Raw genomic sequence first — 41478 nt, forward strand, 5'->3', positions numbered from 1 at the left:
GCGCAGTCAGTCAAGCCGGCGTGATTCATCTTCGCCGGTTTCCACGCGGTCGTCGTGTGACACTGCGAGCATTGCCCGGCAAAGTGATTCGCCGGTTTCTTGTTCGAGTGACAACTCGCGCAGTCAGTCAAGCCGGCGTGATTCATCTTCGCCGGCTTCCACACGGTCGTCGTGTGACACTGTGAGCATTGCCCGGCAAAGTGATTCGCCGGCTTCTTGTTCGTGTGACAACTCGCGCAGTCGGTCAAGCCGGTGTGATTCATTTTCGCCGGCTTGAACGCAACGGTTGTGTGACATCGCTCGCACTGTTGCCCGAACGCGTTCTTGTGTTGATCGGCGTGGCACGCGGCGCACGCGCGCGGCGTGCCGGCGTACTTGCCCTCGACGTGGCATTGCTCGCACGCGACATTCGCGTGCTTGCCGTCGAGTGGGAACGAATGCTGGAATCCGCCCGGCAAAGGGATCGCGCGCGGCGCGAATTCACCGGCAGAGGGCAATTGCGCGACCACGGCGGCGGGCAGTTCGAGCGAGATCGCGGCGAGCGCGCGCAAATCGTCCGGCGCGATCCAGGCGTCCTCGCTGATCGCGCGGATTTGATCCAACTTGTCGCCGAACCGCGCGACCAATGCGGGATCGCTCGTCAACGCGCCTTGCGCGAGCAATGCTTGTGCGCTGTTCACCAGGGTGGTCAGCGACGGCATCAATTTCGCGCGCGCGTCCGCCGGTAAATCGGCGAGCGACAGCAACGCCGCATTGAGCGCCGCGTCGAAATACGCGAGCGCGAGAATTTCGTGCGACGTGCCGACGCGCGCGGTGAGATCGCGCAAACGGTACTGGGCGATGGCAACGCGCATTTCCGATTTGTTCGGCGACAGCGTGATGCGAAACGATTCGCTCATCTGACGCACGGTGAACCAGGCATCGCCGGGCAATGAATTTTCCGCGACCGCGTTCGCCGCGGCGACGCCGCCGACCGAGGTGACCAGGAGGATGAGCAACGCGGAGAGACCCAGCAAAAGGAGTCGCATCGTCAACTCCCGTGTCCGTTGCGCCGCCGATGCTGTTCGTACAAGGCGCGCACCGCGCGCGCGAGCGCGTCATTCCCGACTTGCAATTGCGCGCGGATCGGCGTGATGTCCATGCGTTGCGCGATCACTTCGCGCAGTGGGTCCGCTAAATCCTGGTTGCCCAGGATGAGCGCGCCGGCGATCTGATCGCCGCGCAAAACGAGACGCACGGAATTATCGCCGTGATGACTCCACGCGCTCGTGTAGGGTCCACCGGGACGCGCCCACCACACTTCGGACGAACCGCGCGATTGATATTGCAAAGTTTCATTCCCATCATCCGCATCGCGTTGTCCCGATCCCGCTTGCCCGATCGCGGTGAGATGCACGCCGAAGAGCAACGCGGCGTTGAACGGCACGCCTTTGATGTACGGCGTATGCCCGCCCGCCATGTTCGCGCCCGCCGCGCGACCCGCCGCGATGGCGGAGGGCCACAAATCATCCACGCGATACTCGCCGCTCCAATGATCGAACACTTGCGCCGCGTCGCCCGCCGCGAAAATTCCCGGCGCGGATGATTCGAGCAATTCGTTGACGACGATCCCGCGTTCGACCGTGATGCCGGCGGCTTTTGCCAACGCGATATTCGGACGCACGCCAATCGCGACGCCGACCAGGTCGCACGCGATCCGCTGTCCGCTCGTTGTACAGACGCCGCCGACGCGTTTGCCCGCGCCGATGATCTCGGCGATCTCTTCGTTATAGTGAATCCGCACGCCAATCGCCCGCGCATGATCCTCGACGATTTGCGATTCCGCGCGGGTGAGCAACGCCGACCAAATCGTTTTCTTGCGAAGCAGGTAATGCGTCTCGACGCCGCGATGGCACAATCCTTCCGCCATCTCCATCGCGGTGATGCCGCCGCCGACGATGACCGCGGCGCGCGCGCCGTCGTCCACGCGGCGCAAAATGTCTTGCACGTTCGCGAGATTGTCGAGGTACACGATGCCGTCCAGGTCGCTGCCGGGAAACGACGCGCGCACCGCGCTGGAACCGGTCGCGAGCAAAAGCGTATCGAAAACAATCGCGCGACCATCGTCAAGGTTGACTGCGTGCCGCGCGACATCAAGCGACGCGACGCGCGCGTGAATCAAGTGAAAGTGTTTTTGATCGTAATAATCCGGCGTGCGACAGAAAACGCGCGTCTCAGGAATTTCGCCCATCAGCAAATACGCGAGACCCGGACGCGAGTACATCGGCACGGGTTCGTCGCTGAGGATCGTGATATGCGCGGTATGATCGCGCCGGCGAATTTCTTCCGCCGCGCTCATGCCCGCCGCGCCATTGCCGATAATGAGGTGATGCGTTGCCATTTCTATTTGATGAGTGTTTCCGGCGAATGGAGTGGGGCAGGGGTGTGCGGGAGCAGGGGGGATGACTGTTCCCCGGCTCCCCGGCTCCCCTGCTCCGCAGGTTGGTTCTTGACAACTTCAGCGTACAACGCGCTATTCAATTGAACCAAGCCCTCTTCCGTCACGCGCAACATCGCGCCGGTTGGACATTCCTTGACGCACGCGCTCTCGCCATAGCCGCAGCAGAGATCGCATTTGTCGGCGCGAAATTTCGAGACCGGCAAAGTCGGATACGTTTCAAAGCGCAAGGTGCCGCGCGGACATTTCGCGATGCACAAGCCGCAACCGATACAGCGATCATCATTTACGGTGCGCCCCTCGCGCGCGTACTCGCGCACCTGGATTCCGACCGGGCAGTTGTGTCCGCAAATGCCGCACTGCACGCAACGCGTTTCGTCGGTCGCGATGCGGAAATTTTGCGGCGTGTGTCCGTTCGACCCGAATGCTTCGGCGAGAATGCTCTGGAAAAATCCGCGACGTTCATCGTGACCGCGCGGCAAAAGTTTGACGACGCCGTACAGACACGCTTGTACGCACTTGTTGCACCCGCGACACGCATCCGACACGAATGTTTTCCCGTTGTGCCGCTGCATCCCGTCGAGATGACACGCGTTGACGCAAGGCGTGTCGGGACAATTGCGGCACACGTCCGGCAGTTGATACCGACCGAAACGCGGACCGCTCATCGTCATTCGTGCGCGTCCATGCCGAGTCCGGCACGCGTTGACGCACGTATCACAGTTGATGCACTTGGCAAGGTCGCGGACTAGAATTTCTCGTGCCATTTATTTTTGGTGGTTGGAAATTGGAAATTGGAGGTTGGAAATTGGAGAGGCATCCAATTTCCAATTTCCAACGTCCAACGTCCAACTTCTAAACTCATTCGCGTCCGGTCGGATGACACTTGACGCAGTTTTGTAGATCGGCGATCCGTTCTTTCTGATGCGCGCGCGTAATCTCTGCCTGGGTATGTTCGTGGCAACCATAGCAGGTGTACGTCGCGTAATTCTTTGGGTGGCAAACCGCGCACGCGGATTCTTTACCCTTGTTGCCGTGAATCAGTGGGAACGTGTGCTTGATGAGGCGCGCCGGTCGCCACGCGGCAGTCGTGTGGCACGCGGCGCAATCGTTGCCGAATTGCCCGCGATGCACTTGCGGATCGGGATGGCATCTCGCGCAGTCGCGCGGCGTGTCTCGAAAACGATTGTTGACGTGGCACTTGCCGCACGCAACCTGGGTGTGTTTGCCGGTGAGCGCGAACACAGTCGCGTGATTGAATCCCTTCATGCGATCCGCGCCGTCGTGGCACGCGAGACACGCATCGCCTACCTCGCGGCGATGGCTTGCGATGAAGGTGGCTGCCGCGAGTTGGTGGCAATCCACGCAGGACGCCGACACTGCTTGCGCGTCCGGCCGGTTCGCTTGCGTCGAAAAGGGGTGGCACGCGCGACAGTTCATCGCCGCGCCGCTATAATCGCGCTGATGGCGCGCGAGCGTGAAACCGAATTGATTGTGCGAAAAATCGGCGATAGACGCATTCGTCAAATTCGCGTCGCGTCCTTTGTGATCGGAATGGCACGCGGTACAATTTTGCGAATCGCGCAGTGTGCCGTGCAAACCACTCGCGGCGGACAATTGATCGCGCACGGTCGTGTGGCACTCGACACAACGTGTCGCGTCCGCGCCGCGAAACGGCGCGTGGCACAGATCACACCGCGGTTCGAAATCGGCATGCGATGCAAACCCGGCGAGCGGTGGACGATTCTGCAAATTCTGCGCGCTCAACGGACCGGGATTGAACGGTGCGCCGCCGGCGATGATGCTGATGCCGGCGAGACAAATCAACATTGTAAATGTTGTGCCACATCCCAAAAACCAACCAGTTACTTTCACGATGTCGTCCTTGATGTGGAACGCAACGGCGTGCGTGCCCTACAAACCGAAACCTTTGAAGAACAGCGCCGCGATGACGTGGATGAACGCGGACGTGAACAATGCCGCGCCGAGCGGCACATGCACCAAACGCCACACGCCCATCAAGCGATGCGCCAAACTGAGCGACGCGATTTGCCGTTCGAGTTGGCGGCGGCGATGCAACAATTTCTCCAATTCGCGGAATCGCGCGCGTTCGCTTTTGGCGAGACCGCGGGACGCCGCGTGCACGCGTCGATCGTACGCGTAATCTTGCCACGCGCGCGCGAGCAAACCGAGCCAATCGTTTGGGTCCACTGGCGACGCGGTGACGCGCGCATTGATCGCGTTCACGAGTGCGGGACGTTGCGCCGTCCATGCATCGAGTTCGCGTTGCAACGCGTTCGCGCGCGCGGTCAGTTCATCGTGGCTGACCTCGATGCCGGCGCGCGTGCGCGGCACGGCGGTGTAAATGTAGCGTCCGACAAAACCGCTCATCACGACGATGCCGGTCATCAGCATCGCAAAGCCGGCGAGTCCGCCAACCATGAACGCGCTGTGCAACAAGACCAGGAAGGGACCGACGATGCCGGTGAAAATATGGAACGACAACCACACGCGCAGGGGTCCCAACCAACTGAACCAGCGGATGCGCTTGCGGATCGTATAGATCGTTTCGGTGATGAGCATTAATGTCATCCCGACGATGCCGATGAAATGTCCGAACGGATTTCCGCCGGAAGGTGTCATCAAAAACGCGTAGATCGCATAGAAGATGGCAAGAATAAAACAAGCAAACAATGCGATCCACAATTCGAAATGTTCTTCCACGTGGTTGCCTCAGAGATAGCTTTGAAAAATTATAAAACGCGATCACGCGGCGTGTGTTAAGAGCATCTTAAATCCATCTTAAAAGCGACTTAATTTATCCGTTGAGTAAGTTGGCAATGTCACATTCTTCTTTGCCATAGAGGTCATAGAGAACAGAGAGAAGAAAACGAAGAGTTCTCTATGCCCTCTATGTTCTCTATGGTTAATCTGACATTGCCAAAGAAATCACCCATCGCAAAATCATTGACCCTCCGGGTGATTAGTGATAGAATGAAATTACCGAGGCTGCATGGGGCAGTATCTGCATGCCGACCGTGGGTATGCGTTTGAGGTACGTTCAGGTGTTACTTTGCCGATCCAAGCCGCCGAATTCACAAACGACTCTCCTGATTTCGATGGGTTCGGCGCGTCCAGAAATCTACACGTTCGCGTTCCTCGGTCTTGATCCGCGCACGAATTCTCCAGCACGATCTTCCTCTTGGAGTTCACTTCACGCAACCTTTTCCGGGCGTAGCCGGGTTTTTTGTCCATACGCGAGCGCCGCCGAACGCGCCAATGCAAAACGCGTCAGGCGCCATTGTTGCGCCAGTTGAAAGGATCAGATCCTACTCTCACCGAAAGGATAGGTGGGAAGATGAAAAGAACTAGAGTCTGGATCGGTGTTGCGCTTTTGTTCACGGTCTTGAGCGTGTTCATCGCGGCTTGGCTTGGATTGACCAAATCGCCCGGCAAACCCGGACCAAGCGACAAAATCACTCTCGGTGTTGTGCCGGCTTACTTCTCATTGCCGATCCTGGTAGCAGCCGATCAAGGATACTTTATAAAGAACGGTCTGGATGTCACCGTGAATTTTGCTGGGTCCGGGCTTGTGACGCTCGAGATGCTCGTGCGGGGGGATGTTGATTTCGCCACAGCCAGCGATTCGGGTTTCGTCGTTAAAAGCCTTGAGGCAGGCAATGAGAATTTGAGGATCATCGCCTCTCTCGCCACCAATGATTTAGAGGAGCTGGTGGCTAGACGCGATCACGGCATTCAAGCTATAACGGATTTGAGAGGGAAGCGAGTTGGAATCCCATGGAATTCGGCGGTCCACTTTAGCTTCTACCGGTTTCTTATCCTCCAGGGCATTCCACCCGAAGAAGTAACTCTGGTTGATCTCTCATATCCAAAGTGCCTCGAAGCGATTTTGAAAGGCGAAATAGATGCGACACTCTTGTTCGATTATCTGCTCTACGACGCCAAGCAGCAGTTGGGAGTCAATGCGGTGAGTTGGCAGACGCGCAGTACACAGCCGTCATACTGGCTGTTGATTGGCAAGAGCGAATCCATCCAGAACCAACCAGCCATCAGCCAGCGTCTGCTCACGTCGCTGTTGGAAGCGCAGGCGTTTATCCGAGCGCACCCCATTGAAGCAGAAGCCATGCTCGCCCATAGCGCGCCGCGCGACCCGGAATTTCTGCGGTCTGCGCGAGAGACCAGCCATTTTGAAATCTCACTGGAACAAGGGTTGATCGTCGCCATGGAGGACGAAGCCGACTGGAGGATAGAGAGAGGATTGGCTGAGAAGGCAGCAGCGCCAAATTACCTCCACCATATCTACATGGATGCATTGGATGCAGTTAAGCCAGAGGCAATTACGATTTTCAGATAGTGGAGCTGGCTATGAGTATCAAGATCAGGATTCAACTAACCGTGATAACCGTTTTGTTCGCGGGTGGCATCATTTCGTTAACGGTCTTTATAACCTCCCGGCAAATGAACGCCAGTTTAGCCAGAGTGAATCTATACACCGAACTGGTCCGTAAGATTGCGGCATTGGATGTGCTCAGAGAAGAACTTTATTTCGATCCGCGAGAGCGAAGCCGTGAGCAGTGGCAAACCACTTACAACTCACTGGGAGTGCTTTTGGAAGCCATCCAGCCCGAAGATGCCGCCGAAAAATTCCGCGTGGCTTCCTTGCGCCAACACCATGGGGAATTGCGCCAGCTCTTCTCCCAATTGTTGACCGCGCGGACAAACTCTATCGAAAGCAGCTCCCTCCAGCAGGATGTGCAAGAACGATTGGCGAGTCTGTTCAATGTGAAATTTGCGGTCATGTTCGACCAAGTCTCCCGGTTAGTCGAAGAAAACCAAAAGAAAGTTGTGGCTTCTCAGCAAACAGCCAATTGGGTTGCACTATCGGTAGTCCTTGCTATGCTGATGCTGAGTGGGAGCGTCCTCCTTTTGACCAGCCATAGAATTACCCAATCCTTCCAGAAATTGCGCGAAGGGACCAGTCTCATCAGCCGGGGCAACCTCAACCGCCGCGTTGAAATAAACGGCGCGGACGAAATCGCCGACTTGGGTGAATCTTTCAATGCGATGGCACAACACCTGGAGCTAGATATCGCCGAGCGCGAGCGGGTGGAGGACAACCTCCGCGCGAGCGAAGCCCGCTTCCACACTCTGGTGGAGCAGGCAGCCGACGCCTTCTTTCTGCACGACACCCAGGGAACTATCCTGGACGTGAACCGTCAAGCCTGTGAAAGTTTGGGCTATACGCGCGAGGAACTGATCGGGATGTCTCCGTTTGTTTTCGATGTGGATGTTGACCACTCCTCTACCGAACGACTTCAGGCGCGATTGGCTGCCGGCGAGGTGATTACGTTCGACACTCGTCACCGCCGGAAGGACGGGACCGTGTTCCCGGTTGAGGTTCGCATCAGCGCGCTCTGGGAGGGTGGACGACCGGTGGGCTTTTCCCTGGTCCGCGACGTCACCGAGCGCAAGCGCGCGGAGGAGGCGCTGAGAAATGTACTGCGCCACGCCCGCACCATTGTGATGCATGCCGAGGTGACCGCACCCGAAGATTGGGACCAGCACGAGCCGGAATGGGGCGCCGCGCATTATCATTGGGAATCACGCTTCTACGATAGTGAAGCGGCGCAGGAAGTGCTACCCCTCGAACTGCCGCCTGGAAAGGATTACCAGTATGGTTGGGGAGAAGCCAAACATTGCGATGACCTGGAACCGATGAGTCTGATCGCAGCCAGGGCTTTTGTCGCCGGTGCATCAAGCTGGAACCAAGAATTTCGCGCCATTGACCGATATGGTCGGTTGCACTGGTTCGCCCAAAGCGCCTCAATCAAACCTGCGGCTTACGGGCGTTGGAGAGTGACGACGATCAACACAGACATCACCGAGCGCAAGCGCGCGGAGGAAGAGCTCGCGAGGCACCGCGAACATCTCGAAGAACTAGTAGCGGAACGCACCCAGCAATTACGGCACAGCGAAGAACACTACCGACGGCTGTTTGAAACCATGCTTCAAGGCGTAGTCTATCAGGATGCGAACGGAAAGATCATCGCGATGAACCCGGCTACCGAGCGAATCCTGGGTGTGACCCCAGCCGACTTTCTGGGACAAACGTCGGTGGATCGCGAATCTTTGACGATCCGCGAAGATGGTTCACGCTTCCCCGGACTAGAACACCCGGCGATGATGACATTACAGACTGGACGCCAAGTGCAGGACGTGGTAATGGGAGTCTACAATCCGCGCGAGAAGGACTATCGTTGGATCACCATTAGCGCGGTGCCGATTTTTCGGCAAGGCGAAGACACCCCCTATCAAGTCTACACGCTCTTTGACGACATTACCGAGCGCAAGCGCGCCGACGAAGAGATCAGACGACTAAACCGGGATTTGCAAGACCGCGCCGTCGCGCTGGAAGCGGTGAACCAGGAACTGGAGGCGTTCGCCTACTCCGTCTCGCACGATCTGCGCGCGCCGTTGCGCCACATTGACGGGTTTTTGGAACTGTTCCAAAAACGAACCATCGCGACCCTGGATGAAAAGAGCCAACGTTATTTGGCGAACATTGCGGACGCTTCCAAGCGGATGGATACGTTGATTGACGATCTCCTTTCCTTTTCGCAAATGGGGCACAATAAAATGACCATCTTGCGGGTGAACCTGGTAAGTCTGGTGCAGGACGTGATTCGAGAACTCGAGCCAGAGATGGCAGGCAGGAACATCCACTGGCGCATCGCCAATTTGCCGGTGGTCGTCGGTGATCGCGCCATGTTGCGGAACGTACTCTTCAACCTGATCTCGAACGCGTTGAAATTCACCAAGCCGCGTCGCCACGCCGAAATCGAAATCGGATACCAGCCGGGCAAAGATGCCGAGAGCGTGGTCTTTGTGCGCGATAATGGAGTGGGCTTTGATCCGCACTATGCCGACAAGTTGTTCGGGGTGTTTCAGCGTTTGCACCGGGCGGAAGAGTTTGAAGGCACGGGGATTGGACTGGCGAACGTTCGTCGGATCATCCAACGGCACGGCGGCAGAACCTGGGCAGAGGGACAGGTAGACCGCGGGGCGACGTTTTACTTTTCGCTCCCTCACACAGCACAAGGCGGGTAGGCATGGAAACACTCCGGCGTATTCTCTTGGTCGAAGATGATCCAAAAGACATTGAGCTAATGCTCAACGCGCTCGGCGAATACAACCTGGCGAACGAGGTTGTCGTCGCGCGCGACGGCGTCGAAGCGCTGAATTACTTGTACCGTAGAGAAATCTTCGCGCAGCGTCCCGAAGGCAAACCCGCGGTGATTCTGCTCGATCTCAAAATGCCGAAGCTCGATGGCATCCAGGTTTTGCGGCAACTCAAATCGGACGAACAGATGCGTTCGGTACCGGTGGTCATCCTGACCTCCTCGCGCACCGCGCGCGATTTGGACGATTGCTACCAACTCGGCGTCAATGCCTACGTCGTGAAACCAGTGCGCTTTACGGAATTTGTACTAGCGGTCAAGGCAATCGGTGTGTTTTGGGTGTTGATCAACGAACCACCGCCCGGCAGTTTACCGAAACAATGAACGGGTCGGGTGTGCGTCAAGTTTTTGGGTGGTGAAAAAACCTTGCGCAGGTTGAACGGCAATCAAATTTGATTTGTCGTCAAAACCTTCGCAAGGTTGAGTGTTCCAAAATTCCAACGGACACCCGAACGGGTCATGCGACTTGCGACGAGCAAGAGGATTGGCATAAAATGGGCAACTTGATTCGCATTCTACATTTGGAAAATGATGCTGGAGACTTGGAACTTGTGCGGGCAACGCTAGAATCATCCGACCTGACGTGTCAAATCACCGCGGTTCAGACGCGTGACGAATTCAGCCAAGCGTTGAGCCAGGGTGGGTACGATGTCATCTTCGCGGATTATCGGTTGCCGGGGTACGACGGCAGGTCCGCGTTGCGGTTGACGCTGGAACGTTGTCCCGAAGTGCCCTTTATCTTCGTCTCCGGCACGATTGGCGAAGACGCGGCGATCAACGGTCTGACGGACGGCGCAACCGATTATGTGCTCAAGCAAAAACTGTCGCGCCTCGTGCCGGCGGTCACACGCGCGCTGCGCGAAGCGGAGAACCGGCGCGCGCGCAAACGCGCGGAAGAATCGCTGAAAAAACAGTACTCCACTTTGCGAAGTATTATTGACAGCACGAACGCGCTCATCTTTTCAGTAGACCAACAATATCGTTACACAAGCTTCAACAAGGGACATGCCGCAGTGATGCACGCGCTGTACGGAGCGGAAATCGAAACGGGGCGCAGTATATTGGGTTATATGACTGTAACGGTGGATCGCGAGATCGCACACCGCAACTTGGATCGGGCGCTCGCTGGAGAGCAACTGGTGGAGGAAGCCTACTCGGGTGAAGAACTCAAGTCGCGGCGTTATTTTCAAGTTTCGCACAGTCCCATCAAAACCGAAATGGACGAGGTCATCGGCGTTGCCGTTATTTCGCAAGACCTGACCGAACGCAAACACGCCGAAGAGAAAATCAAACATCAACTCAATGAACTCCAGCGTTGGCACGATGTTACGCTTAACCGGGAAGGACGCGTTCAAGAGCTCAAGCACGAGGTCAACCAGTTGTGCGCTCGGCTCGGTGAACCGCTTCGTTACCCTAGTCAGGCAGGGTGAGTTGCGCGAACAGTACGGGCACGATAATCGCTACCATCGCCAAATCGTTTTCGCCCGTTTTTTTTATCCGCGCATAACCCGAATCTCCGCTAATTTTTAATTTCATTCGCGTTACACTTGCCCTGGCGGGAACGCAAGTGCCAGGCTTCGCGTTATTCGCGGATGAATTTATGATTTTGGCGACGGTGTTGGATCATGAGTGGAGTTTGTTTACGCTGGGAAAGCAGCCGAATTGCCAAGATGCCACAAGAGCGTTAGAAATTATTGCCGGGCGCGGCTTGACCGGTGGTGTCATGCCGTAGTACGTTTCCGAAGAAAACATTCGGACAATGCTCGAAACTGTGGACGAGTTTGTAAGTTAGCGAAATTGACGTGACTGAGAAAGAGAAACCGTATGTCTGAGATGACGACCATATCAAAGGCGGACCTTGCCAATCTGGAAGAACGCGTCGAGCGGCTCGCGTCCGATAAAGCATATCTTCAGTTGACGATCCAACTGATGAACAAGATGAGCGCCGTGTCGGGTCTCGCGAACACCATCGAGACCATGTTGAAATCGGTGAGTGACGTGATTGGCGGCGTCAATCTCATTCTGTACTATGTGATTGACGGCGGCGTCTACTATGCGGATGTCTATGGCGACACAAAGAAACTCGATGCCGTTGACGATGAGCGCGTGAAAAAGGTTATGGACACGCGCGAGCCAATCGAGTACGCCCACGAGTTCAGCGATGGCAAGTTGATGACGCCCGAGTCTTCCAAGGCGTACACGTGGATCGCGCCGCTTCTTGTCGAAGCGGAATTGATCGGCGTGTTCAAGTTGGAGAGTCTGCCCATCGCGGTGCGCGAATTATCGCGACAGTTGCCGACCTTCTTCAATTACGCCGCGTTGGTTCTGAAAAACGAGATCCTGGGATACACGCGACTCCAAAAAGATGACAATGACCTCGCACAAGAAATGTCGGCACGCAAACAGGTGGAGGCAGAACTGCATTGGGCGAATCAAGCCCTGGAAGACCGCGTCGTGGCACGCATCGCCGAATTGCAAACTGCCAACGCGCAACTCGAGGAGAATGAAAAGCAGATCACCGCGCTGCTCGACAAGTCGGAGCAATCGCGTCGCGCGTTGTTGAACATCCTGGAGGACGAAAGGCAGTTGGAAATGGCGCTGCGCCGCGAGCGCGCGCTCCTCAGTCGCATCATGGAGACAAGTCCGGTTGGCATCACGATGGTGGATCGCGACGGGCAAATCACGTTTGCTAATCCGCAAGCCGAGCGCGTGTTGGACTTGCCGAAAGAGGAAATCACTCAGCGCGCCTACAATGCGCCGTCTTGGTTCATCACGGATTACGATGGCAATCCTTTCCCCGATGAAAAACTTCCGTTCCGCCAAGTCATGTCCACGGGCAAACCAGTCCTGGATGTTCAACACACCATCATCTGGTCCAACGGGCGTCACGTCTTTCTTTCCATCAATGGCGCGCCGATCCTGGACCAAGCCGGCAAAGTCGAAAGTGTCGTCCTCACCGTCGCCGACATTACCGAACGCCACCGCGCCGAGGTGGAGATCAAACGGCTTAACCGGGTCTACGCGGTTCTCAGCAATATCAACCAGATGATTGTGCGGACACGTGACCCGCAACAACTTTTCGAAGAGACCTGCCGGATTGCGGTGGAGGACGGCGAGTTCCGACTTGCGTGGATCGGACAGTACGACGATCAGACCCAGCAGATCCATGTTTCCGCACATCATGGACATAGCGATGGTTTTCTTGAACATGTTCAACGCGTCCGTTTGAGTGAAACCCCAACGCGCGCCGATCCGACCGCGACCGCGATTCGTGAGAATCGTTGTTTCCTTTCGAATGATATCGAACGCGAGGACGGCGCGGCGCTCTGGCGCAACGAGGCGCTCACGCGCGGCTATCGTTCCTGTGCTATCCTGCCGCTCCAAGTGTTTGATCGTGTCTGGGGCGCGGTTCATCTTTACGCGCCAGTTCCCGGATTCTTCGACGATCAAGAAATGTCGTTGCTGACGGAAATGGCGGCAGACCTGGGCTATGCGGTTGAATCGTTGCAACGCGACGAGCAACGCCGGCAAGCCGAACAAGCGTTGCGCGAGAGCGAAGAAAAATATCGCACCATCATCGAACAATCGGCAGAAGGCGTTACGCTGAATGATGAAGCCGGCAACATTGTAGAATGGAATCAAGCGAACGAGAGAATGACGGGTTTGAAGCAGAGCCAAGTCCTGGGGATACCCCTTTGGGATATGATGATGAAAATCATCGCCCCGGATCGAGCAACCGTGCAGCGACGCGAATTTCTCAAATCCGCTGTGCTAGAAGCGCTACAAACTGGCAAGTCCTCCTTGTTTGCCGCGCCGATCGAGGCGGAGTTTTATCCACCGCCAAGCAAAGAAAAGCATTACCTTCACCAAACAATCTTCCCCATCAAAACAGAAAAGGGTTATCGCATTGCCACCCTGACCGAGGACATCACCGAACGCAAGCGAGTGGAACAGGAACTGCGAGAGACCAACGAACTTCTTCGCGCGATTATCGAGGCAGCTCCAACCGCGATCATCGGTTTGGACTTGGAAGGAAGAGTTCACACCGTTTGGAATCCTGCGGCTGAAAAGATGCTCGGCTGGAGCGCTCAAGAAGCGATGGGCAATTTCCTTCCCAGCGTACCGGTGGAAAAAGAGGATGAATTCCGGCGATTTCGCGATTTGATCCGAAGCGGTCAGACTCTGAACGGTATCGAAGTCCAACGACAAAAACGTGATGGCACGCCGATTGACTATAGCATTTATGCGTCAGCATTGCATAACCCAGAGGGACAGATTACCGGAAACGTCGCCGTGTTGGTGGACATCACCGAACGCAAGCGCGCGGACAATGCGTTGCGCGAGAGCGAGCAAAAATTCCGCGGCTTTGTCGAAAGTTCATCCGAGGGATTCACGTTGGTGGACGAGCAAGGCACGATCATCGAGTGGAACCATGCGCGCGAGAAAATAACCGGTTTGCCGGCAAGTCAAGTGCTCGGTAAAGCATACTGGGATGTTCAGTACCAAATGCTCCCACGGGAATGGCAGACGCCTGAACGTCACGCGCGTAACAAACAAATCGTGTTGGATGCGCTGCAGACTGGTCAATCGCCTATCTTTGCAAAAGTGATCGAAGCCGAAGTGATGCGGCAAGATGGCACACGTCAATTTATTCAGCAGACCATCTTCCCGATCAAGACCGACAAGGGCTATCGGATCGGTTCGGTGACGAGTAACATCACCGAACGCAAGCGCGCCGAGCAAGAACGTCTGGCGCATCTGCGATTCTTTGAATGTATGGATCAGATCAATCGGGCGATGCAAGGGACGAATGATCTTGAGCAGATGATGCGCGATGTACTCGACGCGACACTGGCGATCTTTGATTGCGACCGCGCGTGGCTGGTTTACCCGTGTGACCCGGAAGCAACATTGTGGCAAGTGCCAATGGAGCGCACTCGACCGGAATATCCCAGTGTTCTTCCGCTGGGGGTTGAACTGCCGATGGATCCCGCTGGCGCAACGGTGTTTCGAATTTTGAGAGGCGCGACGGGTCCAGTGAAATTCGGTCCGAGGTCTGAGCGCCCAGTGCCGGTAGAGATAGCGCAAGGTTTCAGTGTTCAATCCTTCATCGCGATGGCGATTTATCCCAAGGTCGGCAAACCCTGGGTGTTCGGACTCCACCAGTGTTCGTACCCCCGTGTCTGGACAGCGGAAGAGGAGCGCCTGTTTCAAGAGATCGGCAGGCGGTTGAGCGACGCTTTAAGCAGTTTGTTGATGTATCGTGATCTCCAAGAAAGCGAAGCGAAATTTTCGACCGCGTTCCGTTCCAGTCCGTCCGCTCTGTCGGTTTCCTCAGCGCAAAACCGGATTTATCTTGACGTGAACGAAAGTTTCTTGCAGGCGACCGGCTACACGCGAGCGCAAGTCCTGGGTCACACCTCCGCCGAGTTGAACCTGTGGGCTGTACCGGAGCAAGCCGAGCAGTACCGGCGATTGTTCCAAGAACACGGTAGCGTACACAATTTCGAATATGAGTTTCGACGCCAGACAGGCGAAGTGGGATATGCACTGGTGTCGGCGACGCTCATCACACTCGGCGGAGAAATATGCATTCTGGCGCAATCCAACGATATCACCGAGCGCAATCGCGCGGAGCAGGAGCACCTCGCGCATTTGCGGTTCCTGGAAAGCATGGATCAGATCAATCGAGCGATACAGGGTACGAACGATCTTGAGGAGATGATGGGTAATGTGCTCGACGTGGTGCTTTCGATCTTTGATTGCGACCGGGCATGGCTCCTCTATCCGTGCGATCCGGATGCGCCGTCGTTTCGGGTACCAATGGAAATCACCAAGCCCGAATATCCCGGCGCCAAGTTCTTGAATGTGGACGTGCCGATGTCCCCCGGCGAAGCGCAGAATATGCGGGAAGCTCTGGAGTCGGATACCCCAGTGATTTACACCGCCGGGACGGAAAGACCAATCTCGACTGCCAAGCAATTTGGCGTTCAGTCCCAGATGTTTGTTCCGGTTTATCCCAAGGTCGGCAAGCCCTGGGTGTTCGGGTTGCATCAGTGTTCTTACCCACGCGTTTGGACCCCGGAGGAGGAGCGGCTGTTTCAAGAGATCGGCAGACGGCTGACCGATGGCTTGACCAGTCTGTTGGCACACCGCGATCTGCAAGACAGCGAAGCGAAATTCTCGATGGCGTTTCGTTCGAGTCCGACGGCTTTGTCGGTCAGTTCAGCGAAAAGCCGGATTTATCTTGACGTGAACGAAAGTTTTTTGCAAGCAACCGGCTACGCGCGAGCAGAGGTCGTGGGACACACCTCCGCCGAGTTGAACCTGTGGGCTGAACCTGAGCAAAGAGCGCGATACCGCCAACTGTTAGAAGAACACGGCAGTGTACACAATTTCGAATGTGCGTTTCGGCGCAAGAATGGCGAAGTGGGATATGCAATGGTGTCGGCGACGCTCATCACACTCGGCGGAGAGACCTGTATTCTGGCGCAATCCAGCGACATTACCGAACGCAAGCGCGCCGAGGAAGCGCTGCGCGAAAGCGAAGAACGCTTCTCGACCGTCTTTCGCCTCAGTCCCGTCGCGATCAGCATCGTGCGCGCCGCGGATGGACGCTTTGTTGATGTCAATGATGTATTCGTCAAAACATCGGGTTACACACGCGAGGAAATCGTCGGCCGGACATCGGACCAACTTGAACTATGGGCGAATCCCGAAAATCACGCGGCAAAGATCAGAGAACTGGACGAGCATAACGCGGTGGACACGTTCGAATTCAAAGCCCGCACCAAGTCGGGCGAGATCAAGATTGGTCTTGCCGCGACAGCGCCGATAGACCTGGGTGGGGAAAAACATTTTCTGTCGCTCATCCACGACATCACCGACCGCAAGAGCGCGGAGGAAACGCTGCGGCAACAAGGCGCGGCGCTCGAAGCCGCCGCGAATGGCATCGTCATCACCGATCGTCAGGGCGTCATTCGCTGGGTCAACCCTGCCTTTACGCGCTTGACGGGCTTTACCGCCGAAGAGTCAATTGGTCAGAATCCGCGCATTTGGCAATCCGGCAAACATGACGGTGCATTTTTCAAGAATCTTTGGGACACGATTCTCGCGGGTCAGGTCTGGCGCGGCGAGATTATCAATCGCCGCAAGGACGGGTCGTTGTACACGGAAGAAATGACGATCACGCCCGTGCGCCAAGTTGAGGGCGAGATCACTCACTTTATCGCCATCAAGCAGAATATCAGCGAGCGCAAGCAACACGAGGACGAACGCGAAGCAATCATCCGGATTTCCAATGCCTTGCGCACCTCGCCCACCCGCTCGGAGATGCTCCCCGTGCTCCTCGATCAATTGAACGATCTGTTCCATTCGGACGGCGCGACCTTGGCGATGCAAGACCCGGTGACCGGAGAAATCGTCATCGAACTGGGGCGAAGCATCGTCGGGAGAAATTTCACCGGCGCGCGCCTTGCGCCTGGTCAGGGTGTCAGCGCGTTGGTCATTGCAAGCGGCAAACCCTATCTCAATAACGATGTGCGGAATGATCCGCGTTTTGTCCCGCTTGATCAGCTCGGCGAAGCCCACGCCGTGGCTTGCGCGCCGCTCATCACCCAGGACCATACCATTGGCGCGCTCTGGATCGTCCGTCAGAGTAGCATTACTGAAAATGAGTTGCGTCTGCTTGTGGCAATCGCGGACATTGCCGCAAACGCGATTCACCGCACCACACTCCACGAACAAACCGAACAGCAACTGCGTCGTTTGACCGCGCTGCATCAAATTGATAACGCGATCAGCGCGAGTCTCGATCTGCACATTATTCTCAACGTGTTGCTGAACAACAGTGTCGCGCTTCTCGGCGCGGATGCGGCGGACATTCTGCTGTACGACCCGTACACCCAGACGTTGAGTTACGCGGCAGGTTGCGGCTTCCGCACCCGCAACATCGAATACTCGCAAGTGCGTCTGGGACAAGGTCAGGCGGGCACCGCGGCGCTCGAACGCCGCGTGATCGCTCTCCCGGATATGGATCAAGCCGACAGTGCCTTCAAGCTTGCCGCGCTCTTGGCGGATGAAGGATTCGTCTCGCACTTTTGCGCGCCGCTGATCGCCAAGGGGCAGATCAAAGGCGTGATCGAAGTGTTTCATCGCGCGCGGCTCGATCCACCGGCGGGGTGGCTTGATTTTCTCGAAACGTTGGCAACGCAAGCCGCGATCGCCATAGACAACGCGACCCTGTTCGATCACTTGCAGCGTTCCAATCTGGAATTGAAACTGGCTTATGACGCGACCATTGAGGGTTGGTCGCGCGCACTCGATCTGCGCGACAAGGAAACGGAAGGACATACGCAGCGTGTGGCGGAGATGTCGGTGCGCTTGGCAAGGTCGTTGGGGATGCGCGACGAGGAGTTGATTCAGGTGCGCCGCGGCGCGCTCTTGCATGACATCGGCAAGATGGGTATTCCCGACCGCATCTTGCTCAAAGGGGGTTCGCTCACCGAGCAAGAATGGGACATTATGCGTAGGCATCCGACGTATGCCTACGAATTGATCGCGCCGATTGCGTTTCTACGCGCGGCGTTGGATATTCCCTACTGCCATCATGAGAAATGGGACGGGAGTGGTTATCCGCGTGGCTTGAAAGGCGAACAGATTCCGCTATCGGCGCGCGCGTTCGCGGTGGTTGATGTATGGGATGCCTTGCGCTCAGACCGACCGTATCGTCACGCGTGGACAAAGGAGCAGGCATACGACTATATCCGCGAGCAAGCGGGTATCCAATTTGATCCGCAAGTCGTGGAGGCATTCTTTGCGCTGTTGGTCACCTTACCCGGATGATGTGTGGCGGAGGAATTTTAGCGGATCGAACGAGACCTTCCCGGTTTGCAAAACTGGGAAGGTCTCGCTGTGTTCTCGGGTTAGCGCACGCACTCGATCAAGCGCACACTACTGTTTGTGGAACTCTGGCGCGAGTTGCCGCGTGTATCCCGCGCGATGACGTAAAAGTAAAACGTGCCGGTACTGTTTCCTGCAACGTCACTACTTTTGATCGTCTCGCGATAGTTGTTGCTGCCAATCGAATCCATCGTCCGGCTTGCATACGCTCCGCTCGTGCCGACGCGATAGTACAGTGTCACGTTCGCCACGCCGGACGAATCGCTCGCCGTCGCGTTGATAGTGATCGAAGTGGGATTGCAATACGAACGGTAAAAGTAGGTGCCGACCGGATAGATGGATCCAAAGGTCGGACCGGTCGTGTCGGTTGGGGGCTTGGTCGGAGTCGGCGTGTTCGTTTTGATTTTGTCGGGGATGGTGATGTACAGCGCCACCGACACGGTGACCTGGCGCGTCACCGTGTTCGAGCCGCACCGCGCGGTCAGCGTGTACGTCGTCGTGCTCTTGGGCGAAACCTTGATCGAACCGGGCGCGGCGACGCCGCCGATGCCTTGATTGATCTCGACTGAATCCGCGTTTGTCACCGCGCCCCAATTCAGTGTTGAGGATCCGCCCGAAGTGATGGATGTGGGCGACGCGCTGAACGACGCAATGACCGGGGCGCCGTTGCATCCTTGAATTGGTGGCGCGAGCAGATACTTGGTCGGCGTGCGCGTCGGCGTGCGCGTTAGCGTTGCCGTCCGGGTTGGCGTGATCGAAGGCGAAACGACATTGATCGTTACCGTGCGTTGCGCGACCTGACTATCGAGTGTGACGACGCGTAACGTGTAGCTCGTCGTCTTGGTAGGGCATTCTTGTTTTGCGCCGCTCGCGCCAACCGATGTGTTGCCCAGAAAAACTTGCGCAACATTTTTCGTTTCCCAGCGCAACGTCGCGCATTGCCCCGCGACAAGGTTTGTTTGATCGGCGGAAAACGCGATGCTTGCCGGCGACAAGGGCGTGCGCGTATCGCCGGCTTTGGCGACCTGGATCGGCGGGGTATTCGTCGCGGTGGGCGTGGGCGCGCCGGGTCTCGGCGGTGTTGGCGGCGTCGGGGTCGTCACGCCGCCAATCGTGACGACGGTGAGCGCATAGTCGCTCCACACGCTCGCGCTGTTTTGGGCGCGCACCATCAGCGTGTAATTTCCCGGCGCGGGCGGCGACCATTTCTGTCGCATCGTTACCAACGTCTTTGCCTGGTCCGGATTTGGATCGGTTCGCAAGATGTTGCCGTTCACATTCAGCTCGACCTGGGTAACCTGTAGGGGGTCGCTCGAATGAGAAATCACTTCGAGCGGCGCGAGCGGAAACGCGCTGTCGTTCAACGGCGCGTCCAACCACACGCGCGGTCCTTCGGATGTGATTGCCGGCGACGAGGACGGATTGCAACCGGCGGCAGTCGCTGCCAGCATCGTCAGCACGAGAAAAATGGTTAAGCGTTTCATCGTTTCACCTTGAGTGTTCAGTTGTCATTCACTATTTGATGGACAATCCAAAAGGTCCGTAGATGGACCAGCACTTGTTATTGTCCTCGACGGAGAATCTTTCGTCCGCACCACCGAAAACAAATCCATAGTTGGGACGAACTCCCTGCGCCCAGTCACGCACCGCCGAGGTCACGTCAATGCTGAAATTTTCAGATTCCGCGATCTTGACTCCGTCGGCGTTGACCGTCAGACTCGTCGGATTCATGATACCCCAAGAGTTGGGCACGTACTTGTACACATCCCCCGGCGGCAGAACCTTATAGTCCGGTACCGTCCAATCGTCTTGGGCAAGATAGAGAACCGAGAGACATGTGGGAACTTGATTGGTTGCCCAGAGGTCGGTGTCGAACACACCGGTGCGGAGACGGAATTGGAGTTCCGCCTTGGTGAAAGATTTATCCTTGAGTTCGTTGAGATTAAAGCGCACTGCGCCGCGATACGCGATGTTTTGGTACTGTGAACCTACCCATCCTGATGGCTGGGTCAGATGGTCAAATCCAACGACAATCTCGCCCGACCCGAGTTGATCAAAAATGGGATCATGTCCCGTCCCCATAGTGCTCAACCCGCCCCAACTTGCTCCGCTTTCGGAGTACTTAAAGGAACGATAGTCGCGTACGGTTGCCTTGGGCGGAGATGGCAGCGGAGGGTTTTGCGGCGGCGATACAAGTTTGCTGTCCGCGGATTGAACCTCTCCCTTGAATCCGTTTCCAAAATCATGATCGCTCTTGAACGCGCGCACAGAGTATTGCGGCACGGGGATGCCGGGCGGTGGTTGTAGCCGGTCTTTTGGCAGGAAGGCAAGCGTGATCTTGTCGTTTGAGATGGTTGCTAATAGTTGGCTTGATGAGAAACCCGATCCGAGCGAGACCGTCTCGTACACGTAATACCCATCAATCTTCGTAAGATGCCCATCACACTTGTCCGAACTTGTACTACTAATGCAAATGAGTGATTTCCAATCCCAGACCAAGACAGGCGTCTTGGTACTCAGGATAATATCGCAAAAGACCTCATGTCCGTGCTTGGCGCAGATCTCCGGGTCGGTCGTAAATTTTGCGCCGGTCGGCGGATCAATCCAGGGGCTGGGCGGCGGCGGTGGATCGCCGTCCGAGGGCTGGGTCGCGTGACCACTCAGGTCAATTTTGCCCCGGTTAACATTCGCGATCAACTTGTAGTTTATGTTTCCAAATTGAATCGGCTTGTTGAGCTGATTCGCGTTGATCGTCGTGCTGGCTTCGCCGAGATTCACTAACGCGTTGCCGCGCCAGCCCCAGCATTCCAGGTTGAGCGTGATATTGCCTTGCGCGTCCGGCGGCGCGAGTTTCTTGATGAACTTGCTCAGGTCTACTTCGCCATTCTTGGGTTGGAGAAAATCCTCCGCGCCGGGTGGCACGCGCGTCCAGGGTCCCTTGTTGACCGAGAGGTAGCAGTACATCTTGTCAACGGGTTGCGTCACGCTGATTTTGGTTTTCTCCAAACTAATTGATTGCCATTCCGGTGTGAGACACTTGTCGTCGGCAACTTTGACGTTGACGATGTTGCTCGGCGATTCGCCGGCGGCATTGAACGCGGCGACATAGTACTGGAACTTGCCGTACAATCCCTTGTCCACAAAATGCAAACTCTCATCGCCGTTCGCATCCAGCGTCGCAACGCGTTGGAAGACGTGCGAATTTGGATCGAGCCGATAGATGACAAAGCCCGCTTCATTTTTCGATTTGTCGGCGATGCGAATATCCGCGTCGCATTTGCCGGGAATGGCGTTGGCTTTGATGGTGGGCGCGGTGGGCAAGGTGTTTTGAAGCAACTTGCCGAGAAGGTTGCCAATCCAAATTCCGTACTTGCTCGGCTTGTTGGTGGACGGCTCCTCGGATGGATCGCTCGGTGGACCGGGATCGAACGACGTGTTGGCATCGCCCGTCTCACCGGGCGCGTTGGGGTCGCCCGCCACGCTCGGATCGTCGCCTACATCCGGCGGCGGCGGCTCGATCGGAATGTTGACATCGCCGCCGGGCGTGACCGGGTTGCCGGAACTGGTTGGTGGATTCGCATCAATAATTTCCTGGGGCGTCGTGCCGTACTGTTTCGCGATGCCTTGCAGTGTTTCGCCCGGTTGAACCGGATGCGCGACGATCAACTGCACGTTCGCGTTCTTGCTCGCGCTCACGCGCACCGCATTCGACGTGGCGATTTGTTGATCGGCAGCAAGCGCGCGCGCCAACAAGACGTGTTCGCCTTCGACGACCGGCAGCCAGAGCCACGACGCAGAGAGTTGCTTGAGTTGCAACTCGGGCGGCGCGCTCTTGGCTTGCGATGGCACGCCGTCAATCCACAATTCCAGCGCGATGATCGGCTGCGCGCCGAAGGCTTGCGCCTCGATGGTCGTCGGTCCGTTCAGCGCAAGCGCCGCGCCATTTGCCGGCGCGGAGAGCGTTACAATGATTGGCGACGCGCCAACCGGCAGTTGCTCTTCCACTTCGGGGACGAGAAGCCAGAGCGCCGCGCCGCCCCCGGCGAGCAAGAGAATCAAAAACACCAAACAGCCCATTCCCAGTTTCCAGTTTTTCATACGACTCTTCCTTTTTTGGTTATTGTGAGTGGTGCAGGTTGTGGCTGAGTAACACAAAAAAAAGAACCACTTGGATGCAAGTGCTTTGGGCTTGCATCGAATGGTCCTCTCATGAACCAGTCCGGCTCGGCATAGGCGGGTGAGATACCAGGTTGCTTCAAGCAACCTGGTATCTGTCAAGCGACTATTGCGGCAATGCCACGGTTTTTCAAAAGTTATTTACAGACCCATCCCCCTGCCCCCTTCCCTATAAGGGAAGGGGGCAGGGGGTTAGGTTGGCAAGTGAGTCAAGCGACTTTTGAAAAGCCGTGGCGGCATTGCGAAAATCAGGCGCGCATCGTTACGCGCTGGCGTCGGCGGATGATGGAATCATTCATCGGAGTTTCCCTTGAAGGAATTGGATAAAGTGTTCACGCGCAACGAGATAAAATCAAATAGATCATCCAGCGACTCAAAGTACACGCGTTGCGCGGAGGGAATGTGCTCGATTGATCCACGCCAATGCACGGGCGCCGCTTGACTGGGTTCTTGCCAGACGCGGACAATAAAGAGATGCTCGATGCGTCCAGAGGTCGGTGCCACCATATTCTCCTTGAAACGGGATTGATTGTGGTGAGCCACTACTGCGAACAAGCATACACCAGCCGCGTCTAAAAAGCGTCTAGACCAATTTCCATCTGGATTTACCGTTGGTTTTGAAGAGACGTTCGCGAAGCGTGCAACGTCTCTACAAAATCACAAACCCAATGGAATTCGCGCTAAAAATCAAAGACCCGAAGGGTTTCCTAAACCCTTCGGGTCTTTGTCGAAGATGCCTCGCGCAACTCACGATTGAACGGCAGATGGAAAAACGTCGCGCGCGATTCGGCGTCCGGGATCGCCGCGGCTTTATCTTCGAGCACGCGGTATGCTTGCTCGAGCAACTCGCGCGCGCGTTTACCATTGCCCAACGCGCGATAGGTTTGCGCTGCCGCCCACAAAATGTACTGCGGGTGCATCATCGTCTCTGCCGCCGACGCGTAGAGCGCGAGCATTTCATCCGTGGAGGCGCGCGCCGCGCCCAGATCGCCGGCGCGCAGGTACGCGACCGTGAGATCGCACAGGTCGGTGCCGAGTTCTGCCGGTTGTCCCAGTTGCCGGCGGATCGCCAACCCGGCTTGCATGTGCGCGAGCGCGTCCGGCAGTTCGCCCAGGTCGCGTTCCGCCGCGCCCAGGTTCGCGAGCGCGTTCGCCTCCATCACCGCGGCGTTCATCGCGCGCGCGAGTTCCAAGCCGCGTTGCGCGGCGGATTTCGCGGCGGCATAATCACCTTGAAACAAATTGACAATGCTAAGGTTGAGCGCGCTGACCACTTGCCCGCGCAGATCATTCAACGCGTGGAAAAGTTTCTCGGCTTGTGCATACGCATCCAAACTTTCCGCGTAATGTCCTAGCCGGCTCGCTAGCACCGCGCGGTTGATCATCACCGCCGCTAGACCCTGCCGTTTTTCCAACGCGGCGTACAACTTGCGCGCCTGATCGTAATGTTCGCGCGCGGATTGAATTTGAAACTGACGCGCGGCAATCGCGCCCAAGCGTGCGTGCGCGTCCGCTTCGCCTTCGCGGTCGCCCATCGCGCGACACCGTTCGAGCATTTGGTTTGCCAAACGCGCCGCTGCGTCAAAATCTTGCCGCGCGAACAAGACGCCCGATGTCGTTCGCCACGTTTGGATCAAGAGCGCGTAATTGCCGCGCGCTTCGGCGAGCGCGGTGGCTTGATCGAGGAGGGGTTGAACGCGCGACCACTGTCCGCGATGAATCGCGACTTCGGCGAGGAGGCAAAAGCATTGCACCTGGTTATTCGCATCGTCGAGTTCGCGATGCAGAACGAGTGCGTGTTCGAGCGAAGCGTGCGCCGCGTCGTACTCACCGATCAAGACTTGGTGCGCGGCTTGCGCCTGAATCGCTTCGGCTTGCCAGCATTTAGCGTCGCGCGCGAACGCGCGCGTCGTTAGCGCGTCAATCGCCGCCGCCTCATCCTGCCGTTCGCCAAGCGCGCGCAGAAAAAGAATTTGCCGGCGCAACACCTCGCATTCCGCGTCGTCGTCGTTCAACGCCAGGGCGCTCTGCGCTAGTTGCTCCAGGTCTATGCGTTGCGCGTCGCGCTCGCCGCGCCGGCTGTGGATCGTCTCGCGGAGCCGAACCAGGTCGAACCGCGTTCGCTGATCCGGGTCGAGTTCGAGCGCGTGTGCGATGTGCTCCAACGCGTCTTGATCCGCGTAAATCATTTGCGCGCGCCGCGCCACGCGTAAAGAGTACTCTGCCGCGCGGCGCGTTTCGCCGGCGCGTTCCAGATGGAGCGCGAGTTGGCTCGCGAGGTCGTCGAGCCGGTCGGCGTACAATTCTTCCATCACGCGCGCGACACGATGATGCCGCCGCCGCCGCGCCGCTTCTGGTGTGTCCGCGTAGATCGCGGCTTGATGCAAGGAATGCGTGAACGCGTAATCGAAACGTCCGTGCCCGCCGGCTTCGCGGATGAGATGCTGATCGAGCAATTCGTCCACCGCGTCGAGCGCTTGATGCTCGTCCCACCCGCACGCCACGCGCGCCAATTCAATGTCGAACGCGCTCCCGATCACCGCTGCGATCCCGGCGAACATGCGCGCGGATTCCGATAGCCGCGCGACGCGGCTGGCAATCGTCGTTTGCACGTGTTTTGGAATCATGTCGCCGAGCGTCGTTGGATGCGCATCGTCGAGGTCGCGGATCAGTTCGGTGAGGAACAGTGGATTGCCGCCGCTCGCCGCGTACAGATCGCGCGCGAGATCATTCCCTGGTGGCGTTGAATCGGTCGCAAATTGCGCGAGGAGATTTTCGACATCGGTCGCGGAGAGCCGCGTCAGCGCGCACTGCGCGACCTGGTTTTCCGTTTCCAAACGGCGGCGCAGATCGCGCCAGGGATGCGCGCGCGTGATTTCTTCATCGCGATACGTGAGCAGAACGAGGACGCGGTGCGATGAAACGCGGCGCGCGAAAAATTCGAGCCACGCCAGCGTCGCCGCGCCCGCCCAATGCAAATCTTCGAGGATGAGCAGGATCGGGCGCGGTTGCGCTAATCCTTCGAAACAGCGCGCCAACGCTTCGAACAAGCGCGCGCGTTCGCGGTCGGGATCGAGCGGCGAAAGTTTGGCGAGGTCCGCGCGCCGCGTCGCCAATGCCGGGATGAGTGGCACGATGGCGGACAGCCAAATCGGATTGATCTCCAACGCGGCGAGCAAAGCCAGGACGGACGCGAGCGCGGCGATGACCGCCTGATACGGCATCGGCTCGGCGAACGCGGTGTCGCCCCACAACACGCGCGCGCCTTGCGTTTCGACGAACTGCGCGAGTTCGGTCGCGAGCCGCGTTTTGCCAATGCCCGCTTCGCCGCCGATCAGAACGATGCTACCCTGTCCCTGCGCCGCGCGACTCCACGCGACGCGCAAGCGTTCCACATCCGCCTCGCGTCCGACAAAGGGGAGCGCGAAGGGAATGGTTTTCTCGTTCGGCGTGACCTCGCTGGTGGGCGCTGTGCCGGGAAGTCGTGTGTTGCGGACCACCGCTTCGTACAACGCAACTGTCTCCGGCATCGGCTCGACGGAAAGCTCTGTGCCGAGGCGACGGACAAAACGCGCGTACTCATCAAGTGCGCCGGCGCGGTCGCCGGCTTGATAACGCAGAGTGATCAACTGACGAAGCGTGTCTTCGCGCAGCGGATCCGCCGCGAGCAACTGATTCGCGTACGCGATGGCTTGGGGATGTTCGCCGCGCGCGCGGTGAGAGAGAACGAGTTGGTGAAGCGCGGCGAAATACAAATTACGAAAACGTTCGCGCGCGTACACGATCCAATCGTCGTACACGTTGGCGAGGAGATCGCCGGCGTAGAGAGCGACCGCCGCGGCGCGTTGGTCGGGGATGTTGCACAGTTTTTCAAACTCAGCGGTGTCGAGCCAAAAATCGGCTTGCGGATTCCACTGGACCGTTTCCGCGTCGATCAACAACCAGGGAACGGATTGCGGCGCGCGCGGCAACGCGCGGCGCAAATAATGCAGATGCCGGCGCAGGTTGGCGCGCGCCACCGTTTCTGGCTCGTCCGTCCACAGCGCAAACGCGACTGTTTCGCGCTCGACCGGTTGAGCTATGTTCAATAAGAGAAAAGACCATAGAGGCAAGGTCTTGGGCGGCGCGGAAAATTTGAATGATTTTTCGCCGTCGTCGAAACGCGGCTGACCGAACAGATGAATGCGTAGCGTCATTTGAAACGTTGCACAATGTACGGCGGATATTGAAGCAGTTCGAGTTTGATTTGCCGCGCCGATTCTTCCATCAATCGCGTCAACTCGTTGTTGCTTCGAATGCCATAGCCCCAGGTATCCACGCCTTTCCGCATCACGAACAATCCTTCCGTTTCGTTGCCCATATTGATTGGAATGACCGGGTTCGCCGGGTCGTAACCGGTTTCGACGTACCAATTGTTGGTCGAGTCCACGAGTACCCATTTGCCGGCGACAAACACTTCGACGAAGACGTGTCCGGCGTAGCCGCCTTTCTGATTGGCAAGGAATCGTTTTGCCCACGCGATACCCGCCGTGTCAATCATTACGACGGGATAACCCAGGTCGCGCGCGACCGATGCGTAGACCAAGCCCCAATCGTGACAGCCGCCCAAGCGACGCTCTTTCATCAATTGATCGGTCGTGATCGCGCCGATGGTGCTGCCGCCTGCCGACCAGGTTTTGAATTCGCGCTTGATCCAAAAATAAATCTCACCCAAGTGCGCGATGCTCTGCGCTTTGCCGCGCAGTGAATTGATCACGCTCGGATCGGAGAGGCGCGTCTGGTCGCCTTGCGCGCGATATTTTTCCGGCTGACCATAATCAATGCCGAACGCGGATGGATAGCGTTGGCTCGCGGTCAATGTCGGCGTGAGCGTGGGCAACGCGGTTGGAGTCGGCGATGGTGTCGGCGCGATGGTGCGCGTTACTGTTGGCGCTGATGGAGGCACTGCAGTTGGGACCGGCGTCGCGGTAGGTGATGCCATACTTGTCGGTGACGGGGGAATCGGTGTTGGGGTTGGCGTTGCCGCCGATGTGCATCCCGGCAACCACACACTGCCGAGAAAGAACGCAAACGTGATGAAGCTGGACCATCGCGATAGGTGAATCATTTTGCTCCCCTGCAAGCGCAAAAGTGTGGTGCGTGAGTCGCCTAAACATATAGCACGTAGTGCCCTGCTTTGTCAAAAAGTCATGTACATTGACAGGTTGAATCAAGTCATAGATAATTGGGACACACACGCGCGTGAGGATAGATGCCCATGCCCACGATCAGCCGATTTTATGGCATCCTAATTCAAATGTTCTACGATGAAAAACACAGCCCACACTTTCACGCGCTCTATGCCGAGTACAAAGCGTCCATCGAGATCAAGACCGGAAAAATCGTGGTTGGCAAACTGCCCAGGAATGCCCAACGGCTTGTGCTCGCCTGGGCTAAAATCCATCGCGACGAATTGTTGAACAACTGGGAACGCGCCCGGCGCGAAGAGCCGCTCAAGGACATTGCGCCGCTGGAATAATCAGAGGGAACGATGACAATCGGCACGATCGTACAAAACAAGAAATACCCGGAATTGATTTGCGTGCGCGCGGTCAAACCGCTTGCCGGGTTCAAGGTACACGTCACTTTTACGGACGGTACGCAACGCGTAATAGACCTTACTCCGTACATCGGCACGGGACCCGTCTTTGCTCCTATTCGCAATGACCCTGCCTTGTTTCGACGCGTCTTTGTGGACCCCGAAACGGAAACGCTTACCTGGGAGAATGGCGCGGATATTGCGCCGGAAACGCTCTACTATGACGGTGATCCCCCCTGGGTAAAGGATGCCCGACCAGCTAAGCTGGTGAGGAGACGCACCGCGGCAAAGAAAAAATCACTCGCATCGCGACGGCAAACGCACCGGACGCGCGCCCGCGCCCGAACCGCTTGAACGTCACATGATCAAGCTCTACCAATTGGACGCCGACTATCTGAGCGACTTGGGCTATTGACACGAACGCGTGTCTGCATACAATTAGCGCACGAATTGATCACTCGCCTGTGATGGTGCAGGATGAGGTGAGATATGATGATGTTGTCAGTCGCGGCGCGCGAACAGAAAATAGTTGACAAATGAAATTGTTAGAGGCAGGGATAAGTCTGCCTCTTTTTTGTTTGCGCGCGAAGGAGCGCAAGACGATGTATTGTCCCAAGTGCGGTTCTCAAAACGCGGCAGGCGCGCAAGCTTGTCGCGTGTGCGGCGCATCGCTCGTTTCCCCCGTGTCGCTCGAGTCCATTCGAACGGCGGTCAAGCCCACGTACACGTCAGTTCGCGCGGCGCTTGCCCGGTTGGGCATCTCGCTTTCGCGCGAGCAGGTCATCGGATTCATCGTGTCGCTCATCGGCGGCATGATTATGGCGCGCGTCCTCCCCTTTATTTACCCGATCTTCGATCCGATTCTCACCCTGGTTTTTGGAAGCGGTCCGGGCGCGCTGCGCGATGGTTTCAATACGAACATGATGACCCTGATCACGTTCGCGACCAGTTTCGTTTTGTCTTTCGGAACGATGTTTCTGACGACGAAGCAGGGACGATGATCCGCGCGTTGTTCAAGTCTGGTCAACGGCATCGGCGCTTGACCGGCGCGGCGTTCATCGCGGCGTCCGTCTCCGGGCTTGCGATTTTGCTCCATGCGACGGGTTGGCTGCCGATGTACTTTCTCGTGGACGTTACCGCCGCGCCCTCGCTCGTCTTGCTGTTGATCCTGGGTGTGATCGCCGCGCGCATTGACGAGCGCGTGTTCCTCGACCGGTTGGTCGTCGGCGCGTGGGGCGGCATCGTCGCGACGCTGGCGTACGATGGCATTCGCGTGCTGATTCGCGCGAGCAATCTCATCAGCTTCAATCCATTTTCAAGTCATCCCGCGTTTGGGCGGCTCATTACCGGCTTGCCCGAAGAAACGTTCACGGCGATTGTCGTTGGGTGGGCGTACCATTTCTGGAACGGCTTTGGGTTCGGAATCATGTACACCGTGATCGCGGGCAACGCGCGTTGGTACTATGCGGTTGTCTGGGCGATGTTTCTCGAAATCGCGTGGCTCACCGCGTTGCCTTCGGCATTGCAATTGCGACTTAGCCCCGAAGTCGTCGCGGTTAGTTTCATCGGACACGGCGTGTACGGCATCGTCCTGGGATTGCTCGCGCAACGATTCATTCGCGCGTGAGGAGTGGCGTATGGCGAATGGCAGATGGCAAATGGCAAATGGCAAATGGCAGATTGAATTCGGAGAGGTGTCTGTGAATAAACGCAATCATCGTCCGGCATCATTCGCGATCTTGGCGCTTTACTGCGCGTTCTCATTTTCGATTTGGTTGTTCTATTTTGCGAGTGTCGCATACGCGCGCGATTGTCCACCGAATGATCCCAGTCGTTCGGACTGCGCCGCCGCGGCGACCACCGCGCAAAACCCGGCAGTCCCGGCAACCGGCACGGTCGCCGGCGCGGGCACGTCCGTCGTCATTGATCGGCTGCGCAATCGCCGGCGTCCGCGTCCTGCGCCACGACCGCCGCGCGAATATGGCGGCAGGACGAATGTGTGGGATCCGCCGGAGGACGAGCAACAACGAAAGTGGGAACACGAAGGTCTGGTCTGGGATCCGCAAGAATTGACCTGGCGACCACCCCGACCCGGCGAAATTCCGCCGCCCGATGACGCGCCGGAAAATCCGCCGCCCTATCAACAACAAAACCCGCGCGAAAAAGTTCCGCCGGCGTGCCTCGATAAGTACGACGACTATGTGCTCCTCCAAGCGCGCTTGATTAAACTCGAAGGTGAGATCAAATTCGCGTCGGAGGCGCAGTGGGATGCGCAGTTCAAACTCAACCAACTGCTCGCCAAGTTTTCGCTCAAGTTCGGCTATGATTTGGCAGATACGGTGATCTTGGCGAAAGCTGTGGCGGAACTAACGGTTCACCTCGGCGGGGCACTGATGCAATTTCTGCCGCGCACGTTAGCCGAGGCGCTTGAGACGGCGCGCTCTGTTTTTCGCAGAGCGTCCTCGAAAGCATCCGACCTCGCAAATGAGTTGGGCGAGGTAACTCGCATCGCCGGAAGCAAAGCGAAAGTTGCTGAAGAAGCGGCAGAAGCTGCCAAGGCACTCCGCGGGACTGCTGACGACGCGGCTAAAGCACTGAGCGAGGCAGACGAAGCGGCAAAGGCAGCCCAAGCCGCGATCAAGGAAGCCGAAGACGCGCTCGCCGCCGCCACGACCAAGGTGGACAAACTCAAGGCGGAGCGCGCGCTTCTGGAAGCCCAGAAGGCGGCGGTTGAAGGTCAGGCGCAAGTGTACAAGCAATGGCAGGAGGCATATCTCAAGTACCTGGGTCAGAAACCCGCCGCCGGCATTGGCAGCAAATTCTATGACGAGGCGTTCAAGATGGAGATGTTGGGGTTGGATATGGCGACGACCAAGATCGACATTTCCAAGCTGCGCGCACTTCCGAATCCATCGCCATCGCAATTGGCGGAGTTGGCTCATTTGGAAGGACAACTTGCCAATCTGTACAAACAGGCGGAGCCACTCAAAAAAGTTTTGGACGACGCGGCAAAGGCGTTCTATGGTGTAGATGATGTCAGCAAGGTCACGCAGGAATTTACGGAGAAGCATCTGAACGATCATCTCCGCCGCGTGATGGGCGATGACGCCTTTGCGAAGTACGCCGCGTCATCGGGAGAAGACTTGGTCCACGCAGTGAACAAGGTGACGGAGATCGAAGGCAAATTGTCGGGCGTGGCGAAGGAGTTGGATCCGCTGCTACAGCAGGCGCGCAAAGCGGGGACTCAAGTGGCAAAGGTTGCCGAAGACGCGAAAAAGGCGCAAACCGCTGTGCAAAAGATTTCGTCCGAAGCAGCCGAAAAAGCGAGCAAAGCGGCGGAGGCGGAGAGCAAGGCGGCGAATGTCGCGCAAGAAGCCGCAGAAGCGGAGAGCAACGTCACGCGCACCAAAACAAATCTCGAAGGAGCACAGACCGAAGCAAGCACGGCGCAACAAGCGCTGAACACTGCCGAAGCTGCCGCGCGCGAACACATCAAAAATAAATTCGCCGAATCGCCGGACGAAGTCGCCAAGGTTCTGATTGAAGCGCGCAATGACGTTCAGCGCATCGTGGATGCTCTCAAAGCCAAGCAAGCCGAGTACGATGGCGTGCTCAAAGCGATGAAGGAAATCAAACCCAAGCTCGACCAATGTCTTTACGAAAATACTCCGTGAGGGTGTTGTCATGGAACAACAAACTGAAACGAGAGCCGAACGCGCAACGCCCGCGGAATGGATCGCGCGACTCGAAATTTTTCGCGAGCGATTTCGTCTCGGGCTGATGGACGCCAACGCGTTCAAAAATATCACGCGCGCATTTCAATTCACCGACGACCTGGGACACATCTGGATGCCGGGCGCGACGAGCGATCAGTGGTATCGTTGGGATCGTACACACTGGAGTGTTGCCGCGCCGCCCCCGCAACTTAGTGCAGCCACAATGCCCATCGCGCTGACGCTCGCGTGGAATCGGCATCCCGTTCTCGCGCCGCCGAGCGCGGACGCGCCGCGCGTTCAAGCCATGGTACCGCCCACAGCGATTGAACCGTCACGCGTTCAAGTCGAGGTACCACCCGAGGTGATTGAACCGCCGCGCGCGGAAATCAAGCCGGCGGTGATCGAACCCACGCCGGCGATTCCACCCGCGCCGGCGATTCCACCTGCACCCGCGACCCCACTCGCGCGGCAAGCGTGTCCGCACTGCGGTCACGCGTACGTTGCGCCCGCGCGATTTTGTCCGAACTGCGGCGAGCCGCTCACCGCCGAGAAAAAACCGCGTCGCCCGACGGATTTGCCGGAGCGCGGCGTGACGCGCGGTCGCGCCAAGCCGACCGATTTGCCCAGGTGAGTACGCCGTCAGGCGAATTTGCGCTGTCGGGACAATCGCGGTTATCGGAGAAATGACAAAAACGAAAAATGGAATCACCGAATCCTTTCAAACAAGCCGAAGAGCAATATTTTATTCTGCGCGGAAAACTTGAAACGGGGCGGATCACGCGCGAACAATTCGAAGCCGCGCTGCATGATTTGATGGTCGAGGACGCGCAGGGACGACACTGGGTTCCCGGCGTGGACAGCGGCAAGTGGTTCGTGCACGATGGGCGATCCTGGGTCGAAGCGAATCCGTACGGAACGGTTCAGCCGGCGACGACGCCCCCGCGCCCAATGGGAATGCCGGAGCGAAGTGCGTCGTCAGTGCGTCCCATTGCGCCGCCGCCGCCGCCATCCCCCCAGCCCAAGCAGAGCCGCGGTTGCGCGGGCTGGCTTGTGCCCGGTTGTCTTGTCCTTGTTGCGTTAGTTGTGGTCCTGGGCGCGGGTGGCTTTTATGCTTTTCAAAATCGTTTGATCACGTTGAACACGGTGTTGAGTCTCATCGGCATGGGACCCGCCGACATCGAGATAAATAATTTTCGCGATGACGGCATTGATGTCACTGTGCGCGAACTGAACCCTGCCCAGGGTTCTTCACCGAGCCAGGGATCGTTGCGCCTGAACGCCTTCGACGTGAAAGCGTACCGCGCGCAAAACCCTGGTCGGTATCGCGTCGAGTTTCGCGCGACGCGCGGCGCGGTTGATCTTGGCGCGTGCGCGTTGACCGTCAAGTCGGGCGAGCAATATCAATTCGTCGTTCTGCCTGAACGCATCGTCGTCAATCGCGCAAACAACCCTTCGACGGTGGGAACCGATTTTGTGATTCAGACCTCGGCGCTGTGCCGCTAGGTTGGGGAGGCAAACATGCGACGACGAATATCGCTCGCGGTCTGGATCGCATTGGCAATGTTGATCGCCGGTTGTGGTCCATCCATCACCGTGAACAACAAGACGCGCATCCCGGTGCGCGTGATCGTCAACGCGGCAGGACGCTCCGAAGTGTTGTCGCCTTCGCCGGGCGAGAGTTCCACCGCGGATGTTGAGCCGGGCGCATACCGCGTGACGGTGATCCGCGATGAAGAGTGGATCGCGTATGCCAAATTGACGCGCCAATATCTGAACGACCAATTGGCAAATTCGGATAAACTCACCGGTCCGCAACTGCTCGAGGTCATTCGGCGACTCAAAGACATTGCCATGCAGATGCAGCAATTCGAACAGGCGGCGGGCGCGGGTGCGAGTTGTCGCGGCTCGGTTAGGGAGGACGGGGGTGGTGTCGCTGAGATCAGTCTTATGGCGGAAGGCAAACTGGTTGTGGCGTGCAAATGATTTGTTGTGGAGGCATCCTTGACGGACGAACGTTTTGAAAATGCCGAGCGCGAATTTTTCAAGTTGAAAGGGCAATTCGCCGCCGGACGAATTACGTCCGAGCAGTTCGACCGCGCGCTCAAAGAGTTGATCGTCGAGGACGCGCAAGGACGTTTCTGGATGCTTGGCGCGGACAGCGGCACGTGGTACATTCACGATGGGCAATCCTGGGTCGAAGCCACTCCGCCGGGCGTTACCCAACGTGAACCACGGGTCGCGCCCACGCCGCCGCCACCTACACCCCAGCCGCAAGCGCAGCCGCAAGGATCGTGCCGAGCGCGCGCGATCCTGGGAACGGTTGTGGGCGGTTTGCTAACGCTTGGACTGGGTCTTGCGGTGACGTGGGGGCAAGGCGCGTTGCGAACCGCATTCCTCGGTGCGGGGACAACGCCGTCGGTTGTCTTTGTCACGGCGACGCCACTACCGCAAATCAACACACCTCCGCCGGTCAAGGTTCTGTCGCCCGTGGTCGTCGTCGTGACCGCGACAACCTTGCCGTCTACGAGCACACCCACGCGCACCAACACGCCGACATCTACTCTGACGAACACGCCCGTCGCGCGTACGCCGACCGCCACCGCCACGCCGAGTCCAATTGTCGTACCCACATTCCCAGCGAGTGTATTGACGTGGAGTTCGGGCTATGACAAAACCGTCGGCACGCCCCTGAATGTCGTTGCCAACAAAACTTTCTCCGCGCGCCCTCTCGAAATATACGCAACGTGGAACCCGACCGGCGTCCCGGCTGGCACGAAATTACAAACCACGTGGTATTACAATGGCGCGTTCTGGGCGCAAGGGGAATACGTTCTTCAAGCCGGTGATGACTCGGTTTGGCATTCTGTTTTTCGTCAAGATGGTCAGCCGCTCGCCTCCGGCACGTATCGCATGGAGATCAAGGTGGGGAACAAGATCATCTTGACCGATGAAGCCCGCGTGCTCAATCCATGATGCTCGATGATTAGTACCTTCGTCAAAAACCAGGTTTCCCCGAAGGGAAGAAACCTGGTTTCTTTCTCGCATCCCGGCATCAAAAAAGAATCCAGGTTTCCTCGAAGGGAAGAAACCTGGATTCGGGAAAATGATTTTACTTGCGCGACTTAACCGACGGTACTGGCAATGAGTTGCTGTCCGGCGGGCGATTCGAGAAACTCGCGGAAACGCAACTGGGTGCAGGTGCACGCGCGCGTCCGGTTGCGCGCGAACATTATTTGACGTCGGAGAACTAGCCCGGCGACCGGGACGATTTTGATGCGCCCCAGTTCCAATCCCCGTTTGACTGCCACCCGCGAAACAAACGACACGCCATGCCCCGCTTCGACCGCGGCTTCTACGGCTTCCACACTGCCCAGTTCCATCCCTACGTTCAAATCATCTGCCGACAAACGATGCTCCATCAACGTGGATGCAATCAATTGCCGCGTCGCCGCGCCCCCCTCGCGCAAAATCCAATCTACCTCGTTCAATTCAGCCGGCGTAACCATGTCCCGTGTTGCCCAGGGATGCGTCGCGCCGACGATCAAAACTAGCTCGTCGTCGAACAGTCGCCAACATTCGAGTTCCTTGTGGCGGCTGGGAATGCTCAACACGCCGATATGGATTTCCTTCCGCAGCAATTTTTCTTCGACATCTTCACGACTCATCACTTGTACGCTGAATTGCACGTCGGGATATTGTTTGCGGTACGCGCCGATCAATTGAGGGAGAACATATTTGCCGGGGCTGGTGCTACAACCGATTTGGATGTGTCCCTTGACGATGCCTTGTTGCAGACACATCGTTTCTTCGATGCGCGCCGAAAGATTGACCATCTCGCGCGCGAGCGGCATCAGATCGCGCCCCGCATCCGTAAGCGAGATGCGCTTGCCAGTGCGTTGAAATAACTGTACGTTCAAGTGCTCTTCCAACGATTGCACTTGGAAGCTGATCGCGGGTTGGCTCAAATGCAATTTGCGCGCCGCCGCCGAAAAATTCTCTTCCTCCGCCGCGACGAGGAACACTTGTAATTCGTGGGCTCCCAACATATCGTCACTCCGAAAAAAAATACCTCGCGCCCGGGTGATACTCGGCAACAACCAGCATTGGTGTTGCAAGCAATTCCCCGTGGAGCGAGGCGATCTTTACCTACAATTCGAGTCTACTGTAATAAGGATGATTTGTCAAGAAATGGATCGGTACAAGTTTTGCTTATCAGAGGGGACGCGCTAGTCAGCCACCTTCGCAAGCGTGGCAGTCACCGAGGTTCACATCTTGGTGATGCCGGCGCGCACCGCGTAGAGAATCGCTTGATTGCGATTCTCCAATCCCAATTTGCCCAAGAGATTGTGCACATGCGTGCGGACGGTTCCCTCGCTGACGTTGAGCGTTTGCGCGATCTGTTTGTTCGACGCGCCTTGTCCAATCAATCCCAACACTTCAATCTCGCGGTCGGTGAGCGGCTCGACCGGCGGCGTGGCGTGTTCCTTCTTTTGCTCGCGCACGCTGTTGGCGAGTTTCTGCGCGATTTGTGGCGGCAGGAATGTGTTGCCTTGACTGACTTGACGAATCGCTTGCAATAATTCTTCGCGCGCGCTGTCCTTCATCAAATAACCGAGCACGCCGGCTTGCACCGCCGCCAAGACCATCGCTTCGTCCGTCGAACTAGTGAGCGCGAGAATGCGCGCGTTTGCATCGCGACTCTTGATGTCGGCAATCGCGTGCAAACCATCTTGGCGCGGCATAAACAAGTCCATCACCGTCACGTCCGGTTTGAGCGCGTGCGCCTGCCGCACGGCATCCTCGCCGTTCGCCGCTTCGCCGACGACTTGCATATCGGCTTCATCTTCGATTGCCATACAAAGCGCCTCGCGCATCAACGGATGATCGTCCACCACGAGGATACGAATTTTTTGATTCGCCATCCCACCCTCCAATTTTCTACGCGTTTGTCTCACGAATCGCGAAATGAATCCGCATACCATTCCCAGTTGTCGAATCAATCACCAACGTCCCGCCGAGCCGCTCGGCGCGCTCACGCATATTACGCAAGCCCATCCCGCCCGAGTTAGCGGTGGTCGGCGCGATGCCTTGCCCATTGTCGGCGATGTCCAACACGATGCCATTCGGGAGACCGCGCAGTTGCACGCGCACCTGGGTCGCGCGTGCGTGCTTGAGCGAATTGTTCAACGCTTCCATCGCGATGCAGTACAATTCGCCTTCCCACACCTGCGGCACGAACGATAAATTCTCGACGACGAGTTGCGCGTCAATCCCAGCGCGTCGTTCGACTGCATCGAGTCGCAATTGCAGCGCGTCAATCAGATTGACCTGGTCGAGCGTTGCCAGGCGCAACTCGTACAACAACAAACGCATTTCTTTGAGCGCCTGCCGCGCGCTCTCCGCGAGTTGTCCGAGCGACGCGCCAAGCCGGTCCAACTTGTTTTGACGCAAACGATGATTCGCCGTATCGGCGGAGAGCACGAGACTATGCAGCGATTGCGTCACCGAATCGTGCAAGTCGCGCGCGAGGCGACGTCGTTCTTGTTGCACCGCTGCGGCTTCACTGCGTTGACGCAAGCGCACGTTTTCGACGACGATGCTTACCTGGTCTGCCATCGCGCTGAACAACGCGATGTCTTCGACCGGAAACGATCGAGTGCGTTTCCAGAACAAACTCAACGCGCCGGTCGGCTTGCCCAGCAGAAAAGTTGGAATGCCCAAATAGCTTTGCCAGTTCGGCATACGTAACTCTGCTGGCAGTTGCGTGTTGGCGGATAAATCCGTGACCGCGCGCGGAATACGGTCGTTCAGAAGCCATTCTGCCGGTAACGTGCCCAGTTGCGATTGTTGCGCGGTTGCCAAGCCGCGTTGCGCGGCGAGTTGCAGGGTCCGACTCTTCTCGTTCCACAGATGGATACATCCCGCGTCGCTGCCCATCACGAGCATGATCGTCGCGAGCGCCTGCTCCTGGATTTCGGGCACGGTGAGCGATTGCCCGGCGAACAGAATCAATTCATACAACGCGGAGAGTTTGAGGCTTTGATCGGCGACGCGTTGCGCGAGCACTTCTTCCATTTGCCGCAATTTCGTTTCGACTTGTTTCCGTTCGGCGATTTCGTTCTGCAATTCGGCAACGGTCTGTTGCAATTCCGCGGTGCGTCCGGCGACAAGTTGCTCGAGCTTACTATTCATCTCGTGCAGCGCGAATTCCATCTGTTTGCGCGGTGTGATGTCAGACAAGATGATCAAGTGCCCAGCCATTTGGTTGCGCTGATCGAAGAGCGGCGTGGCGCGCATTTCGAGGTAACGCGCCGGCGTGCCGTCGAGCGCAAGTTCGGCGCGCGTTTCGGCGCGATCGGATTGCGCGGTCAAGCGCGCGTCAATCTGCTCCACGCGCTCGCCGATCAACGCGCGTTCGCGACCCAGGATGGTCTGCGCCACGGGATTGACATCCACGACGCGATGCTGGCGGTCGAAGACTAGTACGCCGTCGCTCATTTTTTCGATCAAGCGATCGCGCGCGATAGGAACCAGATCGAGCAAGCGATAGCGCGTGACCGCCCAGGCAAGCGCGAGACCGGTCAACGCAAACATGAACGGCGATAAATCCAACGTCGGGAGCGGACTCCAACCAAAGACGTAAATCGCACTCGCGGTGAGCGGAGCGAACGCGGCGATCAACATCGCGAGGGCTTGCTGGCGATACAAACGTGGCGAGCGAATCACAAAGCGAATCAACAAGATCGTGCTGATGAACGCGAGCGCATAGTTGTACGCGACGTTGACCCAGAACCAGAAGGCGTGTCCGTAGATGAGCAGGGTGTCGCCGCTGCTGAAATCGAACGTAAAGCTGTTCCACAACCACTGGTGCCATTCGTTCGTCGCGGCGATGAGAAAGGTAAGCGCCGGCACGATCGCGAGCAAAAATGTCGCGCGGCGAGTGAGCCAGCGGTCGAGATGCGTGTATTGCGCGGCGAACAGAAAATAAAAGGTGCCTTCGGTCGCGACGCCGAGATATTCGATCTTGGACCAGAACACTTTGCCGGGAATATCCGGCGTGAGTGTTTCTAGCGCAACACTGAGCGACCAAATCGCCGCGCCGAGGAGGAGGAACACGAGCGGCATCCCGCCGGGCATGGTGCGGCGTTGCCACGCGATACGCGCGACGATGCCGCAAATGCCGGACGATACGAACAACAGGAGAACGTATGCGGATAGTTGGTCAGTCATAAGGTTGCTCACCCGCGCGTGGTATTCGCGCGGCGAGGCAACCAAATTGTACCGCAGTTTATTGGCGAGGTCAAAAATGCCTGAAAGTGCTTGCGGTGTATTCCGAAATAAAAACACGGCTGGGCGACTGTATTCTCACAGTCGCCCAGCCGTCGAGTAGCGGGGCCCAGACTCGAACTGGGGACCTTTGGGTTATGAGTCGCAATCCTGGGTCACCTAATTCTAGCCCCTTGGGTTCTTGATTTAGCCTCGCCCAACGCTCGTCAGTTCCCAATAACCCAACGAGTTTGGATACGATGTGCTCATTATAGGCAAAGATAACCAATAGTCAACCGTACTGTTCTCGGAGGGTGTGCGTCAAAATTTTGGAACACTCAACCTTGCGAAGGTTTTGACGACAAATCAAATATGATTGCCGTTCAACCTTCGCAAGGTTTTTTCACCACCCAAAAACTTGACGCACACCCGTTCTCGGAGGGGCGCACACTCCAAATCCAACCTTTTCACCATTCGTCCATCATCGTCTATCCAGCAGAATTCCCCAGACCGCAAATAAGACATGGGCGAGCAGCACATCAACAACCGAATGTTCAATGAGGGCGACTGGAGAGACACGAGTCGTCTATTTTGAATCCTGACTTGCGATGTCCTCCAACATCTTTTTTGCAATGTCGCGCAAGGGCGGCAAATCCTCTTGAACCGTACGCCACACAACTTCGAGATCAACGCTGAAATATTCGTGTGTCATTTTGTCGCGCATCCCAGTCACTTGCTTCCAAGGAATCGCGTTATATTTGTTGCGCAGGTTTTTCGGCAAATGCCGCGCGGCTTCGCCAACAATTTCGATCATCTTGACGACCGCAAAAATTTTTTCTTCGTCGTCGCCAAATTCATCGAAACTCACATCCCTGACAAAGCGCATTGCTTTTTCGGAATAGTCGACAATATCTTGTAAATAATCGGTGTAGACGCGCTTGGCGCTCATAACGGGACGACCTCAGCGAGGATATAGCGACCGATGTGCGCCTTGAGCGTCTTTTTCATGACCAAATCCACTTTGATGCCGACGAGTTCGCTCAGATGATCTTCCAGTTCGACGTACTTGAACAGCGAAGGAGCGCGTTCGAATTCTACCAGCAAATCCAAGTCGCTCTTCTTTTTCTGATCACCGCGCACGTACGAGCCAAAGATACCAAGCGATGTAATCGAATAGTGTTCGCGCAACGCCGGTAAATGTGCGCGCAGGATTCGCTTGGCGCGTGCCAGGTCAGCATTGCGACGCGTGGAACTGGATTTACGGCGACCATTCTTGGGTAGTGTTGGCATTGGGATCACTCCTCGACGCCGTCAAGTATAACACATTTGCGACAGCGCTTCAAACGAGCGTGAGATCGTACACAAAAAATGCCCCACTATCTGGTGATATGGGATATTGAAATTCACGCGCCAGATGGTTCAAAACCATCGCTCAATAGACCCGCACACCATTCGTTGGACTCGCCCGTTTGTGACTGGACGGTACCACCGGCGGTTTCCTTTGGCGCGCGAAAGTAAAGAAAATTTATCTTTTCTCCGCTCAATTTGACTAAACTCGTTGGCACAAAAACTGGGTTCTCATGTTATAATGCGCCCAGTTTGCGCACATGCGTGCACTCACACATGTTTGTATCTTCAATCAGTTCTTCTCGGTTTGACCCTGCACTAAAGCTCGATCGTACGCACAGCACGTCGTAATTCATCTCACTGTGGAGGTGCGCGTTGCATTGCCGTATTCTAGACCCAGGGTTCCTCGGTTTGCTCGTCTGTTCCTGTACCTAACCATCCCTACGTAAATCCTGATCCAATTCGTCATACCACAGGCGTGGTATGTTAGTTTGCGTTTGCTGTTTTTAGGAACTGAATCACGATCGCATTCTTTTCCGGTGGGGGCATCATGAAACACAATCGTCTGACGCAATTCACGCGCGCACTGCACGTCATTCTCCTCGTCACACTCGTGGCGAACCCATTTATCAACGTGGGGCAAGCCATCGCCGCAAGCGGAGTATACCGCAAAAGTGTCGGCGACTTCAGATGACAATGGGCACGGTTTTCTGCCAAGCCTTATCAAAACGACCGCTGTGAAGTTCACTCAACCCAGCGAGCATGGCTTGCGCACAGTCACGTTTCCATCCGCGTCCA

Annotated in this window: 31 protein-coding genes; 16 read left to right on the plus strand and 15 right to left on the minus strand. The window is 57.1% G+C overall.

All coding sequences use genetic code 11. The annotated features are described in order from the left end of the window. The 5 genes from HY868_17660 to HY868_17680 form a co-directional block, all read right to left on the minus strand. Positions 1-1028: hypothetical protein (locus HY868_17660; protein ID MBI5303966.1), on the minus strand; the 1028-nt coding region annotated here is incomplete at its 3' end. Between the two features lie 2 nt (positions 1029-1030). Then, the gene (locus HY868_17665; protein MBI5303967.1) at positions 1031-2380 is read right to left on the minus strand and encodes an FAD-dependent oxidoreductase; all 1350 of its coding nucleotides are present in this window, start codon (positions 2378-2380) and stop codon (positions 1031-1033) included. A gap of 2 nt (positions 2381-2382) precedes the next feature. Then, on the minus strand, positions 2383-3204 hold the full coding sequence (locus HY868_17670; GenBank protein MBI5303968.1) for a 4Fe-4S dicluster domain-containing protein: 822 nt from the start codon (positions 3202-3204) through the stop codon (positions 2383-2385). Positions 3205-3298: 94 nt separating this feature from the next. Beyond that, on the minus strand, positions 3299-4312 hold the full coding sequence (locus tag HY868_17675) for a hypothetical protein (protein ID MBI5303969.1): 1014 nt from the start codon (positions 4310-4312) through the stop codon (positions 3299-3301). 39 nt (positions 4313-4351) lie between these two features. Continuing rightward, positions 4352-5161: a hypothetical protein gene (locus HY868_17680; protein ID MBI5303970.1), complete on the minus strand. Its 810-nt coding sequence runs from the start codon at positions 5159-5161 to the stop codon at positions 4352-4354. Positions 5162-5795: 634 nt separating this feature from the next. On the opposite strand from HY868_17680, the gene HY868_17685 reads away from it, so the two are divergent. The 6 genes from HY868_17685 (at position 5796) to HY868_17710 (ending at position 18540) form a co-directional block, all read left to right on the plus strand. After that, positions 5796-6812 carry an ABC transporter substrate-binding protein gene (locus HY868_17685; GenBank protein MBI5303971.1) on the plus strand — a complete coding sequence of 339 codons (1017 nt, stop codon included), beginning with the start codon at positions 5796-5798 and terminating at the stop codon, positions 6810-6812. 11 nt (positions 6813-6823) lie between these two features. Further along, complete coding sequence (locus HY868_17690) at positions 6824-9565, plus strand: PAS domain S-box protein (GenBank protein MBI5303972.1); 2742 nt, start codon at positions 6824-6826, stop codon at positions 9563-9565. Positions 9566-9567: 2 nt separating this feature from the next. Then, positions 9568-10020, plus strand: coding sequence for a response regulator (locus HY868_17695; GenBank protein MBI5303973.1), 453 nt, complete (start codon positions 9568-9570; stop codon positions 10018-10020). A gap of 170 nt (positions 10021-10190) precedes the next feature. Next, positions 10191-11126 carry a response regulator gene (locus HY868_17700; GenBank protein MBI5303974.1) on the plus strand — a complete coding sequence of 312 codons (936 nt, stop codon included), beginning with the start codon at positions 10191-10193 and terminating at the stop codon, positions 11124-11126. A gap of 137 nt (positions 11127-11263) precedes the next feature. Continuing rightward, entirely contained in the window at positions 11264-11428 is a 165-nt protein-coding gene (locus HY868_17705; protein ID MBI5303975.1) for a hypothetical protein, read from the plus strand. Between the two features lie 92 nt (positions 11429-11520). Next, a complete protein-coding gene (locus HY868_17710) occupies positions 11521-18540 on the plus strand; it encodes a PAS domain S-box protein (protein MBI5303976.1) in 7020 nt (2339 codons plus the stop codon). Positions 18541-18620: 80 nt separating this feature from the next. Here the strand turns inward: HY868_17710 and HY868_17715 are convergent, their stop codons facing one another. From HY868_17715 to HY868_17735, 5 genes are all read right to left on the minus strand, one after another. After that, the gene (locus HY868_17715) at positions 18621-20081 is read right to left on the minus strand and encodes a hypothetical protein (protein ID MBI5303977.1); all 1461 of its coding nucleotides are present in this window, start codon (positions 20079-20081) and stop codon (positions 18621-18623) included. 31 nt (positions 20082-20112) lie between these two features. After that, positions 20113-22695 carry a LysM peptidoglycan-binding domain-containing protein gene (locus HY868_17720; protein MBI5303978.1) on the minus strand — a complete coding sequence of 861 codons (2583 nt, stop codon included), beginning with the start codon at positions 22693-22695 and terminating at the stop codon, positions 20113-20115. 369 nt (positions 22696-23064) lie between these two features. Next, the gene (locus HY868_17725; GenBank protein ID MBI5303979.1) at positions 23065-23277 is read right to left on the minus strand and encodes a hypothetical protein; all 213 of its coding nucleotides are present in this window, start codon (positions 23275-23277) and stop codon (positions 23065-23067) included. A gap of 203 nt (positions 23278-23480) precedes the next feature. Continuing rightward, a complete protein-coding gene (locus HY868_17730) occupies positions 23481-26969 on the minus strand; it encodes an AAA family ATPase (protein ID MBI5303980.1) in 3489 nt (1162 codons plus the stop codon). Beyond that, positions 26966-27880, minus strand: a complete 915-nt coding sequence (locus tag HY868_17735) for a hypothetical protein (protein ID MBI5303981.1) — start codon at positions 27878-27880, stop codon at positions 26966-26968. Before HY868_17735 ends, HY868_17730 begins: the two co-directional genes overlap by 4 nt. Before the next feature lie 150 nt (positions 27881-28030). On the opposite strand from HY868_17735, the gene HY868_17740 reads away from it, so the two are divergent. From HY868_17740 to HY868_17780, 9 genes are all read left to right on the plus strand, one after another. Then, positions 28031-28291 (plus strand): DUF4160 domain-containing protein, encoded by a 261-nt coding sequence (locus HY868_17740; GenBank protein MBI5303982.1) that lies wholly within the window; start codon positions 28031-28033, stop codon positions 28289-28291. Between the two features lie 54 nt (positions 28292-28345). After that, positions 28346-28705, plus strand: a complete 360-nt coding sequence (locus tag HY868_17745; protein ID MBI5303983.1) for a DUF2442 domain-containing protein — start codon at positions 28346-28348, stop codon at positions 28703-28705. 248 nt (positions 28706-28953) lie between these two features. After that, the gene (locus tag HY868_17750) at positions 28954-29352 is read left to right on the plus strand and encodes a zinc ribbon domain-containing protein (GenBank protein MBI5303984.1); all 399 of its coding nucleotides are present in this window, start codon (positions 28954-28956) and stop codon (positions 29350-29352) included. Further along, complete coding sequence (locus HY868_17755; GenBank protein ID MBI5303985.1) at positions 29349-29978, plus strand: hypothetical protein; 630 nt, start codon at positions 29349-29351, stop codon at positions 29976-29978. The genes HY868_17750 and HY868_17755 overlap by 4 nt, the downstream gene beginning before the upstream one ends. 73 nt (positions 29979-30051) lie before the next feature. Then, positions 30052-32025 carry a hypothetical protein gene (locus tag HY868_17760; protein ID MBI5303986.1) on the plus strand — a complete coding sequence of 658 codons (1974 nt, stop codon included), beginning with the start codon at positions 30052-30054 and terminating at the stop codon, positions 32023-32025. A 10-nt stretch (positions 32026-32035) separates the two neighbouring features. Further along, entirely contained in the window at positions 32036-32698 is a 663-nt protein-coding gene (locus HY868_17765) for a zinc-ribbon domain-containing protein (GenBank protein ID MBI5303987.1), read from the plus strand. Between the two features lie 68 nt (positions 32699-32766). Then, complete coding sequence (locus tag HY868_17770) at positions 32767-33570, plus strand: hypothetical protein (GenBank protein MBI5303988.1); 804 nt, start codon at positions 32767-32769, stop codon at positions 33568-33570. A gap of 15 nt (positions 33571-33585) precedes the next feature. Further along, positions 33586-34050, plus strand: coding sequence for a hypothetical protein (locus tag HY868_17775; GenBank protein ID MBI5303989.1), 465 nt, complete (start codon positions 33586-33588; stop codon positions 34048-34050). 18 nt (positions 34051-34068) lie between these two features. Beyond that, positions 34069-35040, plus strand: coding sequence for a hypothetical protein (locus tag HY868_17780; protein MBI5303990.1), 972 nt, complete (start codon positions 34069-34071; stop codon positions 35038-35040). Positions 35041-35189: 149 nt separating this feature from the next. Here the strand turns inward: HY868_17780 and HY868_17785 are convergent, their stop codons facing one another. From HY868_17785 to HY868_17805, 5 genes are all read right to left on the minus strand, one after another. Next, positions 35190-36113 (minus strand): LysR family transcriptional regulator, encoded by a 924-nt coding sequence (locus tag HY868_17785; protein ID MBI5303991.1) that lies wholly within the window; start codon positions 36111-36113, stop codon positions 35190-35192. Between the two features lie 219 nt (positions 36114-36332). Next, positions 36333-36989, minus strand: a complete 657-nt coding sequence (locus HY868_17790) for a response regulator transcription factor (GenBank protein ID MBI5303992.1) — start codon at positions 36987-36989, stop codon at positions 36333-36335. 16 nt (positions 36990-37005) lie between these two features. Then, complete coding sequence (locus tag HY868_17795; GenBank protein MBI5303993.1) at positions 37006-39297, minus strand: PAS domain-containing protein; 2292 nt, start codon at positions 39295-39297, stop codon at positions 37006-37008. Between the two features lie 622 nt (positions 39298-39919). Then, positions 39920-40282, minus strand: coding sequence for a DUF86 domain-containing protein (locus HY868_17800; GenBank protein ID MBI5303994.1), 363 nt, complete (start codon positions 40280-40282; stop codon positions 39920-39922). Further along, the gene (locus HY868_17805) at positions 40279-40623 is read right to left on the minus strand and encodes a nucleotidyltransferase family protein (GenBank protein ID MBI5303995.1); all 345 of its coding nucleotides are present in this window, start codon (positions 40621-40623) and stop codon (positions 40279-40281) included. The genes HY868_17800 and HY868_17805 overlap by 4 nt, the downstream gene beginning before the upstream one ends. Positions 40624-41230: 607 nt before the next feature. Between HY868_17805 and HY868_17810 the strand changes: the two genes are divergently transcribed. Beyond that, the gene (locus tag HY868_17810; protein ID MBI5303996.1) at positions 41231-41374 is read left to right on the plus strand and encodes a hypothetical protein; all 144 of its coding nucleotides are present in this window, start codon (positions 41231-41233) and stop codon (positions 41372-41374) included. Positions 41375-41478 lie beyond the last annotated feature (104 nt).

It is taken from the genome of Chloroflexota bacterium (assembly GCA_016219275.1).
Taxonomy (GTDB): Bacteria; Chloroflexota; Anaerolineae; order UBA4142; family UBA4142; genus JACRBM01.

Bases quoted from the DNA above. Each gene is read 5' to 3' on its own strand.
- HY868_17810 (MBI5303996.1), top strand. From the start codon at position 41,231: ATGAAACACAATCGTCTGACGCAATTCACGCGCGCACTGCACGTCATT.
- HY868_17805 (MBI5303995.1), bottom strand. From the start codon at position 40,623: ATGCCAACACTACCCAAGAATGGTCGCCGTAAATCCAGTTCCACGCGT.
- HY868_17670 (MBI5303968.1), bottom strand. From the start codon at position 3,204: ATGGCACGAGAAATTCTAGTCCGCGACCTTGCCAAGTGCATCAACTGT.
- HY868_17790 (MBI5303992.1), bottom strand. From the start codon at position 36,989: ATGGCGAATCAAAAAATTCGTATCCTCGTGGTGGACGATCATCCGTTG.
- HY868_17755 (MBI5303985.1), top strand. From the start codon at position 29,349: ATGATCCGCGCGTTGTTCAAGTCTGGTCAACGGCATCGGCGCTTGACC.
- HY868_17715 (MBI5303977.1), bottom strand. From the start codon at position 20,081: ATGAAACGCTTAACCATTTTTCTCGTGCTGACGATGCTGGCAGCGACT.
- HY868_17690 (MBI5303972.1), top strand. From the start codon at position 6,824: ATGAGTATCAAGATCAGGATTCAACTAACCGTGATAACCGTTTTGTTC.
- HY868_17700 (MBI5303974.1), top strand. From the start codon at position 10,191: ATGGGCAACTTGATTCGCATTCTACATTTGGAAAATGATGCTGGAGAC.
- HY868_17730 (MBI5303980.1), bottom strand. From the start codon at position 26,969: ATGACGCTACGCATTCATCTGTTCGGTCAGCCGCGTTTCGACGACGGC.
- HY868_17775 (MBI5303989.1), top strand. From the start codon at position 33,586: ATGCGACGACGAATATCGCTCGCGGTCTGGATCGCATTGGCAATGTTG.
- HY868_17740 (MBI5303982.1), top strand. From the start codon at position 28,031: ATGCCCACGATCAGCCGATTTTATGGCATCCTAATTCAAATGTTCTAC.
- HY868_17770 (MBI5303988.1), top strand. From the start codon at position 32,767: ATGGAATCACCGAATCCTTTCAAACAAGCCGAAGAGCAATATTTTATT.
- HY868_17800 (MBI5303994.1), bottom strand. From the start codon at position 40,282: ATGAGCGCCAAGCGCGTCTACACCGATTATTTACAAGATATTGTCGAC.
- HY868_17795 (MBI5303993.1), bottom strand. From the start codon at position 39,297: ATGACTGACCAACTATCCGCATACGTTCTCCTGTTGTTCGTATCGTCC.
- HY868_17695 (MBI5303973.1), top strand. From the start codon at position 9,568: ATGGAAACACTCCGGCGTATTCTCTTGGTCGAAGATGATCCAAAAGAC.
- HY868_17750 (MBI5303984.1), top strand. From the start codon at position 28,954: ATGTATTGTCCCAAGTGCGGTTCTCAAAACGCGGCAGGCGCGCAAGCT.
- HY868_17765 (MBI5303987.1), top strand. From the start codon at position 32,036: ATGGAACAACAAACTGAAACGAGAGCCGAACGCGCAACGCCCGCGGAA.
- HY868_17665 (MBI5303967.1), bottom strand. From the start codon at position 2,380: ATGGCAACGCATCACCTCATTATCGGCAATGGCGCGGCGGGCATGAGC.
- HY868_17785 (MBI5303991.1), bottom strand. From the start codon at position 36,113: ATGTTGGGAGCCCACGAATTACAAGTGTTCCTCGTCGCGGCGGAGGAA.
- HY868_17735 (MBI5303981.1), bottom strand. From the start codon at position 27,880: ATGATTCACCTATCGCGATGGTCCAGCTTCATCACGTTTGCGTTCTTT.
- HY868_17720 (MBI5303978.1), bottom strand. From the start codon at position 22,695: ATGAAAAACTGGAAACTGGGAATGGGCTGTTTGGTGTTTTTGATTCTC.
- HY868_17710 (MBI5303976.1), top strand. From the start codon at position 11,521: ATGTCTGAGATGACGACCATATCAAAGGCGGACCTTGCCAATCTGGAA.
- HY868_17685 (MBI5303971.1), top strand. From the start codon at position 5,796: ATGAAAAGAACTAGAGTCTGGATCGGTGTTGCGCTTTTGTTCACGGTC.